At 55.7% G+C, this 57,167-nt stretch carries 53 protein-coding genes and 2 tRNA genes (2 of these 55 cut by a window edge); 38 read left to right on the top strand and 17 right to left on the bottom strand.

Annotated elements, in window-relative coordinates; all coding sequences use genetic code 11:
• The 4 genes in view from HMPREF9238_RS01575 to HMPREF9238_RS01560 are tightly spaced (at most 17 nt apart) and all read left to right on the top strand, a layout consistent with a single transcriptional unit that may run on beyond the window.
• A protein-coding gene (locus HMPREF9238_RS01575) for an ABC transporter ATP-binding protein (RefSeq protein WP_016443684.1) crosses the window boundary here: on the top strand, positions 1-566 show its 3' portion. It extends 235 nt beyond the left edge of the window; the window shows 566 of its 801 coding nt (coding positions 236-801); its start codon lies off the left edge, out of view; its stop codon occupies positions 564-566.
• A 17-nt stretch (positions 567-583) separates the two neighbouring features.
• Positions 584-1,009 (top strand): NfeD family protein, encoded by a 426-nt coding sequence (locus tag HMPREF9238_RS01570; protein ID WP_016443683.1) that lies wholly within the window; start codon positions 584-586, stop codon positions 1,007-1,009.
• A gap of 16 nt (positions 1,010-1,025) precedes the next feature.
• Positions 1,026-1,892 carry an SPFH domain-containing protein gene (locus tag HMPREF9238_RS01565; protein WP_016443682.1) on the top strand — a complete coding sequence of 289 codons (867 nt, stop codon included), beginning with the start codon at positions 1,026-1,028 and terminating at the stop codon, positions 1,890-1,892.
• A 16-nt stretch (positions 1,893-1,908) separates the two neighbouring features.
• On the top strand, positions 1,909-2,622 hold the full coding sequence (locus HMPREF9238_RS01560; RefSeq protein WP_016443681.1) for a histidine phosphatase family protein: 714 nt from the start codon (positions 1,909-1,911) through the stop codon (positions 2,620-2,622).
• Positions 2,623-2,689: 67 nt separating this feature from the next.
• Here the strand turns inward: HMPREF9238_RS01560 and HMPREF9238_RS01555 are convergent, their stop codons facing one another.
• The 5 genes from HMPREF9238_RS01555 to HMPREF9238_RS01535 form a co-directional block, all read right to left on the bottom strand.
• Positions 2,690-3,463, bottom strand: a complete 774-nt coding sequence (locus HMPREF9238_RS01555; RefSeq protein WP_016443680.1) for an amino acid ABC transporter ATP-binding protein — start codon at positions 3,461-3,463, stop codon at positions 2,690-2,692.
• A complete protein-coding gene (locus HMPREF9238_RS01550; protein WP_016443679.1) occupies positions 3,460-4,395 on the bottom strand; it encodes an amino acid ABC transporter permease in 936 nt (311 codons plus the stop codon). The genes HMPREF9238_RS01555 and HMPREF9238_RS01550 overlap by 4 nt, the downstream gene beginning before the upstream one ends.
• A 3-nt stretch (positions 4,396-4,398) precedes the next feature.
• Positions 4,399-5,325, bottom strand: a complete 927-nt coding sequence (locus HMPREF9238_RS01545; RefSeq protein ID WP_016443678.1) for an ABC transporter substrate-binding protein — start codon at positions 5,323-5,325, stop codon at positions 4,399-4,401.
• A gap of 169 nt (positions 5,326-5,494) precedes the next feature.
• A complete protein-coding gene (locus HMPREF9238_RS01540) occupies positions 5,495-6,226 on the bottom strand; it encodes a DUF4191 domain-containing protein (protein WP_016443677.1) in 732 nt (243 codons plus the stop codon).
• Positions 6,227-6,238: 12 nt separating this feature from the next.
• Entirely contained in the window at positions 6,239-7,447 is a 1,209-nt protein-coding gene (locus tag HMPREF9238_RS01535; RefSeq protein ID WP_016443676.1) for an MFS transporter, read from the bottom strand.
• Positions 7,448-7,659: 212 nt separating this feature from the next.
• On the opposite strand from HMPREF9238_RS01535, the gene HMPREF9238_RS01530 reads away from it, so the two are divergent.
• Positions 7,660-8,946, top strand: coding sequence for a protein kinase family protein (locus tag HMPREF9238_RS01530; RefSeq protein ID WP_040316429.1), 1,287 nt, complete (start codon positions 7,660-7,662; stop codon positions 8,944-8,946).
• Positions 8,947-9,063: 117 nt separating this feature from the next.
• On the opposite strand, the gene sucB is transcribed toward HMPREF9238_RS01530, so the two are convergent.
• From sucB to HMPREF9238_RS01515, 3 genes are all read right to left on the bottom strand, one after another.
• A complete protein-coding gene (gene sucB / locus HMPREF9238_RS01525) occupies positions 9,064-10,830 on the bottom strand; it encodes a 2-oxoglutarate dehydrogenase, E2 component, dihydrolipoamide succinyltransferase (protein ID WP_016443674.1) in 1,767 nt (588 codons plus the stop codon).
• A 27-nt stretch (positions 10,831-10,857) separates the two neighbouring features.
• The gene (gene lpdA, locus HMPREF9238_RS01520) at positions 10,858-12,231 is read right to left on the bottom strand and encodes a dihydrolipoyl dehydrogenase (RefSeq protein WP_198009452.1); all 1,374 of its coding nucleotides are present in this window, start codon (positions 12,229-12,231) and stop codon (positions 10,858-10,860) included.
• Positions 12,232-12,454: 223 nt separating this feature from the next.
• Positions 12,455-13,918, bottom strand: a complete 1,464-nt coding sequence (locus HMPREF9238_RS01515; protein WP_016443672.1) for a leucyl aminopeptidase — start codon at positions 13,916-13,918, stop codon at positions 12,455-12,457.
• A 79-nt stretch (positions 13,919-13,997) separates the two neighbouring features.
• On the opposite strand from HMPREF9238_RS01515, the gene HMPREF9238_RS01510 reads away from it, so the two are divergent.
• Positions 13,998-14,474 (top strand): hypothetical protein, encoded by a 477-nt coding sequence (locus tag HMPREF9238_RS01510; RefSeq protein ID WP_016443671.1) that lies wholly within the window; start codon positions 13,998-14,000, stop codon positions 14,472-14,474.
• A gap of 58 nt (positions 14,475-14,532) precedes the next feature.
• Here the strand turns inward: HMPREF9238_RS01510 and HMPREF9238_RS01505 are convergent, their stop codons facing one another.
• Together HMPREF9238_RS01505 and HMPREF9238_RS01500 are read right to left on the bottom strand one after the other, a co-directional pair.
• Positions 14,533-14,991, bottom strand: a complete 459-nt coding sequence (locus HMPREF9238_RS01505) for a tRNA (cytidine(34)-2'-O)-methyltransferase (RefSeq protein WP_016443670.1) — start codon at positions 14,989-14,991, stop codon at positions 14,533-14,535.
• 46 nt (positions 14,992-15,037) lie between these two features.
• Entirely contained in the window at positions 15,038-15,568 is a 531-nt protein-coding gene (locus HMPREF9238_RS01500) for a YbhB/YbcL family Raf kinase inhibitor-like protein (protein ID WP_016443669.1), read from the bottom strand.
• A 162-nt stretch (positions 15,569-15,730) separates the two neighbouring features.
• Here HMPREF9238_RS01500 and imuA' point away from each other — a divergent pair, with 162 nt between their 5' ends.
• The 4 genes from imuA' to HMPREF9238_RS01480 are packed head-to-tail and all read left to right on the top strand — an operon-like array spanning position 15,731 to position 21,760.
• Positions 15,731-16,279 (top strand): DnaE2-dependent mutagenesis accessory factor ImuA', encoded by a 549-nt coding sequence (imuA', locus tag HMPREF9238_RS09015; RefSeq protein ID WP_156824360.1) that lies wholly within the window; start codon positions 15,731-15,733, stop codon positions 16,277-16,279.
• On the top strand, positions 16,276-17,940 hold the full coding sequence (locus HMPREF9238_RS01490; protein ID WP_016443667.1) for a Y-family DNA polymerase: 1,665 nt from the start codon (positions 16,276-16,278) through the stop codon (positions 17,938-17,940). Before imuA' ends, HMPREF9238_RS01490 begins: the two co-directional genes overlap by 4 nt.
• Before the next feature lie 30 nt (positions 17,941-17,970).
• Positions 17,971-18,603: a thymidine kinase gene (locus HMPREF9238_RS01485; RefSeq protein WP_040316600.1), complete on the top strand. Its 633-nt coding sequence runs from the start codon at positions 17,971-17,973 to the stop codon at positions 18,601-18,603.
• Positions 18,604-18,652: 49 nt separating this feature from the next.
• On the top strand, positions 18,653-21,760 hold the full coding sequence (locus HMPREF9238_RS01480; RefSeq protein WP_016443665.1) for an error-prone DNA polymerase: 3,108 nt from the start codon (positions 18,653-18,655) through the stop codon (positions 21,758-21,760).
• Between the two features lie 21 nt (positions 21,761-21,781).
• Here the strand turns inward: HMPREF9238_RS01480 and HMPREF9238_RS01475 are convergent, their stop codons facing one another.
• Together HMPREF9238_RS01475 and HMPREF9238_RS01470 are read right to left on the bottom strand one after the other, a co-directional pair.
• Positions 21,782-23,125 carry an AI-2E family transporter gene (locus HMPREF9238_RS01475; RefSeq protein ID WP_016443664.1) on the bottom strand — a complete coding sequence of 448 codons (1,344 nt, stop codon included), beginning with the start codon at positions 23,123-23,125 and terminating at the stop codon, positions 21,782-21,784.
• A 26-nt stretch (positions 23,126-23,151) separates the two neighbouring features.
• Positions 23,152-23,811 (bottom strand): HAD hydrolase-like protein, encoded by a 660-nt coding sequence (locus tag HMPREF9238_RS01470; RefSeq protein WP_016443663.1) that lies wholly within the window; start codon positions 23,809-23,811, stop codon positions 23,152-23,154.
• A gap of 144 nt (positions 23,812-23,955) precedes the next feature.
• On the opposite strand from HMPREF9238_RS01470, the gene HMPREF9238_RS01465 reads away from it, so the two are divergent.
• Positions 23,956-24,043 (top strand) — tRNA-Leu (locus tag HMPREF9238_RS01465).
• 96 nt (positions 24,044-24,139) lie between these two features.
• On the opposite strand, the gene HMPREF9238_RS08735 is transcribed toward HMPREF9238_RS01465, so the two are convergent.
• Positions 24,140-24,322, bottom strand: a complete 183-nt coding sequence (locus HMPREF9238_RS08735) for a DUF8730 family Cys-rich protein (protein WP_016443662.1) — start codon at positions 24,320-24,322, stop codon at positions 24,140-24,142.
• Between the two features lie 393 nt (positions 24,323-24,715).
• Here HMPREF9238_RS08735 and HMPREF9238_RS01460 point away from each other — a divergent pair, with 393 nt between their 5' ends.
• From HMPREF9238_RS01460 to HMPREF9238_RS01425, 8 genes are all read left to right on the top strand, one after another.
• Positions 24,716-26,353, top strand: coding sequence for an L-lactate permease (locus HMPREF9238_RS01460; protein WP_350303867.1), 1,638 nt, complete (start codon positions 24,716-24,718; stop codon positions 26,351-26,353).
• Between the two features lie 15 nt (positions 26,354-26,368).
• Positions 26,369-27,157, top strand: coding sequence for a (Fe-S)-binding protein (locus HMPREF9238_RS01455; RefSeq protein WP_016443660.1), 789 nt, complete (start codon positions 26,369-26,371; stop codon positions 27,155-27,157).
• Positions 27,158-28,723, top strand: a complete 1,566-nt coding sequence (locus HMPREF9238_RS01450; RefSeq protein WP_016443659.1) for a LutB/LldF family L-lactate oxidation iron-sulfur protein — start codon at positions 27,158-27,160, stop codon at positions 28,721-28,723.
• Complete coding sequence (locus HMPREF9238_RS01445; protein ID WP_016443658.1) at positions 28,720-29,346, top strand: LutC/YkgG family protein; 627 nt, start codon at positions 28,720-28,722, stop codon at positions 29,344-29,346. Before HMPREF9238_RS01450 ends, HMPREF9238_RS01445 begins: the two co-directional genes overlap by 4 nt.
• A gap of 207 nt (positions 29,347-29,553) precedes the next feature.
• Complete coding sequence (locus HMPREF9238_RS01440; RefSeq protein ID WP_016443657.1) at positions 29,554-30,246, top strand: DsbA family oxidoreductase; 693 nt, start codon at positions 29,554-29,556, stop codon at positions 30,244-30,246.
• 2 nt (positions 30,247-30,248) lie between these two features.
• Positions 30,249-31,313: a GNAT family N-acetyltransferase gene (locus HMPREF9238_RS08730; RefSeq protein ID WP_016443656.1), complete on the top strand. Its 1,065-nt coding sequence runs from the start codon at positions 30,249-30,251 to the stop codon at positions 31,311-31,313.
• Positions 31,310-33,226 (top strand): M3 family metallopeptidase, encoded by a 1,917-nt coding sequence (locus HMPREF9238_RS01430; protein WP_016443655.1) that lies wholly within the window; start codon positions 31,310-31,312, stop codon positions 33,224-33,226. Before HMPREF9238_RS08730 ends, HMPREF9238_RS01430 begins: the two co-directional genes overlap by 4 nt.
• 9 nt (positions 33,227-33,235) lie before the next feature.
• Entirely contained in the window at positions 33,236-33,544 is a 309-nt protein-coding gene (locus HMPREF9238_RS01425; RefSeq protein ID WP_016443654.1) for a hypothetical protein, read from the top strand.
• Here HMPREF9238_RS01425 and HMPREF9238_RS01420 read toward each other — a convergent pair.
• Complete coding sequence (locus tag HMPREF9238_RS01420; RefSeq protein WP_016443653.1) at positions 33,541-34,512, bottom strand: aldo/keto reductase; 972 nt, start codon at positions 34,510-34,512, stop codon at positions 33,541-33,543. The genes HMPREF9238_RS01425 and HMPREF9238_RS01420 overlap by 4 nt on opposite strands.
• A gap of 45 nt (positions 34,513-34,557) precedes the next feature.
• Between HMPREF9238_RS01420 and HMPREF9238_RS01415 the strand changes: the two genes are divergently transcribed.
• A complete protein-coding gene (locus HMPREF9238_RS01415) occupies positions 34,558-35,412 on the top strand; it encodes an undecaprenyl-diphosphate phosphatase (RefSeq protein WP_016443652.1) in 855 nt (284 codons plus the stop codon).
• A gap of 111 nt (positions 35,413-35,523) precedes the next feature.
• Here HMPREF9238_RS01415 and HMPREF9238_RS01410 read toward each other — a convergent pair whose 3' ends face one another.
• On the bottom strand, positions 35,524-36,372 hold the full coding sequence (locus HMPREF9238_RS01410) for a RecB family exonuclease (RefSeq protein ID WP_051109752.1): 849 nt from the start codon (positions 36,370-36,372) through the stop codon (positions 35,524-35,526).
• A 104-nt stretch (positions 36,373-36,476) separates the two neighbouring features.
• Here HMPREF9238_RS01410 and HMPREF9238_RS01405 point away from each other — a divergent pair, with 104 nt between their 5' ends.
• The 12 genes from HMPREF9238_RS01405 to HMPREF9238_RS01350 all read left to right on the top strand — a co-directional run bounded on the left by HMPREF9238_RS01405 (position 36,477) and on the right by HMPREF9238_RS01350 (position 48,152).
• Positions 36,477-37,529 carry a tRNA (adenine-N1)-methyltransferase gene (locus HMPREF9238_RS01405; protein ID WP_434056922.1) on the top strand — a complete coding sequence of 351 codons (1,053 nt, stop codon included), beginning with the start codon at positions 36,477-36,479 and terminating at the stop codon, positions 37,527-37,529.
• Positions 37,529-39,076: a proteasome ATPase gene (arc, locus tag HMPREF9238_RS01400; protein WP_016443649.1), complete on the top strand. Its 1,548-nt coding sequence runs from the start codon at positions 37,529-37,531 to the stop codon at positions 39,074-39,076. The genes HMPREF9238_RS01405 and arc overlap by 1 nt, the downstream gene beginning before the upstream one ends.
• The gene (gene dop / locus HMPREF9238_RS01395; protein WP_016443648.1) at positions 39,069-40,625 is read left to right on the top strand and encodes a depupylase/deamidase Dop; all 1,557 of its coding nucleotides are present in this window, start codon (positions 39,069-39,071) and stop codon (positions 40,623-40,625) included. Before arc ends, dop begins: the two co-directional genes overlap by 8 nt.
• 2 nt (positions 40,626-40,627) lie before the next feature.
• Entirely contained in the window at positions 40,628-40,801 is a 174-nt protein-coding gene (locus tag HMPREF9238_RS01390; protein WP_016443647.1) for a ubiquitin-like protein Pup, read from the top strand.
• A gap of 21 nt (positions 40,802-40,822) precedes the next feature.
• A complete protein-coding gene (locus HMPREF9238_RS01385; protein WP_016443646.1) occupies positions 40,823-42,211 on the top strand; it encodes a proteasome accessory factor PafA2 family protein in 1,389 nt (462 codons plus the stop codon).
• A complete protein-coding gene (locus HMPREF9238_RS01380) occupies positions 42,208-43,215 on the top strand; it encodes an FKBP-type peptidyl-prolyl cis-trans isomerase (protein ID WP_016443645.1) in 1,008 nt (335 codons plus the stop codon). Before HMPREF9238_RS01385 ends, HMPREF9238_RS01380 begins: the two co-directional genes overlap by 4 nt.
• Positions 43,212-43,991, top strand: coding sequence for an imidazole glycerol phosphate synthase subunit HisF (hisF, locus tag HMPREF9238_RS01375; protein WP_016443644.1), 780 nt, complete (start codon positions 43,212-43,214; stop codon positions 43,989-43,991). The genes HMPREF9238_RS01380 and hisF overlap by 4 nt, the downstream gene beginning before the upstream one ends.
• Before the next feature lie 6 nt (positions 43,992-43,997).
• Positions 43,998-44,366: a phosphoribosyl-AMP cyclohydrolase gene (gene hisI / locus HMPREF9238_RS08930; protein ID WP_016443643.1), complete on the top strand. Its 369-nt coding sequence runs from the start codon at positions 43,998-44,000 to the stop codon at positions 44,364-44,366.
• 140 nt (positions 44,367-44,506) lie between these two features.
• Positions 44,507-45,373 (top strand): indole-3-glycerol phosphate synthase TrpC, encoded by an 867-nt coding sequence (gene trpC, locus HMPREF9238_RS01365; RefSeq protein WP_016443642.1) that lies wholly within the window; start codon positions 44,507-44,509, stop codon positions 45,371-45,373.
• Positions 45,374-45,419: 46 nt separating this feature from the next.
• Complete coding sequence (lgt, locus tag HMPREF9238_RS01360; RefSeq protein WP_016443641.1) at positions 45,420-46,277, top strand: prolipoprotein diacylglyceryl transferase; 858 nt, start codon at positions 45,420-45,422, stop codon at positions 46,275-46,277.
• A 4-nt stretch (positions 46,278-46,281) separates the two neighbouring features.
• Positions 46,282-47,721, top strand: coding sequence for a pyruvate kinase (pyk, locus tag HMPREF9238_RS01355; protein ID WP_016443640.1), 1,440 nt, complete (start codon positions 46,282-46,284; stop codon positions 47,719-47,721).
• Positions 47,722-47,948: 227 nt separating this feature from the next.
• Positions 47,949-48,152 (top strand): hypothetical protein, encoded by a 204-nt coding sequence (locus HMPREF9238_RS01350; protein ID WP_016443639.1) that lies wholly within the window; start codon positions 47,949-47,951, stop codon positions 48,150-48,152.
• Between the two features lie 132 nt (positions 48,153-48,284).
• Here HMPREF9238_RS01350 and HMPREF9238_RS01345 read toward each other — a convergent pair.
• Positions 48,285-48,358 (bottom strand) — tRNA-Leu (locus HMPREF9238_RS01345).
• Positions 48,359-48,431: 73 nt separating this feature from the next.
• On the opposite strand from HMPREF9238_RS01345, the gene HMPREF9238_RS01340 reads away from it, so the two are divergent.
• Entirely contained in the window at positions 48,432-49,022 is a 591-nt protein-coding gene (locus tag HMPREF9238_RS01340; RefSeq protein ID WP_016443638.1) for an ANTAR domain-containing response regulator, read from the top strand.
• A 6-nt stretch (positions 49,023-49,028) separates the two neighbouring features.
• Here HMPREF9238_RS01340 and HMPREF9238_RS01335 read toward each other — a convergent pair whose 3' ends face one another.
• Positions 49,029-49,421 (bottom strand): PaaI family thioesterase, encoded by a 393-nt coding sequence (locus tag HMPREF9238_RS01335; protein ID WP_232217582.1) that lies wholly within the window; start codon positions 49,419-49,421, stop codon positions 49,029-49,031.
• 141 nt (positions 49,422-49,562) lie between these two features.
• On the opposite strand from HMPREF9238_RS01335, the gene polA reads away from it, so the two are divergent.
• From polA to HMPREF9238_RS01310, 5 genes are all read left to right on the top strand, one after another.
• Positions 49,563-52,208 carry a DNA polymerase I gene (polA, locus tag HMPREF9238_RS01330; RefSeq protein ID WP_016443636.1) on the top strand — a complete coding sequence of 882 codons (2,646 nt, stop codon included), beginning with the start codon at positions 49,563-49,565 and terminating at the stop codon, positions 52,206-52,208.
• A gap of 206 nt (positions 52,209-52,414) precedes the next feature.
• Entirely contained in the window at positions 52,415-53,860 is a 1,446-nt protein-coding gene (gene rpsA, locus HMPREF9238_RS01325; RefSeq protein ID WP_016443635.1) for a 30S ribosomal protein S1, read from the top strand.
• Positions 53,861-54,005: 145 nt separating this feature from the next.
• Positions 54,006-54,704, top strand: a complete 699-nt coding sequence (coaE, locus tag HMPREF9238_RS01320; protein ID WP_016443634.1) for a dephospho-CoA kinase — start codon at positions 54,006-54,008, stop codon at positions 54,702-54,704.
• A 10-nt stretch (positions 54,705-54,714) separates the two neighbouring features.
• Positions 54,715-56,799, top strand: a complete 2,085-nt coding sequence (gene uvrB, locus HMPREF9238_RS01315; RefSeq protein ID WP_016443633.1) for an excinuclease ABC subunit UvrB — start codon at positions 54,715-54,717, stop codon at positions 56,797-56,799.
• Positions 56,800-56,984: 185 nt separating this feature from the next.
• Positions 56,985-57,167, top strand: the beginning of a protein-coding gene (locus tag HMPREF9238_RS01310; protein ID WP_016443632.1) for a TerC family protein. It continues 807 nt past the right edge of the window; only the first 183 of its 990 coding nucleotides appear in the window; it begins with the start codon at positions 56,985-56,987; its stop codon lies off the right edge, out of view.

Raw genomic sequence — 57,167 nt, 5'->3', positions numbered from 1 at the left:
AGGATCTTCGCACTATCGTGGGAATGGCAAGCTCCGGGGAAGAACATTTGGTGGGCACCAAGCTTTCCGTCATGGATCTTCTTCTATCCGCGCTTTACGGCAAGATTGTCCGTGGTCGAGAAGAATATGAGGAGCAGGATCTGCGCCGCGCTTCAGATTTGCTTCACATCATGGGAGTGGGCTACCTTGCCCAGCGGACATTTCGTACTCTTTCAGAGGGCGAACGCCAGCGCGTACTGATATGCCGAGCCTTGATGGCGGATCCGGAGGTGTTGATTCTTGACGAACCAACGGCGGGATTAGATCTTGGGGCTCGCGAGCTGCTAGTTATGGCGTTGGAGGAGATCGGTAAAGACAAGAACGCTCCGGCCATGATCTTAGTGACTCACCACGTCGAGGAGATTCCCCGATGCTTCACGCACGCGGCGCTAATGAACGCAGGCTCTATTGTTGCAGCCGGTCCGATTGCGCAGATTCTGGTTGACGACGTCGTATCGTCAGCATTCGGGTTGCCCCTCAAGGTATCTTCGACTGATGGCCGGTGGAGTGCCAGGGCAGACTACTAGAGAGTTAAGGATTGCACATGACCCTTGCTTGGTGGCTTGTTATCGCGCTTGGTCTTGGCGTGGTCGAGGTCCTAACTGTCGATTTAATTTTCATTAATTTGGCGTTCGCGGCAGTTGCTGCGGGCCTATTTGCATATGCCGGTTTTGGTCTGGTAGGTCAGCTGGTTGCCTTTAGTGTGGTAGCTGTCCTTCTGCTTTTGTTGGTGCGACCGTGGGCGAAGTCGTTCATGGAGCGTCATACTCCAAATATTCAAACCAATGTTCGTGCTCTGGTGGGACAAACCGCAACGGTGGTAGAACCTGTGAATCAACATGATGGCAGGATCCGCTTGGACGGGGAAGTCTGGTCGGCGCGCACGAGCGGCGGGGAGATTCCCATTGGCGCTAGTGTCATCGTCACCCAAATCGATGGTGCTACTGCCGTTGTAGCGTTAAAGTCCTGATTTTTAGGAGGCACCCATGCCCTATGTAGCTATAGTTTTGCTACTGCTGGTCGTCGTGATTGTGGTGCGGGCAATCCGCATTGTTCCCCAGTCGCGCGCACTTGTAGTTGAGCGCCTCGGCCGTTTTCACACGGAAATGTACGCCGGTTTGCACCTGATTGTTCCGTTTATTGATCGTATTGCTTCGCAGGTTGACTTACGTGAACAGGTCACCTCGTTTCCTCCACAACCCGTGATTACTGCAGATAACGTGGTAGTTTCGATCGATTCGGTTATTTACTACCAGGTAACCGATCCTCGTAGCGCAACCTATGAGATCGCGAACTATATTTCCGCTATTGAGCAACTCACGGTAACAACTTTGCGTAACGTGATTGGCTCGTTGGATCTTGAACAGACGCTCACGTCGCGCGACGATATCAACTCGCGTTTGCGTGGCGTTTTGGATGAGGCAACCGGTAGGTGGGGGATTCGCGTCAATCGCGTGGAGCTGAAGGCGATTGATCCGCCCCCGTCGATTCAGCAGGCAATGGAACAGCAGCTTCGCGCGGAGCGCGACAAGCGTGCCGCTATTTTGACCGCAGAGGGCGTGCGCCAGTCGCAGATTTTGCAAGCTGAGGGTGAGAAACAGTCCGAGATCCTTCGCGCTGAAGGTTTCGCGCAGGCCCGAGTCCTTGAGGCGGAGGGCGAATCACGCGCTATCCAGCAGGTGTTTGAAGCTATCCACCGGGGGGACGCAGATCCGAAGTTGCTTGCCTACAAGTATTTGGAGATGCTCCCGGAGCTGTCGAAGGGGCAGGGCTCGAAGGTGTGGGTTGTTCCCACCGAGCTGACTGCTGCTTTGAGTGCTATCTCTACCGGTTTCACAGGCGAAGAAAAATAGTCTTTAAGGAGGATAATTGCGTCTCGTTTTGGTCCGTCACGGCCAGACTTCGTCCAATATCTCACACGCTTTAGATACCGCGATGCCCGGAGCTGACCTCGATGAGGCAGGCACGGCGCAGGCGCAGGAGCTCGCGGATAACTTTGAGCAACTTGTGGGCTCAAAACCGTCGGCGATCTACGTTTCGCCGCTACAGCGCACTTTGCAAACTGCTGCTCCGCTCGCGCAAAAGTATGGGCTGGAGCCGCTGGTGCGTGAAGGAATTCGGGAGGTGATCGCGGGGGACATCGAGATGTCCACGAAGAGCGAAGATATTCGCACTTATTTGGAGGCAGTGCTCGCGTGGATAGACGGTGATCTGGATTGGCAGATGCCCGGAGGTGAGGACGGCTGGCAGACGCGGGCGCGTTTTGGTGCGGTCATTGCCGAAGCTTTAGGCGCTGCCAACGAGGAGTTTGGGCCTGATGCGACGGTGGTGTTGGTGGCCCATGGGGCGATTATTCGCGTGATCTCTGCGACGCTCTCGGGTGACTACAATCGGGAGCTGGTGGCTCGCTATCCGATGGAAAACGCGGCAACTACCGTGCTGGAGTGGAAGGGCGAGGCGCAGGATTGGTTGCAGGATCGCTCTTTGTGGCAGGGGGTAACCTGGTCTGATAGACCTTTGGACTCCTACGAGTTGACGGGTGGCCCGGTAGTTCCGAAGGAATCGGGGCTTCGACCCAGCTGATTAACGAAAAACCCGGTGGCGAGAATTTCAGCATGCCACCGGGTTTTCTATTGATAAAACTGAGGGTTTACAGTACCTTCCCAAAGAATTCCTGGGCGCGCGGATGCTGCGGGTTTTCTATGATGGATCGAGCATCGCCGTCTTCAACGATTTTGCCGTCATCCATGAATACGAGATGGTCTGCCACCTCCTTAGCGAACCCGATCTCGTGGGTGACAACTACCATCGTCATGCCGTCTTTAGCGAGATCCTTCATCACTTCTAAGACTTCGCCCACAAGTTCTGGGTCGAGGGCAGAAGTAGGCTCGTCGAACAGCATGAGTTCAGGTTTCATGGCTAGCGCGCGAGCGATGGCCACGCGCTGCTGCTGCCCACCAGAGAGTTCAGCGGGGTAGTGGTCAGTCCGATCCGCAAGGCCGACGCGCTCGAGTAGTTTGACCGCCTCAGACCTTGCCTGCTCTTTTGGCACGCGTTGAACCTGCACGGGCCCTTCCATGACGTTTTCAAGGGCGGTCATGTGGGGAAAGAGGTTGAAGCGCTGAAACACCATGCCGATGCGCGAGCGTTGCGCGGTGATTTGCTTGTCACGAAGCTCGTGAAGCTCGATCTTGCCGCGACGCTCCACCTCACGCATTCCCATGAGTTCGCCTTCGAGGTAGACGCGACCAGCAGAGATCTTCTCCAACCCATTGATGCAGCGAAGAAGCGTTGATTTGCCGGATCCCGAGGGGCCCAGGAGCACGCACACTTCACCTTTCTCCACGTTCATATCGACACCTTTGAGCACATGGAGGTCGCCAAGGAACTTGTGTACATCTTTGATCTCAATCATTGCTGTCATGGTGTCACGTCCATAAATGGGTTGTTCTGCGTGGTATTGGCACTGCTGATGAGATCTTGCTTGGACGGCTTGCGCTTGGCGTTCTTATTGGCTTGCTCGTCAAATCCCCTCCCGAAATAACGCTCCAGATACATCTGTCCGATCATGAGAACGGAGGTGATAAACAGGTACCAGATGGCGGCTGCCACGAGTAGCGGAACCGGGGCAAACAGTTGGATGCCCTTGTCGCGAGCTGCCCAGGTGAGCTCGAGCGTGAACGGGATAGCTGCCACCAGGGAAGTAGTCTTAAGCATAGATATAGTCTCATTGCCAATAGGCGGAATGATTACGCGCATGGTTTGCGGCAAGATGATGCGGCGCAGAATTTGACCGCGTTTCATGCCAAGTGCAGTGGCGGCTTCCCACTGTCCTTTGTCTACGGCGTTAAGGCCTGAACGAATGATTTCTGCCAGGTAGGCACCCTCGTTCAAGGAAAGACCCACGATGGCCATCCAAAACGCGGTGAACACCGTGGCAGTTTCGAAAGAGACGAACTCGGGGCCAAAAGGAATGCCCAGTGACAACCGCGGGTAGAGGGTGGGTAAGAGTGACCAAAATATAAGTTGCGTGTATATGGGGGTGCCCCGGAAGAACCAGATGTAGAACCACGCTACGTAACGCAGAATTGGATTTGGCGACTGGCGCATGATGGCCATGGTGATCGCGAGCACCGTGCCAACCGTCATGGAAATAATGGTGAGGATGAGCGTGTAGAACACGCCCGTCATGATGGTGTTAGAAAAGAGCCATTGCCAAACTACGGGCCACTGGAAATTAGGGTTTGTGACCAGCGAGTTGATCGCCATTGCGGCGAGGACGGCTACTACAGCTGCGGACAGCCAGCGCCCCGGCCGGGGGACCGGCCGGGGGTGGATGAGATTTACGTTATCCATGGATTACTTACCCGGGTCTACCTCGGCCTGAGAAAGGGCCGCGTCGCCCGCTCCGTAGAGGTTCAAGATGTCCTCAAGAATGCCCTTATCCATGAGGTACTGCAGCGCCTTCTGGACGGCCTCGGTAAGGGCAGCGTCGTCCTTGTTGATGACAATGCCCTGCGGTTCGGATTCGATAACTTCGCCCACCTGATCAAGCTGGCCGTTAGTCGACTTGATTGCCCAACCGGTGATAGTCGAATCTGACAGCACCGCATCGTATTGGCCGCCAATGAGCTTCGTCACGTTATCGGTATTGAGGTCGTGAGGCATGACTTTAATCGCGGGTTCACCCTTTGCCTCGCACTCGGCGGACAGCTCAGTTACGAAGGTTTGCTGGTAGGTGCCGGTTTGAACACCAATGGTCTTGCCACACGGGTTGCTTGGGTCAAATCCAGAAGGATTGCCAGCCTTGACGGCGTAGGAGGATCCCACCTCGACGTACGAGACCATATTGACCTGTTCGATTCGCTCTGGCGTGATTGTGAAGGACGAGGCTCCAATATCAAACTTGGTTCCGAGTGCCGGAATAATGGTTGCGAACTCCGCGTGGGTAGTGGTTCCTTCCGATAGACCCATTACTTTGGCTAGCGCCTTGACAAGTTCAATATCGTAACCGATGGGAGTTTGACCGTCGGTGTCGCGGAACTCAGCGGGCGCGTAGTCGGTCGAGGCGCCATTTCGTAGCTCGCCACGCGACTTGATTTCTTCAGGTACGAGGGCAGCAATGTCTGCCTGGGTTTCAATCGAGTCAATGTCGTAGAACTTGGCCACCGAATCGGACGGCGCGGTCGCGTCGTCGCTGGGCTGGTCTGGGTCAGAGCAGGCGGCGAGGGAAAGAGTGGCGAGGGTTGCAACCGCAACCATGCTGAGTATCTTCTGTGTTTTCATGGCGAAACTCCTAGAGGGAAAACTTATAACGTGTATAAGTATCGTCATTAGTGAATGAATATGCAAACTGGTGAATGTTTATTGAGATGTGAGTTGTGATACGCGTCGCGAAAAAATCTGCCGCCGAGAAACTCGGCGGCAGATTAGAAATATACGGTTAGAGAGAGGTTTACTTTCCGCGTAGGGCGCGTCTTGACATCTTTACCTTCGTTGGGTCAACGCCGTGGGGCATGCCACCGCCCTGCTTGGCGATAGAGGAGACCGCCTGGATGCGATTCGCAACTTCGGGAACTTCCTTCCGGTGTAGCGACTTGGGAAGTTTACGCAATTCAGCCTCGAGCTTCTCCAGCTTCACCTGATTCTCGCCTTCGCCAACGTGGATGACGTGCACCGGGACGTTGGTTACAACCCTTTGAGAGAGTTTGCGCTCGCGTTCAACCAGATCACGAACCCGCGCGTTTGGCCCCTCGGTGATGAGGACAACGCCGGGTCTGCCAATAAGGCGCCAAACGATGTCCTGGTTGCGGTTTGCGGCGATAGGCTCTTGCGTAACTATCCAACCTCTGCGGACCTGGGAGAGCACCGCATAAACGGAACCAACCGTACCCGATACCTGCCGGTACATAGCCTTTTTCACCAGCGCCGCAATGATCACCATAGGAATAAATGCGACGAGGGTAGCGGCCAAGAAGATGAGGATGTAGATATTCATCTTCACCCAGATGCCAAAGGCCACGAACAGGCCAGTTACACCAATGGTGGCGCCAAGTATGAGCCAGCCTACCCACGGGAACGTCCGCTTGGTGATCTTGTAAGCGTCGTGAAGGTTGTGGTACCACCGGCGCTTCTTCGGTTTATTCTCCGCAACAGGCGCGCGGGATTCTTTTTCTTTTTCAGCCATGATGGCCCCAGTTTACCTCCTTTTGGACAGCTGACGAATGTTCAGAATAAAGCCTACCAATGCAACGAGCATCCCCGCGCCAGCCGACGCTAAGAATGTCGGCTTGTCGCTGAAATTTTGGGCGATGACGCCGCCCATGCTCGATCCAATGGAAACGCCAATAACCACCGACGACTGCATGGAAGTCATCGCGATTGCGATACCGCCTCGCGGCGCGAGTGATTCAGCCAGGGTGAACGCGGTTACCATCGCGGGACCCACAAAGAATCCCGCAATCGTTAGCAGAATCGCCGTGAATACAAGGCCGTTTACGAGCGCAACCAGGCTCATCGCCGTGGCGATGCCAAGACCGCCGATAAGCAGACGAGTGGGCAGATTGATCCGTTCTGGGATGGCGACGGTCAAGATGGCCATGACGGCTGATCCGACGCCCATAGCTGCATATACGAGGCCGGCGATGCCCTGATGCCCCAAGAGTTCCGACCTCACTGTGGTTGCGGCTTGAGTGGTGCCAAACAGAATGCCAATGCCGGTCATGGCGATAATAGCGGGTGTGACGGCAAGGAGAACCTTCCCAACGCCAGGTCCCTGTTTAGTTGTGCTTGGCGTCGCCGGCCCCGTTTTTGGTGTGAGAAGCGCGAAGGCAATGCCGGCTGTGGCAACCAGTATGAATGCGAGGAATAGGGGTGCGGATGCGAACGCAGTGGTGGCCGCAATGCCAACGAGGGCGGGGCCAAGGACGAATACGAGCTCGTCTGCCATGGATTCATATGAGAGGGCGGCATTGAGTTCTTGTGGTGTGTTCGTCTGGTGGATCCACCGGGAGCGGGTAAACGATCCGATGGGGAGGGAGGTGAAGCCCACGGCCATGCAGGCAAGATACAGCGCAAGTCCAACCGTTGCGGACTGTACCGCCAAAAATAGGAGCAGTAACGCTAGCGCGTTAATCGGGGTGAGGAGGCGTAGTGGTAAAAATTGCCCTTTTCGATCTGCCCATTTGCCAATCAGTGGTCCTGCGATTGCAGTTGAAATTGCCGTGGTTGCAGTGGCTGCGCCGCCTTGCGCTACGGATCCTGTGCTAGCAGTGACTGCGGTCATAACGCCCAGGGGAAGCATGGCGTAGGGGGCTCTGGCTGCAAAAGCAATAACGAGTGCTTTCCAGCCCGTTAGCTGGGGGAGCACACGGTAGTGTCCGAGTGCTCGGAAAGGGGATGAATGCATTTTTCTTGATTCCGGTGTTGCTTACCCACCCGGGTTTTTGCTCATCCAACCGGCCAAACTGGCACTCACTAAAACAGTGGGGTCCCCATTGAGTAAAAAGCAGATGGGCGTCACGCTTGCGCGTGAGCTTTCCAAGTTTACCGCAAGTAATCCACAGGCGCGCTGATGCGGGTGAGGGGATTGCCGCAATGTGGTTGAGTTATCTCATGAGCATGAAGGGCTACGAAATCATTCAGCCGTTTACCGTGTCTTCCTCGGGCACGATTTGGCAGGCAACCACAAAAACTGGTGATGGTTGCTTGATTCGTTTCATTTCGGTTGATGAGGCCCACGCTCTTTCTGATCGCCTACAGACTCTTTCGCAGTTCGACAGCCCGTTTGTATCGCGAGTGATTGAGGTTGTGCCCGATGGTGCGCGAGTTGGGATCGTCACTTCATTCGTGGAGGGCCTGCCGCTCAACCAATGGACGCATCTTCCGGGAACAAATACACAGAATCGGGTGCGTGCACTGTTGCGTGACATCGCTTTGGGATTGAAGGATTTGCACGAGGCGGGGCTGGCACACGGTGACGTGTCCAGTACCAACGTGATCGTAGGAAGTGCCGGGGCGATTTTAGTTGACCACGTGCTCGGCACGGGCTTCACGCCGGGGTTTGCTGCTCCGGAGAAGCTGGATGGACAGACCGGGGACCCGCGAGCGGCCGATGTGTGGGCGTGGGGAGTTTTAGCTCGCGAACTCGGATTTACCGACGGTGTTGTGGAGCGAGCATTGGATCCAAACCCCGCTACGCGGATCTCAATAGCTCAAGTTTTAGAGTCAGAAGAGTTTACGGGAAATGTGGGTAGCGCCGCGATACCAATGGAGGCAGACGTTTCCATGCTGAATGCGGGCGATCTGCTTCGTTTGGAGACCTCTACGGCACAAACAGTTTGGCAGGATCGCCCAGCAGGTCGTCACGTGCGAGCGCGAAGAAAAGGGCGCGTTCGGATTGCGATTGCTGCAACGCTCGTTGTTGTCGGCATGGCCACGCTTGGATATTGGTGGATTCACCCAACCTCTCTTGCGCCCATGGCCTCCTCTGTTGACGAAGCGGAGACATCGGCAATCAAATGCCCCTCATCGGGCGAGGCGCAGGCAGTCGTCTCGGATCTAACTACAAAACGAAATCGGGCGATAGCGACATCTGATAGAGCGTTGCTGGAGACAGTAGTCGATACCGACAGCAAAGTTTTTGAAAAAGATATTGAGCTGATTGAAAGTATTGAGCAGTCGGGAATAGAAATCCGGAACCTAGTAACTTCGGTAACAGGTGTGAAGGTCGTGGAATGCTCTCCGTTAGAAGTCCTCGTAACCTTTACCCAAAACGAACACGAACGGTGTCAGGGGGATGTTTGCGAGGTGGTGGAAGCGCAGCCGGCAAGCCGGTTGAAGCTTACTTTCACTGGCCCGCCTTGGCGCGTTAGCGATGTGACTGCGGTGGATCCCGAACACCTCTAGCCGAGTTCGCCAGGCAGTAAGCCGCTCGCGATTCGTGTTCGCCTTTGCTAACGCGAAAAACCAAAATGAAAACGGGGCAGCCCGATGATAATCGGACTACCCCGTAGTTAGTTACGGCTAGAGACCAAGCTCGGCCTCGAACTCTGCTTCTTCGAGGCGGTTCTTAATCGCAGTGAGGAAGCGACCTGCGTCAGCGCCATCGATGAGGCGGTGATCGTAGGTGAGAGCAAGGTAAACCATGGAGCGAATACCAATGGTTTCATTGCCGTCCGCATCCTTGATTACCATCGGACGTTTGACAATGCGGCCAACGCCAAGAATACCAACCTGCGGCGCGTTTAGAACCGGCGTGTCGAACAGGGCGCCAATCGCACCGGTGTTCGTGACGGTGAACGTAGCACCAGAAAGTTCTTCTGGCTTGACCTGACCATCACGTGAACGGGCAGCTAGATCGTTGATCGCGCGGGCGATGCCCGAGAGCGTTAGGTCGCCAGCATCCTTGATAACTGGAACCATGAGACCGCGCTCGGTGTCAACTGCCATACCGATGTGCTCGTAGTTGAAGTATTCAACTTCCTTGCCCTTAATCTCGGCATTGAGCTTCGGGTACATCTTGAGCGCTTCCGTGGTGGCCTTGATGAAGAACGGCAGGAAGGACAGTGAGGTGCCTTCGCGAGCTTCAAACGACGCCTTTGCACGCTTGCGTAGCGCAGCAATGCGGGTCACATCGGCCTCAACAACCGTGGTTAGCTGAGCCGAGCCCTGCAGTGAACTCATCATGCGGTCGGCAATTACCTGACGCATGCGAGTCATCTTTTGCGTGGTGCCGCGCAGCGTGGTGTCTTCGATTACCGTGCTCTTCGGTGCGGCAGGTGTAGCGCTCGACGCTGGAGCGGCGGTTGTAGCGGCGCGCTTGTCAGCCTCTTCCTTCGCGGCAAGGACGTCTTCCTTGCGGATCCGGCCGCCAATGCCTTGGCCTGTTACGTTAGCGAGGTCAACGCCGAGCTCCTTCGCAAGCTTACGCACGATCGGGGTGACGTACTTGCCGGAGGCGGAAATGTCAGTCTGTGCGGGCTTGGCCGGCTCCGGTTTCTTTGTGCCAGCCGGTTCCGGCTGCGCATTAGGCGCAGGTTCTGGCGTAGGAGCTGGAGCTGGTGCCGGCGTAGGAGCTGGAGCTGGTTCTGGCGTAGGAGCTGGTGCCGGTGCCGGCGTAGGAGCTGGTGCCGGTGCGGGCTCAGCCTCGGGTTCGGGCTGGGCAACAGCATCATCGGCAACGGGTGAACCGGTGGAGATGACCGCAACAACGGTATCAACGTCCACCGTCTCGTCCTCGTCCACCTTGATCTCGGCGAGGAAACCAGAGACGGGGGAGGGAACCTCGGAATCAACCTTGTCAGTCGATACCTCCAGTAGGGGTTCGTCGGCCTCAACCTTGTCGCCAACTGCCTTTAGCCACGCAGAAACGGTGCCTTCGGTTACTGATTCGCCAAGGGCAGGCATCTTAACCTCGATAAGTTCGCCATCCTGCGACGGGGCCGGGGACTCCTGCGCAGCTGGTGCGGCCGGTGCCGGCTCAGCTACCGGGGCCTCTTCAGCCGGTGCTTCTTCGGCTGGAGCTGGCTCTTGTGCGGGAGCTTCCGCTTCGCCCTCGTCACCAATTAGGGCGATGACGGAGCCAACTTCAACAGTCTCGTCCTCTTCAACCAAAATCTTGACGATCTTGCCTGCGTAGGGGGAGGGAACCTCAGAGTCAACCTTGTCGGTAGAAACTTCGACGATGGGCTCGTCTACCTCAACGGTGTCACCCACCTGCTTAAGCCATTCGGTTACAGTGCCTTCGGTGACGGACTCACCGAGAGCTGGCATCTTAATTTCTTGTGCCACTTTACGTATCTCCTTAAGTAGTGGGTCTTAGGCTGAGTGCAACGGCTTGCCAGCGAGGGCCAGAGCCGCCTCTCCAATGGACTCGTTCTGAGTTGGGTGCGCATGGATGATGCTGGCCACGTCCTCAGCGTACGCTTCCCAGTTTACAATCAACTGGCCTTCGCCAATCTGCTCGCCCATGCGGGCGCCAATGGCGTGGAAGCCAACGATGGGGCCGTCTTTGAGGGCCACGAGCTTTACTAGACCAGCAGTGTTGAGGATCTGAGATTTGCCGTTGCCAGCAAGGTTGAACTCTTGCGTGGCAATCTTGTCGCCGCCGTACTGGTCCTTAGCCTGCTTTTCAGTGAGGCCAACGGAGGCGATTTCGGGCTCGCAGAAAGTTACGCGAGGAATGCCGGATTCGACGATTGGTTCGGGGTTCAAGCCAGCGATCTCTTCGGCGACGAACATGCCCTGCAGGAAGCCGCGGTGTGCCAGCTGTAGGCCGGGGACGATGTCACCAACCGCGTAGATACCCTCAACGTTGGTGCGCAGACGCTCATCTGTGAGCACAAATCCGCGCTCCATGTTGACACCCTGCTCCTCGTAACCGAGATTTGCGGTAGCCGGGCCGCGCCCGATTGCTACCAGCAGAATGTCACCGTCGTAGGTGTTACCGTCATTCGTCTTTACGTGAACGCCGGACTCATCCTGAGTGACGGATTCGAACATGGTCTTGGTCTTGAAGTCAATGCCACGCTTGCGGAACTGGCGCTCCAGGTTCTTGGAGATGGCCTCATCCTCAGCAGGAACGAGGCGATCCAGGCCCTCAATGATGGTCACTTCAGCGCCGAATGATGCCCACACGGATGCGAACTCAACGCCGATCACGCCGCCGCCAAGCACGATTGCCTTCGAGGGAACCCAGGTCATCTGCAGCGCCTGCTCGGAGGTAATCACGTTGCCTTCGATTTCGAGGCCGGGGATGGTCTTAGAGTAGGAGCCGGAAGCAAGCACGATGTTCTTCCCGCGATATTCTTTACCGTCTACGGTGACGGTGTTCTTCCCCGTGAGCTTGCCCCAGCCCTGCACGTAATCAACTTTGCGCATCTTGATAAGACCCTGCAGGCCCTTGTGGAGCTGGTTAATCGTCTGGTCACGGTACTGTGCAACGCGGTTCATGTCGATTCCGTCAAAGTTGGAATTTACCCCGAAGTAGGCAGAGTCCTTGACGGTGTCGGCAACTTCTGCAGCGTGCAGGTATGCCTTTGTTGGAATACAGCCGCGGTGCAGGCAGGTGCCGCCAAGCTTGTCACCTTCGATCAAGGCCACTTTGAGCCCAAGCTGGCTAGCGCGCAGGGCGGCTGCGTAGCCGCCAGAACCGGCACCGAGAATGACTACATCGTACATTTCTTCACTCACGTGATTCTCCCCTTATGCGAGTTTTGACCGTGGGTCATTACTTACCGCTCATTGTCGCACTGATCGTCTACGATTACCTGTTTTGTGAACGATTTTTCGGCCCCGGTTTTGTGCCGTTTGCAACAAGAATCATGCCAGGTATAGACACGTAAAAACCCCGCCCAATCGAGATTAAAAGGAAGTTAATCTCGATTGGGCGAGGCAGGATTTAGGGGTCGCTGTCTTAGGCGAGTGATTCCGCCCAGTTCACGAGCGTGAGCATGCTCATGCCGGTTGCGCCCTTGTTGTTGGCGCCCCACGGGCTGCCATCGTTGTAGGAGGGGCCGGCAATATCGATGTGGGCCCAAGGCTTGTCAGCTACGAACTCTTGCAGGAACACGCCCGCAACCATCATTCCGCCTGCTCGCGTACCCGAGTTCGCAATGTCAGCTACGTCAGACTTCAGCGAGTCGAGCAGGTAGGAGGGTAGCGGGGCGCTCCACATGGCTTCGCCCACCTGCGCGGCGCTGGCTACGATCGCATCACGCATATTGGCAGTGCCCATAACGCCGGCGGTGCGTTCCCCTAGACCGACGATTTGCGCGCCGGTGAGGGTAGCAACATCAACGATTGCGTCCGTGTCAGTTTCAGCCGCAAGCGCGAGGGCATCTCCCATGACCAGGCGGCCTTCAGCGTCGGTGTTGATCACTTCAACGGTCTTTCCCCCGCGCATAGTGATGACATCGGAGGGACGCTGGGCGCGGCCGCCAGGCATATTTTCTGCCAGCGCCAGGTAGGTGTCGATCTTCACGTTCAGGCCTAGTACCGCCGCGGCAACGGTGGTTGCAAGCACGGTGGCGGCACCGGTCATGTCTGACTTCATAGCTTCCATGCCCTTGGCAGGTTTGATGGAAATACCGCCGGAGTCGAATGTGATGCCCTTGCCGATCAGGGAGATCTTCTTGCTGGCATTTTGAGGTGCGTAGCTGAGTTTGACCAGTCGGGAACCGCGATCAGAACCCAGGCCAACAGCGAGGATGCCTCCACACCCTTCTTCTGCAAGCTTGTTTTCGTCCCAAATCTCCGCTTCGATGGGCAGGCCCGCGATAGCTTGTTGCGCGTAGGTAGCGAACTTGGCGGGGTAGAGGTCATTGGGCGAGCGGTTCACCAGGTCCATGATCATCATCATGGAAGAAGCTAGAACCTTGATGCGCTTCGCCATGGTGTGCGTGTTCAGACCTTGGGGTACGCAGATCGTGAGCTGGTCAAGAGGAGTTACCTTTTCATCTCCGTACTTTTGAATGGTGTAGCAACCAAGCAGGGCGCCAATGCCGGCCTGGATAACATCGTCCTCGTTTTCATACTTTCCAGCAAGCACCACATTCTTTGCTTCTAAGCCGCGCGTACCGATTGCGGCGAGGTGCCGGTGAATCCCGGTGCCTTCAAGCTCGATGCCGTTAGAAAAGTCGGAGTTGCGACGCGAATGCAACTCGTCAGCCTTGGCTCCCACGAGGGCGATCTTTCGGGCTTTAGTTCCAGTGCCCGGAAGCACTGTGCGAGCGCCGGTACAAGATTTCGCGTCTACCGCCTTGGCGGCCTCATTGAGGCCGGGAACCTCGATGCTTGGCCCGTTTTCAAAGTAATAGGTAACCAGGAGGTCTGTTTCAATGTCTGCTACGCTTTCGCAAATGAATTCGATATCTGTCATGCCCCTATCGTATCTGCAAGGTAAATCGACGCAAGAACTTCGTTTTCGCTAAAATAAATGCGAAAGGTGAGGTGTTTCGATGCGTAATCATATGCGGGCGGCGGGAGCTGAGCCCCGGCCGGCAACTGATAACCGGGGTGCTTCCTACGGGGGCGGGCGCGTTGTTATGGCGGTATTTTGGGTGTGTGCCGTCTATTTTACGTACACAGCTTTCGTTGATTTCGTTACCTTCTCCAATCAGCCTATCGGCCCGCGAGTGCTCTCGCTCATTGCGGCGCTCGGCTACATTTTGATCGCAATATCGATCACTCACAACGGTAGGCGTATGCGCATCATCGGATGGACCGCTCTGCTAGTTGAACTTGCCGGCGTTCTCTCCACCGGCATCATGGGTCTTGGTGTTGCTGATATTGGTGCGATTCGAAACGTCTGGGCAAATTTTGGTGCCGGCTACTACTACGCGCCGTTGATCTTACCTGTGATTGGACTGGTGTGGATCTGGTTCACAAACCCGCGCCGGATCGTGGAGATCGCCGAGAGTTTCGACCGCAAGTAGACGGTATTTATTTGGTAGCCCCGGAAAGCCGTCTCTATCCGCCGGGGCAAAACACGGCCTATATACCGCCGGGAAAACCGAGCTGACGCCAAGCCTCGTACAGTCCGATAGCAGCCGAGTTTGCAAGGTTTAGTGACCTAGTTCCAGGCGTCATCTGAATGCGCACACGCTCAGTTACACGCGGGTGATCCATAACCTGTTCGGGCAGGCCCGTGGGTTCGGGGCCAAATAGTAGACCATCCCCATCGCGGTAGTGAACGTTGCTGTAATGGGTAGTGGCGTGCCCCGTAAACGCATAAATCGAACCGGGCACCTGTGCAAGTGCTTCATCAATAGTTTCATACACGCGAACGTGAGCCAGATCGTGATAGTCGAGGCCGGCGCGCTTCAACTTCGTGTCATCCATGTCGAACAGGGGATCAACTAGGTGGAGCATGGATCCGGTACATGCGGACAGGCGGATTGCGGCGCCCGAATTTCCGGGGATTCTGGGTTCGAAAAAGACTACGTGGAGCACGCCCTCATTTTAGGCGCGTGCCCCACGATACGAAAACCAGAGCGGTTTACTGCTTGAAGGTCAAAGTTAATGACGCTTTGGCAAGCGCATGGAATAGAGCGTTGAACGAGGCCGTGGTGATAGTGGTTTCCTCGTCCAATCCCAAGGTAGGGGTATCGAGGGCATAGACGGTGAAAACGTACCGGTGTTCCCGATCTCCCTTCGGCGGGTTCGCCCCATAGTAGCTGGCTTGACCCGCGTCATTTAGCAGGTGGAAAGCCGCCCCTTCCAAATGCAGATCAGAAGCGCCAGCGCCCTCCTCCAGCTCAGTAATTTCAGCGGGAATATCAACGATTCCCCAATGCCAATAGCCTGCGGGCGTAGGTGCGTCGGGGTCAAAACAATAGATGAAGAAAGACTGAGTTTGTTCGGGAAAACCGCTCCAAGAAAGATGAGGCGAGATGGAACCGCCGGGCGCGGTTTGAGCGGCGGGCATAGCCTGCTTGGCGCCCACGGTGTTGGACTTGAGCGTAAAAGTCGGAAGTTCTGGTAGGGCTTCGTCGGGATGGGGTGCTACCGGGCGTGAATTAAGATCCATTTGGAGCTCCTAATCTACTGTTGCCAAGGTCACTTTCAATTTATCTCTACACTAGCTTTAGTGCGATAGGGCGGAGTTTACCGGCGTTTTCACGGTTGGTTAAAACCAAAATTAAACATCTCCACTTTTCTTGTCCCACTCCTGCAATACACTATCGAACAGATGTTCGAAACTCTTGGGGGAGGAAGCGAGCAAGTGGTGGAGGCGCAAATACTTGAGCGAGATCGGAAACAACGCTTAGCGAAAGCGCGTTTGAGTCTTGTGCGGGCGGAAACTGCGGTAGGTGTTTTGCCAGCGCCTCTTCGCGCGGGCAGTGTGTGGCATGTAGACAGTGGGAATGAGGCACTGTTTGCGGCTACGTTAAGCCTTCACAAAGACGGGCAGTGGATAGGCTTTGTAGGCGTTAAAAACATCGGTTGGCGCGCGGCCGCAGAGAAGGGGATTGCGCTTGAAAAAGTTATTTTTATTCCCGAGGTGAAGGGGCGGCCTCTTAAGGTTTTAGCTGCTCTTATCGATGGGGTTGATCTGGTAGTGGCGGGCCCGCTTTCGTTGTCACCGCAAAACCAAAGAGCTCTTGCGGGGCGGGCAAGGTTAAGGAGATCTTCTGTTCTAACGACTGTGCCCTGGCTTTCTGTTTCTAAACCTTGGTATGCGCGGTCGCAAAACGGCGGGGTTGATAGCTCTTTCGATTTGATTGGGAGGGCAGTGTGACGCGTTTGGCAGTGGTGTTTTTTCCAGATTGGGAAACGAGTGCGCTAGCAATTGATTGCCCTCCTGGGGCCCCGGCTGCTTTGGTGTCTGCCGCCGGGCGGATAACTCACGTGACTCGTGAGGCTCGGGCGGTGGGCGTGGCGGTGGGAATGCGGAGGGCTCTTGCAGAGCACTTGTGTGATGGGCTTCTAGTCATGCCAAACGATCCGGGTCGTTCGCTGCGGGCGTTCAATGTTGTTCTTGACTCTTTGGATGAAGTGTCAGCAACCGTTTGCATGATAAAACCCGGAATAGCATGGGTTCCTGCTTCTGCGGCACGCACTTTTGGCGGTGAAGAGGCGCTGTGTGAGCGCGTGATCGATGTGGTCGCAGCGCAGACGGGGAGTGAGTGCTACGTGGGGATAGGTGAAGGATTGTTGCAAGCCTGGGTGGGGGCACTGCATGGCGTTATAGATCCCAGCGAGTCTCGCGTGAACGATTTGTCGCTAAGGCACTTAAAACCGCTTATGTCTCAAAAGGAAAGCGATCTGGATCAAGTGTTGGATTCTCTTGCCGCCTTAGGGGTGAGGACGGTTGGTGATCTGCAAACTCTTGGTGCGGGGCATGTGCTGGCTCGTTTTGGTGAGGTGGGTCAGAGCTTGCATAAGCTGATCTGGCAGGCTGGTCCGATTTGTAAAGTTGAGCGTACGGCAGATGAATTCATCGAGCAAACTGTCGTGTTTCCAGCCCCGGTGCCAGATTTGGGGGTGGCTTTGGGATATTTGCTGGAGCAGTCCAGAAGTCTTGTGGAAAAACTGATTGCAAAGCAAGTGGCTACAAATGAAATCGATATAACCGCAACTATTTTTGGGGCCACGGGAAGGGCTGAGAGGCTACGGCGGTGGGCGATAATCGATTTTCCCGCGCCGCGTGATTTGGTTGATAGAACGCGTTGGCAAGTCCAGTCTTGGGTTGACGAGATAGCCAGATCTGGAGTTTCTTTGGAGGGTGAGTATTCGCAAGAGCGTTTTGGGGTGGAGAAAATTGTTCTAACCGCCCGCAATCTGGTTCCAATAGATCATCTTGCAAAACGATTGTGGTCAGATCGTAGCGAAGAGGACGTGCGCGCCAGTACGGTGGCTTTTAGACTTCAAGCGCTAGTCGGTTTAGACGGGGTTTTGCAACCGCGAGTGCGGCCGGGGTTTGATCCGCTGAGTAGGGCAGTGCAAGCCGAGTGGGGCGCCGCCCCGGAAATAGCCGCATGGGAGGGCTGGAGCGTGCCTCGCAAATGGCAGGATCACGCCTCGTTTCAAAACGCGTGGGTTGGGGGTTTGCAGGAAGAATCTCCGGCGACAGTGCTGGAAAATCCTCTGTCTGTGAGTCTTTTTGATGAGGGCGGAAGCATGGTTAGCTTGCGGCCAGACGGCACGCTGAACGCTACTCCACGAAGCATGGTTGTGAACGCTGTGGAAGTGGCGGAGCTGAATGTGGGGTTGTGTGCAGCAGAGGAGGTCAGCCTCTCTGACGTGCGCGGCCCATGGCCTATCCTTGGCAGGTGGTGGGACGCGGAGGATGAAACGGCTGCGCCCAGAGCGTGGCTTGTGGCATTGCCTCAAGGGTTACCGCAGGTGCTTATTAAATGGTTTTCGGGTGAGTGGATGCTCGCCGCATTGTGGTATTAGTTCAGTAGAGGCATTAGAAAGGTGCGTGCTGTGGCCAAACTTTACTTCAGGTATGGGGCAATGAACTCCGGTAAATCAACGGCGTTGCTACAGGCCGCCTACAACTACGAAGAACGCGGGCAAAGAGTGGTGCTCGCAAAACCGTCGATTGACACCAAAGGAGATGCGCAGATTGTTTCTCGCCTGGGGGTTACTCGCGAAGTGGACATGCTGGTTGGCAAAGATGAGAACCTGCGCGCCGTTTTCTTAGATGTAGCTTCGGGAGTTGACCCTAATGCTCTGGTGCAGAATCTAGCGGCCAAGCCCGTGTCTGCGCTACTCGTAGATGAAGCCCAGTTTTTTACGCCAAAACAGGTTGACGACATGTTCCGCATTGCGGTGCTAGATAATGTTCCGGTACTTGCGTACGGTATTCGAACTGATTTTCAAACCATTGCGTTCCCTGGGGCGCGGCGCTTATTGGAGATCGCGCACTCGGTTGAAGAGCTTAAAACGATTTGTCGGTGCGGTAAAAAAGCAGTATTTAACGGTCGTAAAGTGGACGATCGGTTCGTTTTCGATGGAGATCAGGTGGCGATTGACGGGGTGTCAGTAACCTATGAGTCACTGTGTGGAAACTGTTATTTAGAAGAGTCAAAGGGGCGGCTGTCTTCCGACCTGTAAAGGCGCGGCCGAACGCGAATATCGAACACTTGTTCGATATGATTGGTGGGTGGTAACCTACGCAGAACTTCACGCGCACAGCGCATTTTCTTTCCTTCACGGGGCTAACCTGCCCGAAGTAATGGTTCAGCGTGCAGCGCAGCTGGGTTTGGATGCCATTGGAATCCTTGATTATGACGGCATGTTCTCGGCGGTACAAACAAGCGTTGCTGCCAGAGAAAACGGGATCGCGAGCGTACAAGGAACAGAAATCAGGGTTGCGGATGGTTATCATCTGCCAATCCTTGCCAATAATGTAGACGGCTACCACGAGCTTTGTGACGCCCTATCGGCATTCCAACTGTCTAAAACAGGGCGCGCAAACATGGTTTTACCCCTTGAAGAGCTCGCAAGATTTTCGGCGGGAAACTGGACGATTCTTACCGGAACTGCGCGCGGGCCGATCCGTCAAACTTTGCGCAGGCATGGTATAGATCAAGCGGTTAAGCTGACCGGTAGGTTTCGTGACCTGTTTGGGAACGTGGTTATAGAGTCGGCTCTTTCAACTCCGGATGAAGAAGAACGCGAAGCTCACGACCTGGCGCGTATTGCTGAACTTGCGGGACTACAACTGGTGGCAACAACTGGGGCGCGCGTAGCGGACGTTAGTTCTTTGAAGCTTGCTCACGCGCTACGTGCGATACGCCTGGGAGCCACGTTAGAACAGGCACAGCCCTACCTGGAGGCTTTTCCGCCAATCCTGCGTTCAGCCAGCGACATGCTTCGAATACACAGGTACTATCCGCAGGCGGTAGAGAATGCAGCCGAGTTAGCGCAAGAACTCGCTTTTGATTTGCGGCTCGTCGCACCGCATTTACCGCGTGCAAATCTTCCCGTCGGGTTTGATGATGACAGCTGGCTACGTCACCTCACGTATGCGGGAGCGCAAGAAAGATACGGCAGTAGGGCGCGCAACCCGCAAGCATGGCAGAAGATTGATTCCGAATTATCTTTAATCGCAAAGCTGGGGTTTTCAGGCTATTTCTTGATAGTTAAAGAGATCGTAGATTTTTGCGTTGCCGAGAATATCTTGTGCCAAGGACGCGGGTCGGCAGCGAATTCGGCCGTGTGTTTTGCGCTCGGTGTTACGGCTGTAGACGCGGTTAAACACAAGATGCTGTTCGAGCGATTCTTATCCGAGGGGCGTAGTGGACCTCCCGATATCGATATCGATATCGAGGCAGGTAGGCGTGAGGTGGTGATTCAACATATTTATGAACGCTACGGTCGTCGGTATGCGTCCCAGGTGGCGAATGTGATCTCCTATAAGCCGCGCTCGGCGCTTCGAGATGCGGCAAAAGCGTTTGGGTATCCGGGGGAAGTGGCGGCGGTTTGGGTGAAGAAGCTAGAAGGAGCTAAGCCGGATCCGAAGGTGGCGGGCATTGCAACGCAAATGTCAAAGCTACCTCGGCATATGGGGATTCACCCCGGAGGGATGGTGCTAACTCGCGAACCGGTTTCAAGAATCTGCCCGGTGGCGTGGGCCAGCAAAGAGGGGCGTACCGTTCTCCAGTGGGATAAGGATGACTGCGCTGAAGCTGGGCTCGTGAAGTTTGATCTCCTCGGTTTGGGTATGCTCACGGCACTTAGAAAAATGTTCGCTGCGCTTCGCGATGAAGGTCACGTGGGCGCTGACGGTAAACCTTTTAACCTGTACAACCTGCCAAACGAGGATCCGCTCGTGTACGACCTGCTGTGCGCTGCAGATACGGTTGGTGTATTCCAAGTTGAATCGCGTGCTCAAATGAGCACGCTCCCGCGAATGCAACCACGTTGTTTTTACGACATTGTGATTGAGGTTTCTCTGGTTCGCCCCGGGCCAATCCAGGGGCAGGCAGTCAATCCGTATCTGCGGCGCAGGCGCGGCCTCGAACCCGTTTCTTACTGGCATCCGCTACTCCGACCGGCATTGGAAAAAACGCTTGGGATCCCAATTTTTCAAGAACAACTCATGCAAATAGCGATGGATGCCGCCGGTTTTAAACCACACGAGGCCGATCAGTTACGTAAAGCGATGGGGTCTAAGCGCAGCGCTGAGAAGATGGCGCGCCTGCGTCCGGCCCTGTATGCGGGGTTTGCGAAGAATGGGATTACCGGTACAGTTGCGGATCAAATTTTTGACTCATTCCGCGGCTTCGCAGAATTTGGTTTCCCCGAATCTCACTCGTTTTCGTTCGCTTATATTGTGTACGCATCGGCGTGGATGAAGGTGCATTTTCCCGAGGAGTTCTACGCGGCAATCATTTCTTCACAACCAATGGGATTCTATTCGGTTTCCTCACTGGTGGAAGATGCGCGTAGGCATGGTGTGTTGGTAGAGCGTGCAGACGTTAATTATTCGTTGCGTGATACCAGTGTGGAGCGGTTTATGGGCGCAAATCAGACTCAGCGGATCCCCCCGGTGACTCCGCAGTCAGGCAAACGTGTCCGCATGGGCTTTGCAACTATTCATGGTCTTTCAGACGCGAGTATTGGCCGGATTATTCGTGCCCGCGAGCAGGGTGAGTTCGCGTCGGTGGAGGATTTAGCGAGGCGGGCTACGCTCAGTTCGAAGGAAGTGGAGAGGCTCGCTAAGGCTGGCGCGCTTGGGAGGATTGCGGATTCGCGCAGGCAGGCCATGTGGGTGGCACCGTTTGTGGGGCAGCAAGCTCACCAGCCTACGTTGCCGCTGGAGTGGGGGAATATACCGGATTTGCAGCCTCTTACGCCGGTGGAGGCAGTGGTTGCGGACTATCAGGCTAGTGGTGTGAGCGTGGACGGGAATCCGATGGAGTTCGTCCGGCGGAAACTCGATTCTGCTGGCGTGCTACCGTGCGGCAAGGTTGCAAGTGTGGAAGCGGGCCGGCGCATTCGCGTTGGAGGATTGGTGACGCACCGGCAGCGTCCGCACACGGCTAAAGGGACGATTTTCTTGTCATTGGAGGACGAGACGGGGTATGCGAATGTGGTTTGCGCGCCGGGGCTTTGGAAGAGGTTTCGCAAAGTTGGTTTGACTGAGGCGGCGCTTGTGGTGCGTGGGGTTGTCGAGCGCGCGCCGGGTGGGGCGTCGGCTTTGGTGGCGGACAAACTTGAGGCGCTACCTGTTCCTGTGGCGGGTAGGTCCCGCGATTTCAGATAGCGCCGCAGGTATTGAAATCGGTCAGCTTTCTGATGGTCCTTCAACGATTTCTTTAGGGCTTGGAAGGTCGCCCTCAAGGGGCGGGTCTTCTTCGTGCAGCTGTTGGTAGATAGCCCAGGCGGAAGCGATTAGAGGGATGGAAAGCACAGCGCCGAAAATGCCGGCGAGTAGGGTTCCGGCGGTGACGCCGATGCCCACAACTACGGGGTGTAGCGAAACTTGTGCGCCCATGATGAGCGGTTGGAGGACGTGGCCTTCAAATTGTCCGATTAGGGCAATCCCGATGCCAACAGCAATCATCATCCACACGCCCTTTGAGGCCAGAGCTACGATCATGGCGATGCCCATGGCGGTGGGAGCGCCGATAAGGGGGATGAATGAGCCCATGAACACGAGTACGCCGAGTGGAGCGGAAAGGGGAATCCCGAGGACAGTGAGGTAAACGAACGCGAAGATGCCGTTGGTTAGTGCAACCATCATGATGCCACGGGCGTAGCCAGAAAACGTGTACCATCCAGCGGCTACGGCCTTGTGTGTGGATTCGCGGTGTCTTTCCGGCAGTCGGTTAAGGAACCAGATCCACATGTTCTTGCCGGAGTAAAGGAAGAAGATTGTGGCAAATAGGGCGAGCGCCATGATCGTGAATCCGATTGCTATGGACCCGAGGTTGGAAAGCGCTCCTTGAAGTATTCGGCCCGCGTTGGTTTCGATGTAGTTGCGTGCCTGTTCGATGGTTTGGTTGATCCAGTTGTAGATCTCATCGGAGGTGAGGTCAACGGCCCACGGGCCGGTTCTGACGAACTCGATGATCTGGTCGATGCCGTTTCCAAACTGTTTACTCAGCGAGTTCCATTGTCCGGCAACGGATGTAATGACGTAGAAGATAAGGCCGCCAAAGAAGGCTGTGCTACCCAGTAGGGCAATGATTTCGCCAAGCCATCTGGGCATGTAGCGTTCGAGCCAGGTCACGATGGGGTCAAGAATAGAGGTGACCACGAGCGCAATGAAGATTGCAACTACGACGGCGGCAACTTCGGCAAGGCTCCAAACGATGAGGGCAACTATGATTAGGATGCCCAGAATCATCCAGGCGGAGGTTCCGGCTTTCCGTAGCCATGTGGGAATGTCGTTTATGTTGCCGCGAGAGTGAGCCTTGGAAAAACGCGGCGGAATAGCCCTAGATGAGCCGCGCATTTGGTTTCGGCGGTGCTGTCGCGGCAGAACTTCTTGGGAGAGTGGCCGTGGCGCCTCTGCGGGAATGGTGGCGTGTTTTGCGGTGGCGTTGCGCGACATGATTGAGCGCGCGGTGGCTCCCGCTCTAGATGCGAGTCGTCTGATGTTACCGGAGTTTTCGTCTTTGCTCACTGTTTCAGCCTAGTGCGTTCCGCTGATTATTTCTTGGTGCGCTGGATGATTGTTTCCACTAGTTCGTCTGGTGTGGCAACGGCTGTCGTTGCGGTTTCAAATTCGCGTGGGTCGGTTCCGCCCCAGAGGACGCCGATTACGTCGAGGTGGTTGGCGATCGCGCCCTCCACGTCGTGGATTCGGTCTCCAATCATGATGGCACCGGCACGGTTGTAGCCGTCAGCTTCGAGAAGGTTTAGGGCATCTGCGATTACCGCCGCCTTGGATTGGTGGGCGGAATCGTTGGTGGAACCGACGACGTGTTTGAAGTAGGGGTCGAGACCGGCGTGTGTTGCTATGGGCTTTGCCATGGTCTCGGTTTTTGAAGTTGCGATGGCTAGGGGGAAGCCAAGTTTGTGAAGTTCTTGGATGGCTTCTCGAACGCCCGGAAAAAATGGGGCGTCATACATGGTTTGACGATAGTGGCGGCGGTAGGTGGCGATGGCGTCGTCGATGTGGGCGGGGTCTACTTTCGCGAAGTCACGGAAAGAGTGAAATAGGGGAGGCCCAACCCAGGCTCGCAGTTGCTCATCTGACTGTGGCGGCAGGCCCAGCTCATCGAGGGTGTCTACTACTGCTTGCATGATGATCGGGGCGGAGTCCACGATCGTTCCGTCAAAGTCAAAAAGCACGATGTTGGTGTTCATGCCTTAAGCCTATCTAAGGACGGTGCTTCGTTTAGTAGGGCTCCCGCGAGGCTCGAAAAGGTGTCATTTGGCGCAGGGAGGTGATTTGACACTGCATGTGGATGTCGTGCTAGAGTTTTCCTCGTTGCTCTAAGGAGCCCCGATGCGCGGGTGGCGGAATTGGTAGACGCGCTAGCTTGAGGTGCTAGTTCCCACTTATTCGGGAGTGCGGGTTCAAGTCCCGCTTCGCGCACAGTTGTGAGGCAGCCGAAAGGTTGCCTCACTTTTTATATTTCTTGCCCAGCAAAAACTCCCTCACCACGGCAGTGAGGGAGCCTTCTTGAAGTTTTTACTTGAAGAGGCGAGAGAAGAATCCGCGGCGGTTGGATTTTGCGGCGGCAATCTCTTCGGCGCTGTGCTTGCCGTTGCACCACTGGCCTGCGGGAACCGAAGCCTTGACCTGTGCGACGTGCTGGCCACAACCAGCCCATGTGGTCTTATGGCATACCTTGCATTCAACTGGACGGCACATGTTCTCTCCTGTGTCTTTGTCGATATGAGGGGAAGTTGCCTACAAAAGAATATACCCCGAGGGGTATTAGCTTGCAAGTGGGTCACCGCATTTGCCCTAAAAACAGCGGTTGTTGTTTTCTAAAATGTCTACGTGCAAAAGCAAAAATCACTACCAGGAAACGAAGCATAGCGGCTTCCTAAGCAGACTCTTTGTATTTCGGAACGCCACCGGTTTGAAAATCATTTATGAACCCGGCGTGTTGGAGATAGCGTTTTTCCTGTAATGTCGCGCATTTCGTGCGTTGTGCGAAAGTGTTTTCTGAGAAAACTCCAACGTTAGATAAGTTGGTATGCAACTTTAACCAAACAATGAGGTTTCTGCTCGATGATAATTCCAATGACGGATACTTTTATGCCGTCTATTACAGCGATGGGTGGGTCGTTGACTGTGACCGCCCTCGTCAGCTTACTTCCACTCGTATTTTTCTTTGTTGCGCTGGGAGCATTTTCGCTACCAACTCACTGGTGTGCGGCAGGAGCACTCGTAATTGCGCTACTGGTAAGTCTTTTTGGCTTCCACATGCCGTTGTCAATGGCCGGCATGTCGGCCGTCGAAGGCGCTGCCTTCGGTCTGATCCCAATTATTTACATCGTTGTCATGGCCGTGTGGCTCTATAACTTGACGGATCGTTCCGGACGAGCAAAGGATGTGCAAGCAGTATTCTCCGCCGTGGGCAAGGGGGACATGCGCATCCAGGGACTGCTTATCGGATACGCATTTTGTGGTTTGCTTGAAGGCCTGGCGGGTTTTGGTGCCCCCGTTGCCATTGCGTGCACGATGATGTGGGCGCTGGGATTGCACCCTATTCGCGCGGCAATCGCGGTGATGGTTGGTAATGCCCTGAATGTTGGCTTCGGGGCAATGGCTATCCCGGTTACAACGGTTGCGAAGCTGGGCGGCGATGATGCGGCCCTGGTGGGTGCCACGATGGGGCGCATCACCCCTATTTTGCTCAGTATCGTCCCATTTTTGATGCTGTTCATCCTGGATGGTTGGCGCGGAATTAAACAGGGTTGGCTGGCCGCCCTAGTCGCGTGGGTTGGCATGGGCACCGGCGTTTATCTGACGTCGAACTTCTTGTCCTACGAGCTGACCGCTGTCGTCGGGTCCCTCCTGTCATTCGCGCTATTGGCTACGCTATTGCGCTTTTGGACGCCGGAAACGCCGGAAGAGTTCCGCTCGCCTGAGCCGGCTGAATCGCTATCAGGTTCACGGATTGCACTCGGCTTGTTGCCGTACTGGCTGGTTGTCATCGTTTTTGCAGTGGCAAAACTGTGGAAGTTCGGAGTCAACGTCCCGGTAGCGTTGAGCGCAACGGATATTAAGTTTGCGTGGCCGGGCCTATCGGGAGTGCTGGGAGTAGATGGCCAGCCGAATGCATCGGTCACGTTCACTCTCCCGTGGCTTTCCTCGCCGGGCACAATGCTTCTACTAACCGGTGTGGTCGTAGCCATTGTTTATTCGCAGAAGTCATCGGGCGGACGTTTCAACCTGCCTTTCAAACAGGGGATGAAGACGTTGCTGTCCACGATCTACAACCTGCGTATTGCTATTTTGACTATCTGCCTGGTCATGGCTTTGGCCTATGTAATGAATTTCTCTGGCCAGACCGTTGCGATTGGAGCTTGGCTCGCGGCCACGGGAACGGCGTTCGCGTTCCTGTCGCCATTCCTGGGCGGCATCGGCACGGCAGTCACGGGTTCAGCTACGTCCGCTGGCGCGCTGTTTGGCAACTTGCAGGCAACGGCTGCGCAAACCGCAGATCTTCCTGCTCGTCTTCTCCTCGGTGTGAACGAGGTTGGTGGTGGTATCGGCAAGATTGTCTCGCCGCAAAACCTGGCGATCGCAGCTGGTGCCGTCAAGTCGGAGGGTTCCGAGTCTGAGATTTTGCGCAAAGCAGCTCCTTACTCACTGGGTCTATTGGTTCTCCTCGGCCTTATCACTGTGCTCGCTTCAAATGGAATCCTCGGATTCCTTATCGCTTACTAAAGAAAGGAATCCTTAATGAAAATCGCGATCTTCGCAACCTGCATAAATGACGCGATGTTCCCGCAGGCCGCGCAAGCAACGGTTCACCTGCTCAGGCGTCTTGGTCATCAGGTGGTCTTCCCAAAGAACCAGGCGTGCTGTGGACAGATGCATATCAACACGGGGTACTACCCGGAGGCGTTGCCCCTGATTGAAAACCACGTTCGCACGTTCGCACCCGTTCTTGACGGAACGTGGGATGCGATCGTTGTTCCGTCTTCGTCTTGCACGGGTTCTATCCGTCACCAGCAGTCAATGGTGGCACGCGAGTTGGGCAATGAGCGCTTGGCACGCATGGCGGAACAGATTGCCGAACGCACGTATGACCTGACAGAGCTCCTCGTGGACGTGCTCGGCACCACTGATGTGGGGGCATACTTCCCACACCGCGTCACCTATCATTCAACGTGCCACTCACTCCGGATTACCAAGGTGGGGGATCGTCCGCTCCAACTGCTTAAAGCCGTTGATGGTATCGAGTACATCCCGCTAACAGAAGCGGATGTCTGCTGTGGTTTTGGAGGTACATTCTCGGTGAAAAACCCGGAGGTTTCCTCCGCAATGCTCGCTGACAAGATGAGCAACATCAAATCCACTGGAGCCGAGATCCTTGTTGCGGGAGACTACTCGTGCCTGATGAACATTGCGGGCGGGCTTTCCCGTACCCGGTCCGGTATTCGCGCTATGCACTTAGCGGAAGTGCTTGCCGGTAGCCAGGAGGATCCGTGGATTGCTCCCGCCACGAACACGAAGGTAGGTGCCTAAATGTTTGACAAGATTGAAGAACTCGGTTCGAAGCTGGGACTGAACCCGGCTGATTGGTCTAGTAAGGATCTTGAAGAACAGGAGCTTGGTTGGGTGCCGGGCCATCCGCTCCCGCAAGATCCTTTGCGCTGGGGCAAGAACTTTACCGAAGGATCTAAGGAGACGCTGCGCAATACGCAGATGCGTCGCAACCTTGGTTACGCAACCGGAAAGATTCGTGCCAAGCGCAATGTGCGCGTTTCAGAAATGCCGGACTGGGAGGATTTGCGCGAGTCGGCCTCCAACATCAAGCGCAACGTGGCGGCAAACTGGACAGATCTGCTGGAAGAGTTTGAGAAGAACGTGACCGCGCGCGGAGGCATTGTGCACTGGGCACGTGATGCCGCTGAAGCAAATCAGATTGTGTACGAGATCGTTAAGTCGAAGCAGGTTGACGAGGTCGTCAAGGTTAAGTCCATGGCAACCCAGGAAATTAACCTGAATGAATACCTTAACGAGAGGGGGATTCAGGCGTGGGAGACCGACCTGGCAGAAATGATTGTGCAGCTGTCAGAAGACATGCCCTCGCACGTCGTTGTGCCGGCGATTCACCGCAACCGCGCTGAAGTGAAGGCGATTTTCGAAAAGCGCATGGAGGATGTGCCCGATAACCTCACAAATGAGCCGCGCGTGCTTGCCATGGCTGCACGTGCACACCTGCGTAAGAAGTTCCTCTCGGCCAAGGTCGCGATTTCTGGTGCGAACATTGGTGTTGCCGAGACTGGTACGGTGGCAATTTTTGAATCCGAAGGTAACGGCCGCATGTGTCTGACCTTGCCGGAGACTCTGGTGACCGTTATGGGAATTGAGAAGCTGGTTCCCTCTTATCAAGACATTGAGGTTATTTCCCAGCTCCTTCCGCGTTCGGCCACCGGCGAACGCATGAACCCGTACACCTCCTTCTGGACGGGTGTTACCGAAGGCGATGGGCCGCAGGAGTTCCACATCATTTTGATGGACAACGGTCGCACCAACGTGCTTCAGGATGAGGTTGGTCGCGAAGCGCTTAAATGTATTCGTTGTGCGGCATGCATGAATATCTGCCCCGTATACCGTGTAGCCGGCGGCCATGCTTACAACTCAGTTTACCCAGGCCCGATCGGCGCGATCTTGACGCCGCAGCTTTTGAACGCGATGGATCGTAAGGATCCGGCTGCGTCTTTGCCGTTTGCATCTTCACTGTGTGGCGCGTGTTTCGACGTGTGCCCTGTAAAGATCAACATTCCTGACATTTTGGTGCATTTGCGCCACAAGTACACGGAAGCTAACCGGGGCGGCATTCCTGACAAGTGGGATGTGGCGATGAAGGTGAGCTCGAAGGTCATGTCCTCCGGTAAGGGCATGGAAATGGGAGGAAAGGCCGCTAACGCGGGTCGCGTTGTTGCCGGACCTGATCGCAAGATTGGTTTCCTCCCGTTCCCCGTGGTGAAGGATTGGACTCGTACCCGCGACGTGCCTGCTCCGCCAGCGCAATCGTTTAGAGACTGGTGGGAGGACGAAGGCAAGAATGAAGGAGAAGGCAAATGAGCGCGAAAAGCGAGATCTTTAGGCGTATCCGCGCTGCGGGCAACATCGATGCTCCACAAATCCCGCGTGATTACCGCTTCGGTAGCGATGCTCCGCGCTCCGATGTAGTTGATGAGATGGTCGCTGCTCTCATTGATTACACAGCGCAGGTTAAGCGTGTGAAGGCCCCCGGCATTGAGGACGCTATTGCGCAGTTTCTAGCCGATACCAAGAGTGTCGTCGTTCCTCCTGGTCTGCCCCAGGAGTGGATGGACGCGGCTGGGCGTGATGGCCGTGAGGTGCGGGTAGATGATCCGGCCCTCACTAATGACGAACTGGACAAAACTGACGCAGTGGTCACGGCATCGAGAGTGGCGGTTGCCAACTCGGGCACCATCATTTTGGACGGCACGGCCGATCAGGGGCGTCGCGCTATCACGCTCGTGCCCGATACTCACGTGATTGTGTTGCGCAGTGAAGACGTCAAGGCTACCCTTCCTGAGGCCGTGGCTGTTCTCGCAGAGAACCCGACGCGTCCTACCACATGGATTGCCGGCCCATCGGCAACCTCTGATATTGAGCTCGTACGTGTGGATGGCGTACACGGCCCGCGTAATCTTCGTATTGTGCTGGTAGAAGACTAGCCTCCATTTGCGATACTCCCCGAAAGCCGGTTCTGATGAGGGCCGATCTTTCGGGGAGTTTGCGTGCGCATCGCGGCTACTGCGTCGCCGGGTATTATTGGTGGTGCCTGACGGGTGTTTTCTGTCTGCCCACGTGATGTCTACACGACGTTAGTCACAGGTGGTAGGTAGGCGGTTACCCGGCATTAAGCGGAAAAGGTTTTGAGTATGCACATTGACGTTTGGAGCGATATCGCGTGCCCTTGGTGCTACCTGGGGGTGCGCCATTTACGGCAGGCACTTTCCACCTTCGAGCGCAGATCGGAAGTTTCTGTACGTTTGCACGCCTACTTGTTGCAGCCAGAGCTGGATCAGACGCTGGAGGAGTCAGAGCCCGATTATCTGGCGCGCACTAAGGGCATGTCGCGGGCGGAAGTAGATCAGGTATTAGCCTCGCTTACCGAACTTGCCCGCAAGGATGGCATTGATGTTGATTGGGAAGCAGTGAAGGTTGCTCCCACAACGTCCGCGCACCGTTTGGTTGGGTTAGCCCGCGAGATCGACATGGAGCGAGACACGACGGTTGGTAGTGACACCTTGGAGTTGAAGGTGCATGAGGCTTTGCAACGCGCCCGCTTCCAACTCGGCATGGACGTGTCTAATCCGGAATCTTTGATCGCTATCGCTCGTGATTTTGACATTCGGGGAGACCGCGTGCTTGCCACGCTTGAATCACAAGACAGCGCGGGCGAAGTTTTTTCTGATTTCCAGATTGGTGTGCAAATGGGTATCGGTGCGGTGCCAGTATTCATTTTCGATAAGGCATTAATGATGGAGGGAGCTCAGCCGCGTCTCGCGTTTGAAAACGCCTTGCAGGCCGCATGGAATCACGCGAATCCAGATAGTCCGGTGGAAGATTAGACATGAACGTTTTAGAAGGTAACAGAGTTGTTTTGCGCAGCCCACAGCCGGTTGACGCCGAACAGTTGATAAAAGTTCTCAATGACCCGTTGATCGCGAATTACACTGCGATCCCGCAACCGTATTCATTGAATGATGCGAAGTGGTGGATTGATACTTCCAGGCAGCTTGAGGCACCTAACGATGTGTGGTTGGTCTGGGCTGCTTCTGAACTGGTGGGTTGCGTTGGCCTGGAGAACTACGACGAGTCACAACGCTCACTGAAGGTTGGATACTGGGCCAGTGAGCTGGCTCGAGGCAAAGGCTATATTGGCGAGGCAACGCGGCTAGCGATCCAACACGCATTTGAAAACCGCGCCGTCGATAAGATCGTGTGGCACGCACACGTGGGTAATGACGCATCATGGAAGCTAGCGTGGAAGCTTGGTTTTGTCTTCGAGGGAGTAACGCGACAGGTACGGGAGCCGAACGGTCGGGTAGTGCACATGTGGGCGGCGAGTCTTTTGCGCGGTGAGCCAATGCAGCCGGCCTGTGACCCCAACCTGCCGCACTACTTTGATCTATCTGACCACTGCGATCTTCCGCCTGCAAAGCGCCCGTATGACCCGCGCCGCCCGCAGGCTTTGGTACGCCAGTTCCACGAGGTGTACGGGTTGCCGGTGAAGCTTGGACAGAAGCCGACTGCTAACACGGAGCGCGTACACATGCGTATGAGCCTCGTGTCCGAAGAGTTCACTGAGCTAACGACCGCCCTATACGGCGGTGAGGCGGGCCAGATCATTGGACGGGCAGTCGCCGCCGCGCGCGAGGCAGATGACGGCACTCGAGATACCATCGAGGTGGCTGATGCTTTGGCTGACCTCGTGTATGTTGCGTACGGCATGGCTTTGGAATGCGGCATTGACCTTGATGAGGTGCTGCGTGAGGTTCAGGCCTCGAATATGTCGAAGTTGGGCGCTGATGGCAAACCGATTTACCGGGAGGATGGAAAGGTTTTGAAGGGCCCCGGCTTTTTCAACCCGAATATCGCTCGAGTGCTCGGGCTAGAAAGTGAAGACGATAAATGAGCAATATCGAGAAGGTGCTTCCTGATTTCAGCAAATACGATGCCGCTGAGTGTGAGCGGGTAGCGTTTGAAGCCATCGACACATATCGCGCTGCGATAACCTCGTTGGAAGAAGCACCAGCTTCGATCGAAGATTTTCTAATCCCATTTGATAAGGCTGATTTTGAGTTCGAGTGTGCGATTAGCCCGGTGTACACGCTGATCAGCGCGGTTGGTGGCCCCGACCTGGACGCTTTGGAGGAGAGGTTGGATGAGCCCCTCACCAAGCTCCAGACGTGGCTGATGACCAATGAGGCGTTGTACGCGAAGTTCGTAGAGCTTTCGAAGCAGGATCTGGACGCTGAGTCGACCTACATGGTCAGTGAACAGATCAAGGAGTTCAGGCTTGGCGGCATCGACCTAGATGCTGACGGGCGGAAAGCACTTGAAGAAGCCGATCTGAAGATCTCGCAGCTCGCAACTAGGTATGGTCAGACGGTCTCGAAGATGCTCGCTACGCCAGTGACTGTTGCCGGCAAGGAATACGCGCTAAACAACTTCACGAACCAACTTGCGCTCACGGAGTTGGATGACCCGCAGGCGCGTGCAGAGTTGTTGGCTAAGTCGATGGAGCGCGGTTTTGGAGGTGAGTTTGATACCCGCGCCATCCTGACTGAGATGGCAAGGCAGCGTAATGCGCGGGCAAAGCTTCTGGGTTTCAACAATCATGCTGAAGTTGTTCTGGCGGCGGAAATGGCGCCTTCCACGCAGGCCGTGTACCAGTTGCTTTCGGACGTATCAAAGGCTGCTGTTAAGGCTTCCCAGGTCGAGGAAGTGGAGCTCGCACGCCGCGCGCTGGACGATGGATTGGAGCAGTTCCAGGCTTCGGACTGGCTCTACTACCAAGAGAAACAGAAGAATGATGCCCTCGGCCTGTCCTCGCAAGCGTTAAAACCCTATTTGGAGCTGTGGAACGTATTAGAAAATGGCGTGTTCTTCGCGGCCAATAAGATTTACGGTGTGAACGTAAAGCGCCGCACTGACTTATCCGGTTGGGATCCGTCGATGCGTGTCTATGAGATTGAGGATGAAGCTAGCAAGTCGCTTGGTATCTTCCTGATCGATCCGTTTACGCGTGCAGGTAAGAGCGGCGGAGCTTGGATGGATTCGCTGGTGCAGGGATACTTGGGAACCGACTACGAGTCGATTATTATCAACTGCGCCAATTTTGAGCCGGTGGAGGATGGTCCGAAGTTCCTGGTGTGGGATGAGGTTGAGACCCTGTTCCACGAGTTCGGCCATGCCCTGCATGGTTTCTTGTCGAAAACTCGATACGCTTCGACTGCGGGCACGGCTGTGCCGCGTGACTTTGTGGAGCTTCCCAGCCAGCTGAACGAAATGTGGGCATATCATCCTGCGGTTATTGAGAACTTTGCGCGCCACTTTGACACCGGTGAGGTCATGCCGAACCAGATGCGTGTCCAACTTCGTGATTCGAAGACGTTTGGGCAGGCTCACGCCACCGTCGAGTTCTGCGCGTCAGCCCTTTTGGATCAGGCGTGGTATTCCTCCGATATTCGTGAGGGTGAAGACGTTGCTCGGTTCGAGGCCGCGGCGCTGGAGAAAGCTGGTGTTGCCTCTGATCTGATTCCGCCGCGCTATCGTTCCACGTATTTCCCGCATGCTTTCACGGTTGGTTACGATGCGGGCTACTACTCGTACATGTGGGCGGAGGCTCTGGTTGCTGAGTGTGAGAATTGGTTCCGCACCGTTGCTACTATTGACGGTGATGGCGGTTTGAACCGGGAGGCTGGCCGCCAGATTACTGACGCGATTTTGTCGCGCGGTTCGTCACGCGATCCGCGCGAATCGTTTCGGGAGTTGATTGGTCATGAAGCTTCGGCTGCGGCCATTCTTTCCCGCCGAGGCCTGTAGAGTATAAGCATGGGAATGAATCCGACGGACGCATTGAATCGTCTTATTGCAGCGTTTGAAGCGCACGCTCAGGCTGCGCGCGCGGCCGACATGGCCGACTCGAGCATTGTTGAGGCCGCTGAGGCGCGTCTTCGCGATGCTTTTTTCACGTATGACGACGTGTTGTTTAACAACTACGGGGTCGATTTGCCGTTTGATATCGTCGATGCAGATTTTGATGACGATGTGGACGATTTCGACGACTACTACGAGGATGAGGAAGACGCGTCAGACGATGACGATCTAGATTTTGATGATCTAGATGACGAGGACGATTAGAGCCCTTCTGTCTCGGGGTAGCCGCGCCTTGGTGCGGATACTTCGTTAAGTGCATCAACGATTGGCTGGGGGAGCGCAAACTGCATTCCCTCAGCTATTTGTTTTGCTTGGAGTTCGCTGCGCGGACCTACGAGTGCGGCACTGACGCCGGGTTGGCTGGTGAGCCATGCGAGCGCCACGGTGGTTGCAGATACGTCGAGTCCGGAAGCGGCGGCCAGGACTGCTTCGGTTATCGCGCTGTATTCATTGCTGAGGTAGGGCTCTACAAACCCGGAGAGAATTGGCGAGGCCGCACGGGAATCTGGTGGAGTAGTGTGGCGGTATTTTCCGGTGAGCACGCCGCGCGCGAGCGCTGACCAGGCGATGAATCCGATATTGTCGCGGCGCAGACCGGGCAGCAGTTCTCTTTCCACCCCGCGTTCGAGGAGCGAGTATTCGGCGCTGACAGTCGCTAGCTTCGTGCCGAACTCTTTGGCAAGGAAATGTATTTTTGCTGTGTCCCACGCACTGAAGTTAGAGACGCCAATGTAACGGATCACCCCGGACCGAAGCGCCATGCTGAGCGCTTCCAGGCTTTCATCGAAAGGCGTTTCCGGGTCAGGCCGGGCAAGGAGAAAAACGTCGATGTAGTCGGTTTGGAGCGCTTCAAGTGACCTGTCAATGGACTGCAGTATCGCGTTTTTTGCAGCGGAGTAGTGAAAACGTGCGTCGGTGGGGATATAGCCGCCTTTGGTGACAATCACCACGTCGCTACGCGAGGTGCCGGTGGTTTCCAGCACGGTTCCAACTGTCGATTCGGCGCTACCTTCGCCGTAGGTCGGTGAGGTGTCGATTAGGTTTATGCCAGCTTGAACAGCAGTATTCCAGATGTTTTCAGCTTCGATGATGGTAGTGTCGCGCCCCCAGGTGAGTGTGCCGATTCCAACCGGGGATACTTTCAGGCCGGTGTTGCCTAGTCGATGTCGCATGTCTCATACAGTAGCGCACGGCGTTAAAAGATAGGGTTTGAAACTATGAACTGGCTTGAAGCAATAATTTTGGGACTGGTACAGGGCCTCACCGAATTTTTGCCGGTGTCTTCATCGGCGCATTTGCGTATTGTGGGCGAACTGCTCGGGATGGACGATCCAGGAGCGGCATTCACGGCAATCACGCAGCTCGGCACGGAAACGGCGGTGTTGATTTTCTTTTGGAAGGACATCGTCCGCATCATCACCAAGTGGTTCGGTTCGCTGCCCTGGGTTGCCAAGGAGAATCGCATTTCCACATCAGATTCTGATGTGCGGTTGGGTTGGATGATTATCGTCGGTTCAATCCCAATCGCTGTTCTGGGTCTGCTTTTGGAAGACTGGATTGATACATCATTTAGAAACCTGTGGATCACGGTTACTATGCTCGCCTTGTTTGCACTGTTCCTCGGCGCGGCAGATAAGTGGATGCCGCAGCGAATGACGCTTGACAAAATGCGCTGGTCGGATGCGATTTTGTACGGATTCGCGCAAGCACTGGCGCTGGTTCCCGGTGTTTCTCGGTCGGGCGGAACAATCACTATGGGTCGGTTGCTGGGGTATACGCGTGAGGCGGCCGCGCGCTACTCATTCCTGCTAGCTATGCCGGCAGTATTCGCATCCGGGTTGTACAAGGTTTACCGGGTAGCAGTGGGGGGCAATAGCGTGGATGTGGGCCCAACGATTGTGGCCACGCTGATTGCTTTTGGTGTTGGTTACGCGGTTATCGTTTGGTTTTTGAAGCTCGTATCAACCAAGTCCTACCAACCCTTCGTGATTTACCGCATCGTGATCGCGATCGTGATTGGATTCTTGCTTGCGGGCGGCATTTTGAGCCCAATGGGCACAGCTCTGGCGTGAGAAGTCAACGTCGAATGCGTTGACATGCACCCGTTGCAATGTTGTGGCCAGGCGATTCGCCGCCTGGCCACAATCTGTGTCAAGGCACTGTCAAATAAAGGCTTGCGCGCTTTAAATAGTTCGGGTTGCACCTTTAATTTCCAGCAGGCGCGTCAAGCCTTCTTCGGAAACCTCGGGCGTATCCGATGAGTAGAGCGGGCAAAATTTTTGCACGCCGCACCAGTTGCAAAGCACTTGCTTTTTGGGTGGGAAAAGTTTTTGGTGGGCTGCGGTCTCGATGTCTTGCCAGATGCTAACTAGTTGATGTTCGAACGCTTCGATTGATTCCGAAGTTGGATCCATTGTGAGGGTTCGTCCATCTCCCAGGAACACGAGTTGAGTGCGGGCAGGTAGTCCGAGCTCGGTGTTACGAAGAAGTAGCGAGTAGAAACGCATCTGGAAAAGCATGTCTTCTACGAAACGCTTTTGCGGTGATTTACCGGTCTTGTAATCAACGATGCGGATAGCGCCATTGGGTGCCTTATCAATCCGGTCGATGAAGCCGTGAAGCGCAATCTGGTCGGTGATTTCCACGCGAACAAACCTTTCGCGCGCGTACGGTTCCAGCCGCGTGGGATTTTCCATGGCGAAGTATTGGCGAACCAGCGCGCGAACTTCTTCTTTCCACTTGTCAAGCAAAACGTCGTCTGTAAACATAGCCAGGAACTCTTCGTCTTGAGCCATAGTTTTTTCGTACAGCGGGCCGATCATCTCGTTCGCATTCTCCGCAGTGCGCTGTTGCGCCGGCAGGTCAAAGAGGTCTTCAAGCACCGCATGCACGAGCGTTCCCCGGGTGGTAGCCGGTGAGGGCGGTTCTTTGAAACCATCTACTTGCGTAAGCCGGAACTTCATGGGGCACTGCAACCACGTTTTGGTGGAGGTTGCAGATAATGCTTTGCGGCGTTTGCTTGTCTCACTCATGTCTTAACAGTATCGCGAGGGACGGACATAGTATGGCGATGTCCTCAGATCCTTTCCAAAGGGCGAAGTCGAAGATCAGAGCTCATGGCAACTAGACTGGGCATGTGACTTCTTCCCTCGAATACCCGATTCCAAGCCAAGTAGCCCACCCGATGGGCATGGCAGCTCGTCGCGGCCCGTTACAGGCGGGCGAGTTCGTTCAGATTACGGACCCGAAAGGCCGCTTGCATACGGTGATGCTGACTCCGGGCGGATACTTTCAAACTTCGCGCGGTTCGCTGCACCACGACGACATTATCGGCCAGCCCGAGGCTGTGACGATGCACGACGGGGAACAGGAGTTCCAAGTTGTACGGCCTCTGCTTACTGATTACGTGATGTCGATGCCACGTGGCGCGGCGATCGTGTACCCAAAGGACGCGGCGCAGATTGTTGCATTTGGCGATATTTTCCCCGGTGCTCGCGTGCTCGAGGCGGGAGTTGGCTCGGGCGCACTTTCGATGTCGCTCCTGCAGGCGGTGGGCTCTACGGGCTCGCTACATTCGATTGAACGCAGGGAGGATTTTGCGAAGATCGCGCAAGGTAATGTGGATCTTTGGTTTGGTGGGCGTCACCCGGCGTGGCAGGTCTCGGTTGGCGATTTCAAGGATGTGGCGATGAGTTTTCCCGCTGAGTCTATCGATCGCGTTGTCCTTGACATGCTGGCCCCGTGGGAGTGTATTGAAGCGGTGGAACACGTGCTTGCTCCCGGAGGGGTACTGACCGTGTATGTGGCTACGGTGACGCAACTGTCCCGCATGCGCGAAGATTTGAGTAATTTTGGCCGATTTACGCGGCCACAGGCATGGGAATCTGCGGTTAGGGGATGGCATTTGGATGGGTTGGCGGTGCGTCCAGACCATCGCATGGTGGCCCACACGGGCTTTTTGATGACTACCCGCAAGGTTGAGCGCGCTTCGGTTCCGCAGCGCCGAGGCTCGCGCCCTGCTAAGGCAGCCGAGGGTTTAGCGGGCCAGTGGGACGGCGAGGATGCGTGGGAGGAAAACGGCGAGCTGAATCCCGCGATTTCCGCGAAGAAGGTGCGTCGCTCTATTCGCGATGTGGCGGGCAAGTCCAGTCAGTGGCTGGCTCACGATGAGTATGGAGAGAACCTTTAGTGTCTAATTCACTCCCAGATTTGCAGGCCGAGATCACTCAACTTCGTAGTGCTAATGAGCGCTTGGCGGGCACCCTCCAGGTTGCCCGTGAAGAGATTGCTTCGATGCGCGCCCAGGTTGAGGCTACGGGTAAACCGCCGGCCCAAGTGGGCACGGTCTTGGCGGTGGATTCTGCGGCGCGTGAGGCAGAGGTTGCCCTGGGTGGCCGCCACATGTGGCTCTCGGTTGCAACCTCGGTTGACTTGCTGGGGCTACGGGTTGGGCAGGGCGTACGGATCAGCGAAAACATGATTGTGTCTGCGCCACTGGCCCCAGCCCGGGTGGGGCAGATGGCGTCGGTAGTACAGCTCGTGGGAGCGGATAGGGCGCTGGTCAACGCGGATGCCGGCGCGTTGCAAATGGTACTGCTTGCCGGTTCGCTACGGCACGGCGGCGTCCGTCCCGGCGATTCACTGCTTGTGGATACCAAAGCTCACGTGGCCCTGGAGAAGGTTGTGCGCTCTGATGTAGAGCAGCTTTTACAACCCGAGGCTCCGGGCGTCACTTACGCTGATATTGGCGGCCTTGATGAACAGATTTTGAAGGTGCGCGACGCGGTTGAACTGCCGTTTAAGAATCCGGATCTGTACCGCGAATACGGTTTGCGGGCCCCTAAGGGCGTCCTCCTATATGGCCCGCCTGGATGTGGTAAGACGTTGATTGCGAAGGCAGTTGCAAACTCGTTAGCAGGGGCCACTGGCCAACCATACTTCCTGTCGATTAAAGGCCCCGAGGTCTTAAACAAGTATGTGGGAGAAACCGAACGCCACATTCGCGCGATTTTTGGTCGCGCTCGCCAGCTGGCCTCTGAAAATGTGCCGGTGGTGATTTTCTTTGACGAGATGGAGGCCCTGTTCCGCACGCGCGGGTCGGGAATTTCTTCCGATGTTGAAACAATGATTGTGCCGCAGCTTTTAGCGGAGATGGATGGCTTGGAGACGCTCGATAACGTAATCGTGATTGGCGCGTCGAATCGGGAGGACATGATTGATCCAGCGGTTTTGCGCCCCGGTAGGTTGGATGTTCGCATCCGCATTGATCGCCCGGACCGCGCGGGAGCGCTCGACGTGTTTGCGAAGTACTTGGTTTCTGATTTGCCTTATGCGCAGGCCACTCTCAGCCAGTTCGGTTCGGGGGAAGAGGCAGCCCGGCAAATGATGGCGCAACTGGTGGACGCACTCTATGAGAACAGTTCGCAAACCGCCCTGTTTGAGCTTGCACTCGCAAATGGGGATTCGAGGATCATTTACGCTTCGGATCTGGTATCTGGCGCGATGATCGCGTCCATTGTTGAGCGCGCGAAAAAGTTCGCGGTCAAGGATGCACTGCACGGCCGCCCGGGCCTTACCCAGAACCACCTGCAGCGAGCATTCACGGAAGAACTGATGGAGACCACTGATCTGGCGGCAACTACTACGCCGCGAGAGTGGGCGAGAGTCACCGGCCTTCACGGCGATGATGTGGTTTCGGTACGTGCGCTACAAGCGGGGGAGGCATCCGATGACTAGGCGGGTTTTGGGAACGGAAACCGAGTTTGGCATTACGGATGCTAACGATCCGGCGGCCAATCCGGTGGTACTTTCGGCTACCGCTGTTGAAGAATACGCCGGTTCGGTTTCCATTGGCGAGGTAGTGCGCTGGGACTATTCGGGGGAGGATCCACTAAATGATGCACGCGGATATAGATTGCAGCGGGCGGCGGCGCACCCCTCGATGCTCACAGATGATCCCTACCGGTTGGCGCCGCCCGGGGGCGTGAGCTTTGAGGATCGCCCGGGCGAGTACGAGCGGTACATGCAGCGTGCAACTTCCGTAGTGCTTTCAAATGGCGCCCGATTCTATGTAGATCATGCACATCCGGAGTACTCAAGTCCCGAGACGGCGTCGGCGTTGGACGCGGTGCTTTTTGACCGGGCGGGAGATTTGCTGGCAACGCGCGTGATGGAGGTATGCGCGAAGGCGGGCACGGATTTGGTCTTGTATAAGAACAACACGGATGGCAAGGGTGCGGCTTATGGCACTCACGAGAACTATCAGGTGAGCCGCGAGGTCGATTTTGATGACATCACACGCGCGATGATTCCGTTCCTGGTGACGCGTCCAGTGATTTGCGGGTCGGGACGCGTGGGCCTGGGCCAGCATTCGCTCCAGCCCGGTTTCCAGATTTCTGCACGCGCAGATTTTGTGGAGAACTCGGTTGGTCTTGAAACCACGTTTAATCGTCCAATCGTGAACACTCGCGACGAGCCCCACGCTGACCATCACCAGTTCCGGCGTTTTCACGTGATTAATGGGGACGCAAATCAGTTCGACATGTCAACGTATTTGCGCCTTGGCACCACGTCTTTGGTGCTTCGCGCACTCGAGGGCGACTTGGATCTCAGCATTGATTCGCTGGCGCTGGATCAAGATGATGTGCAGACCGCGTGGGACGTTTCCCACGACGTGTCGATGACCCGGCTGATTCGTTTGCGGTCGGGAGAGGCCGTGACCGCGCCGCAGCTACAGCGCAAGTATCTGCATTTTGTGCGCACACATCTTCAACTTGACGAGGCTGATGAGGCAATCTGCCAGGAGTGGGAGCGGGTGCTGGGTGGCTTAGAAACCGATTTGGCGAGCGTGGCCGCTGACGTCGAGTGGGTGGGGAAGTACTTGCTGTTTGAGCGCCAACGCCAACGACTGGGCGTTGCGTGGGATGATCCGCGCCTTCGCGCGATGGATCTGCAGTGGGCGGATCTGCGCCCGAGCAAGTCCCTCGTGGCGGCGCTGGATCGAGCGGGCCGAGTGCGCCGGCTGTTTGCACCCGATGAGGTTGCTCGCGCTCTGACTGAGCCCCCTGAGGATACGCGGGCGCGGGTGCGGGGCAAGGCGATTAGTTTGGTTCCAGAGGTGGTTAAGGCGTCTTGGACGTCACTGGTGGTAGATCAGCCGGGCCAGGATCGGTTGGTGCGGATTCCGCTGCCGGATCCGAATCAGGCCGGCGATCAGGATTTGATGTGCGCGTTGGATGAGGGAGCTCATGCTCTTATCGGTTTATTTGATGGAGGAAAGGAATAGTCATGGCACAAAAGTTCGCGCCGGCAGGCGGAAGTAATGACGATGAGATTTTCGAGGCCGGCCAGGTGCAGGCTCAGGGAGCCAGCATTGATGACCTCTTGGATGAAATCGATTCGGTTCTAGAGGCGGACGCACAGAAGTTTGTGCAGGGTTTTGTGCAAAAGGGTGGCGAGTAGACCGGATCGGCTGGTGCTGTTTTGAATCGCAGAATTTTCGGGATTGAGACCGAGTACGGCATTACGTGCGCTCCCACTGGCGGTGGTGATTTTCCGCTGTCGGCGGAGGAGGCCGCGCATCTACTGTTCGAGCCGCTGATTAAGGCCGGACGTTCAACAAACGTGTTTTGGCGCAATGGGGGCAGGCTGTATTTGGATGTCGGCGCGCATCCAGAGTATGCCACTGCGGAGTGCGACAACGTGGAAGATCTACTGCTGCAGGTTCGTGCAGGTGAATCCCTGTTCGCCGAGTTTGCGAACCTCACAAATCAGGAACTGGTGCAACGCGGAATTAGCGGTCGTATTCACTTATTTTCCACGAATGAGGACGCCGCCGGAAACTCTTTTGGTTGTCATGAGAACTATTTGCTACGCCGTAACCGTAACTTTCGGGACGTGGCTGATGCGTTGGTGTCGTTTTTTGTGACGAGGCAGATTGTGACGGGTGCGGGGCACGTGCATCGGGAGGGAAAGCCGCGCCTGGGGTATTCGCCGCGTGCTCGATTTATGGATGACCCCGTATCTGCGGCCACTACGAATTCCCGCCCGATCATTAATACGCGAGATGAGCCGCTTGCCGATCCTGGCGAATATCGGCGCATGCACGTGATCGTGGGCGATACGAATGTTGCGGAAAGTTCAACTGCAGTAAAAGTCGTGATGACGGACCTCATTTTGTCCGCGGTTGAGGCGGGCGTGCACATCGCGGACTTGGCGCTGAAAGATCCGATGGCGGTGATCGCTCAGATTGACTACGAGTTGGGCTCCAATATCGAGGTGGAGCTGACTAACGGCAAGAAGATGAGCGTGGTCGAAGTTCAGCGTGAGCTGAAGCGCCGGGCGCTGGCAGTAGTTGATGTGCAGGACGACGCCCCGCTCACTTTGGCCATGTTGGACCTGTGGGATCGCGCGTTAGATGCGGTAGAGTCAGGCGATCACAGCGGCGTTGCCACGGAACTAGACTGGGCAATCAAGGAGCGCTTGTTCACCCGGTTCATGGAGCGCTCTAACTGCTCTCTTGATGATCCGCGCGTGGCTCGCCTCGAGCTTGCCTATCACGACGTCACTGCCGGTTTTAGACAGCGTTTGGAAGAATCTGGCCAGATGATTCGCCTCACGGATCCGACAGACGTTCAAAGAGCTAAGACGGTTCCTCCGGCCACTACACGCGCGCATATTCGCGGCCACGTGATTGCGGCAGCCGAGGATGCGGGACGGCAGCTCGGGGTGGACTGGATCCACCTGCGTTTGGATGATCATCGAGCGCCTCACGTGGTTTTGTCTGATCCGTTCGCCGTTGCCGATAGGGACGCGGATAGGATTCTGGAGTTGATTGCCGAGCAGGACACTGGGTTAGCGAGTTTCGCATGAGTAAAAATCAAGCTGAAGAGGCAGCGAGCGCGCCGGAGCAGTTACCGTCTCGAATACAGCAGCGAAATAAGTTACATCGGCGCGTATTGCGCTATTGGCGCGAGGCTCTTGGCGTCTTGTTCCTGCTTGTGATCGTAGCCACCATTTTCATTGTGCGGCACTACCGTGCGGATGAGGATGCCGAATCGGCGCAGACGTGGCGCGACAAGATTTCGGTGTCGGGAACAGTTGGGCGTATTCCCACGGTTTCTGTGTCTGGCGGCGTGTCTGTTTCGGCAGAAAAAGTGGAGTTGTTAGAGCAGGGAACGGGCCGGGAAATAACTCCTGATTCCCCGCTTATCGTCGCGATCTGGTCCTTCGATGGGGCAACGGGAAAGGCGGTGAATGACTCGGGTCGCCCGTCCGTTCAAGTGGGCTTGGCTTCGCCAGATTCTTTTGACGAGGCACTCTTGGCCGGTGTTGTGGGCAAGCCCGAAGGCTCGCGCGTACTCTTCGTTCGCCCGGTTTCGCGCGGGAGCGATGTGGGAACAGAAGTGAATGTGGTGGATGTGCTCCATTCGGCTGCCTCTGGGGAAGTAGTGGAGGGGCAGGACAGTCCTCTGAAGGTGACGATGACCGACACCGGCCCAAACATTTCGCATGAGCCGGGTGCGCCGCCAGATGATTTGAAAGTCCAAATGCTGGTACGCGGCGATGGAATTCAGGTCAAAAATACAGACAGCGTTCTCGTCCAATTTGTACGCGCTGACTGGAGCGATTCCGTGGTGGCGGATTCAACTTGGTGGAAGGGCATTCCAAAAGCCATTAATTTGGCCGAAGCGATGCCGGGGGTGAGGGTTGCTCTTACCGATCAGCGGGTGGGTTCGCGCATTGCCCTCACGATTCCACCGGAGTTAGCGCTGGGTGATGGCACTGTCACGATGGTGATAGACATTATCGCGGCGGAGGGTGAAGGCGGTACACTTACGCCGTCAACTACAAAATCAGAGGAGGTCACCTCATGAACGACTTCATTAAAGTTATTCCGTGTCTGGACGTTAAGAATGGGCGCGTGGTGAAGGGCGTCAATTTTGTTCATCTGAAGGATGCTGGTGACCCCGCGCAGCTTGCTTCAGCTTATGTTGAGGCAGGTGCCGATGAGCTGACGTTCCTTGACATTTCGGCCACCACCGAGGGTCGCGACACAATGGTTGAGTTGGTAGCCAAGGTTGCCGGCCTGGTCTCAATCCCGTTTGCGGTGGGCGGGGGAATCCGTAACGTGGAGGACGCGCAGCGCCTGTTCGACGCCGGAGTAGATAAGGTTTCGGTGAACTCAGCTGCGATTGATCGTCCGGATGTCTTGGATGAGCTGGCGGAGCGTTTTGGCTCTGAGAAGATCATTCTTGCCTTGGATGCGCGTCGTTGCGCGAACGGTGTTTCTACCCCTTCTGGCTACGAAGTAACTACGCACGGTGGGTCAAAGTCCACCGGTATTGATGCGGTGGGATGGGCAAAGGACGCTACGGCGCGAGGGATTGGTGAGATCCTTCTGACTTCCATGGACGCGGACGGCGTACAAACCGGCTTTGACTTGGATCTACTGCGCGCGATTCGTGAGGCAGTGGATGTGCCGATTACCGCTTCTGGTGGTGCGGGCGAAGTGGAGCACTTTGTGCAGGCTGCTCGCGCCGGTGCTAACGCCGTGCTGGCAGCGTCGGTGTTCCATTTCGGTAAGGTCTCGATCGCGCAGGTGAAGAGGGGCCTCGCCGACGCTGGCTTCAAGGTTTGCGGAGAGTTTTAGATTCAAGTGAAGGCACCATCACACTCGCAGCTTGATCCGGTCATAAAAACCAGGTTGAAGCGGGACGAGAACGGTTTATTTGCCGCTGTTATCCAGCAGTTCGACACGCGTGAAGTTCTTATGGTCGGGTGGATGAACGATGAGGCTTTGCATCGAACGCTCACGCAAGGCAGAGTGACGTTCTGGTCGCGCTCTCGCAGTGAGTATTGGCGAAAGGGCGACACGTCTGGGCACTTCCAGTTTGTAAAGCGCGTGAGCATTGACTGCGATGGAGACGCCCTCTTGGTTGAAGTCGATCAGGTTGGTGCCGCGTGCCATACAGGAAAGCGATCATGCTTTCTTGAGGGCGGGCAGTTGCCGGCCGTTCCAGGTTAAATCACGCTCCTATATGTTCATTGAAGGCGGGCAGGGTTTGGGTCCTGCCCGCCTTTCCAGTCAAATATGTGTTTACTGATTAAACAGATTTGGTGATCAGTCCCACTGTTTGCGACACTCTTTGTGGGAAGGAGGAGACCATGAGCGTCCTAGAATCTGTGCTTGCCGATGTCCGCGCAGAACTTGCCCATCGCGAGCAGCGCGTCAGTTTGGAAGATATGAAGCGTCGTGCTTTGCAGGCGCAGTCGCCGCGTGACGCTCTTGGCGCTTTGAAAGGTCCCGGCGCGGTGACGATTATGGCAGAGATTAAGCGTCGTAACTTGCGCGATGGTTATATTGCTCCGATCCCAGACCCTGGCGCATTGGCGCGTCAGTACGTGGATGGGGGAGCGACTATGGTCGCCTGTGTCACGGAGAACCGTCATTTTGATGGTTCATTAGCTGACTTGCAGGCGGTTAGGCGCGCTATTGATTTGCCGATACTGCGCAAGGATTACATTATTTCTCCCTACCAGATCCACGAATCGCGGGCCTACGGTGCCGACATGGTTCTTTTATTCGCGGCTCTGTTAGATCAGCCTCATTTGAGAGGCTTCATTGAGCGCATCGAGTCTTTGGGCATGTCGGCGCTGGTGGAAGTAGATTCGCGGGTTGAGGCGGTTCGGGCTCTAGATGCAGGCGCAAAAGCGATTGGGGTGAACGCGCGTAATCTGCACAATTTGAAGATTGACCGCTCGAATTTTGATGAGATCGTCGATGTGATTCCCTCCGATGTGATCGCGGTTGCCCAATCTGGTGTGCGTGATCCGCGGGATGTTTTTGTGTACGCGAGGGCGGGCGCAGATTCAGTGCTGGTAGGTAAGTCCCTGGTTTCGGCTAGTGATCCGCGGGCGTTGGTGGCCGAAATGGTATCCGCAGCCCAGCATCCCGCGTTGCTTGCTGATCGAAAGAAGCGCATTCAGCAGGGTATTCATGAGCGTCAGGTTGAGCTTTATCAGGCGCACTGAGGTTCTCAACTACGTATCGGGGTAGGTTCTGGATAAACTTATACCCATGAGTGTTATTTCCCTGCTACCGGCTTCAATACCATCACCGCCTCAGGGCGTTTGGTATTTGGGGCCGGTTCCTCTTCGCGCGTACGGAATCATTATTGCCTGCGCCATGGTTGTAGCAGTTTTGCTGACGAAGAAGCGTTATGAAGAGCGCGGCGGGGATCCAGAACTGGTTTACGATGTCGCTTTGTGGGCAATCCCATGTGGAATCGTGGGCGCTCGCCTGTACCACGTGATCACTTCGCCATACCAGTATTTTGGTCCGAATGGTCAGTGGCTTGAGATCTTCCGGATTTGGGAGGGCGGAATAGCGATCATGGGCGGCATTATTGGCGGCGTGATCGGTTCTGCTATCGCACTGCACCGGGCGGGCCAGCGGATGGGGCCATTTGCTGACGCGGTGGCCCCAACGATGCTGATCGCCCAAGCGATGGGCCGGTTTGGCAACTGGTTCAACCAGGAGCTGTTTGGAAAGCCAACTACGCTTCCGTGGGGCTTGGAGATTGACGATCGTCACCTGCCTGCCGGATACGCTTCGGGTACTTTGTTCCACCCAACGTTCTTGTACGAGGTGATCTGGAACCTGACGATGGCCTTTATCATTATTGCCCTTGATAAGAAGTTGAAGTTCAAGGGTGGCCAGCTGATTTTCTTGTACCTGAGCCTGTACGCGATCGGCAGGTTCTGGATTGAGAATCTTCGCATTGATCCGGCGAAGATTTTCCTGGGTATGCGGTTGAATGCCTGGTCTGCACTTGTGATCATTATTATTGGGATTGTTGGATTCTTAATAGCGGGTAAACGGGGAGCATCGACTCGCGTGGAAGCTCCCGAACGCACTGAGGAGAACGTAGAGTAGTTATATGCGTAGAGCTAAGATTGTTTGCACTATTGGCCCGGCAACAGAGAGTCCTGATCAGATTCAAGCGTTGGTGGATGCCGGCATGGATGTGGCCCGTATTAACCGTAGCCACGGTGATGTAGAAGGCCACGAGGCCGTGATCAAGAACGTGCGGAAGGCAGCTCGTGCTTCTGGTCGCGCGATCGCGGTTCTCGTTGACTTGCAGGGCCCAAAAATCCGCTTGGGACGTTTTGCGGATGGCCCGCATTATTTAAACGTGGGTGACACGTTCACCATCACTACCCGCGACGTGCCGGGTACGAAGGAACTCGTTTCCACTACGTTTGCGGGTTTGCCCGGTGACTGCCGCCCGGGTGACCGCCTGCTGATTGACGATGGCAACGTGGCGGTTCGAGTCATTGAGGTGACCGATACGGACGTGAAAACTCGCGTTGAGGTTCCCGGTAATGTTTCGAACAACAAGGGCATTAACCTTCCGGGCGTAGCCGTATCCGTGCCGGCGCTGACGGAAAAGGATGAAGAAGACCTCCGCTGGGCACTTAACATTGGTGCTGATTTCATTGCCTTGTCCTTTGTGCGCGATGCGAAGGACATTAACGATGTCCATGCGGTCATGGAAGAGGTTGGGATTTACCGCCCCGTAATCGCCAAGATCGAGAAGCCGCAGGCGGTTGAGCATCTACTTGAGATCGTGGAAGCGTTTGACGGCATTATGGTCGCACGTGGTGATTTGGGTGTTGAAGTGCCGCTAGAGACGGTCCCGCTGGTGCAAAAGCGTGCTATTGAGCTTGCTCGTCGCCGCGCAAAACCGGCAATTGTGGCAACGCAGGTAATGGATTCGATGATTAAGAATCCGCGGCCAACCCGTGCCGAGGCGTCCGACTGCGCTAACGCTATCTTGGACGGTGCTGACGCGGTCATGCTTTCGGGTGAGACGTCGATTGGGGCTTTCCCGATTGAGGCCGTTCGCACAATGGATCGCATTATTGAAAACGTTGAGGAAAACGGCGGGGAGCGTATCGCTCCGATCGGCGCATTCAACGTTGCAAACTCTTCGGTTCTAACCCAGGCGGCTGCCCAGATTGGTGAGCGTCTAGACGTGAAGTTCTTGGTGAACTTCACCCAGTCGGGTTCAACGGCTCGTCAAATGTCGCGTTTGCGTTCCCCGATTCCGATGCTGGCGTTCACGCCACTAGAGACCACTCGCAATCAGCTGGCCCTCAGCTGGGGTATTCAAACCTATCGGGTGCCGGAAGTTAAGCATACAGACGATATGGTGTGGCAGGTAGATCAGGTTCTGCGACTTTCACAGCTGGCTGATGTCGGTGATGTGCTGGTGATTGTTGCGGGCATGCCGCCGGGCACCCCGGGTTCAACCAACTCGCTTCGTATCCACACTATTGGTGATGACGTCGATTATTCGATTGGTGGCGGAATCTAGACCAGTTCGGATTCGAATTGTAATGCCGGGGTTGCTACTTGCAATCCCGGCATTAATATGATTAAATGTTCTATTCGCCGCACTTGCGGGGCGTCGTAGAGCATTTTCTACAGGCCGGCTTTCCGGTTTCCCAGGCGCTCAGCGGATGAAGATTTCAGTTTTTGTGGGGCTGGATTACCTGCGCTCCCGTTGCGCATATCCGGCCGGATTATAGGAAGGAGATAGCTATGCAGATGTTTAGCATTTACGACATGCACACTAGCCGTCAGGCCCGCAACCTTAGCGAGATGAACATTGCTGAGGCTGTGCGTCCGTGGTTTAAAGATGTTGATTCAATGCAGGTCAGCCGCGCCATTGACGCGTTGGCTGTGCCGGCCACGCGTAAGCAGGCAGCCGACTACCTGGGCATTAGTCTCGTGCAGGTTGCCTGAAAGTAGACTGTGCCTGTTGGATTGCCCAGTCTGGTAGGTATTTCGTTGGGAGTTTGAGAAGTTCTAAGGAGCTATCAAGCTCCCATTTTTCGCCACGCGTTTAGACGCCTGATGAAAAACAGAAAATAAAAGTACCCCGGGTGGGATTCGAACCCACAACATGCCGATTTTGAGTCGACCGCCTCTGCCAGTTGGGCCACCGGGGCATTGTTACCGTTTGCACGTAACCAAGGACTAGAATATCCATAGATATTAGTTGGACCAAAATTTAGGGATGTTATGAGTAACACTGAAGGTAAATCGCGCAGGGTTGTTGTCGCGGAAGACGAAGCTCTGATTCGCCTCGATATCGTTGAAACGCTTAAGGGAGCTGGCTACGACGTCGTTGCTGAGGTAGATAATGGTGAGGATGCGGTTGCAAAGGCACTGGAACTGGAGCCAGATCTTTGTGTGTTCGATGTGAAGATGCCGAAGATGGATGGCATTACTGCGGCCGAACGGATTTTGAAGGAGCTTTCTTGCGCTGTGGTTATGCTGACGGCGTTTTCGCAGACCGAACTAGTTGAGCGGGCGCGTGACGCGGGTGCTATGGCGTATGTTGTTAAGCCGTTCTCGCCTACAGATCTGCTTCCCGCTGTTGAGATCGCGGTTTCGAGGCAGGCGGAAATGCTCGCCATGGAGGATGAGATTGCCGATCTGACCGAGCGTTTTGAGACTCGCAAGGTCGTCGATCGTGCAAAGGGATTGCTCATGGAGCGCATGGGCATGACGGAGCCAGAGGCATTCCGCTGGATTCAAAAGACATCTATGGATAGGCGCCTTTCCATGCGCGAGGTTGCAGATGCGGTTGTGGATCAGGTAGGAGAGTAGTTTTCACTACTTCTTAATTATCTGATTTGAGATGAGGGCGGTGGAAACTAATCTGCCGTCCTCATCTGTAATGTCTACGCGGTGCACACAACGCGTGCTCCCTAAATGCATGGCGGTAGCCGTAGCAGTCACGTAGCCGTCGTGGGCCGGGCGAATGTGTTGGATGGATAGTTCCACGCCAACCGCAACAAACTCTTTTCCGAACGTGCGAGCCTGTTCTCGCGAAGCTAAAGAACCTGCAGTTTCTGCCAGGGCTGCACTCGCCCCTCCGTGCAATACGCCTGCGGTCTGTCTGTTGCCATCCACCGGCATGCGCATTACGCAGTGGTCGGCAGAAAGTTCGATAACTTCCATTTCGGTGCGGGCCATAAGGGTCTGTTTGTCGAAATTGTGCACCATCGTTCCTTTCGCGATAAGTAACTCCCAGCTTACGGGCCTGTTCAACCTGGCGCGCACTCGCTGCCCAAATGGGTGCTTCGTTGCGCAATAGCGGCGGTGTAGGTGCTGTGAATTGCGCGCCTCTGCTTTAGGCTTGAAGACGTGAGTGAGAAAAGACTTTTAGTTCTAGATGGCCATTCGATGGCGTTTCGCGCATTCTATGCGCTCCCGGTGGAATCTTTCATGACCAGTACGGGGCAGCACACGAACGCGGTGTATGGCTTCGTGTCAATGCTGGTGAAAATGCTGGCCGATTATGAACCAACGCATGTGCTGGCTGCCTTCGACGCGGCAGAGAAGTCTTTCCGCTCTGATGAGTACCCCGAATATAAGGCGGGGCGTGCAAAAACTCCCGAAGAGTTTAAGAGCCAGGTGCCCCTCATTCAAGAGGTGCTGAAGAAACTCGACATTCCGGTGGTGGTGAAGGAGGGCGTGGAGGCTGACGACGTCCTCGCAACCGTTTCTTCTATGGCTCAAGAGGCGGGAATGGAAACATTGCTAGCTTCTGGGGACCGCGATACGTTCCAGTTGGTTACGGATTCTACGTTCGTGATTTACCCGGGTCGGTCGATGTCTGACTTGCGGCTGATGGATCCGCCGGCGGTAACGGATCGTTACGGCGTGGTACCGGCGCAGTATCCTGAAATCGCCGCGCTCGTAGGCGAATCGGCAGATAATCTGCCGGGCGTTCCCGGTGTGGGTGATAAGACGGCCGCGCAGTGGTTACAGAAGTTCGGTGGCCTGGATGAGCTGCTAGAAAATGCGGAGAAGGTCGGTGGTAAACGGGGGGAAGCGCTACGCGAACACCTGGAAGACGTGCGCCGTAATCGCCGCTTGAATGCGCTACTGCGCGACGTGGAGCTTGACGTTTCGCTAGATGATTTAGAACGCAAGCCGTTTGACCGTAACGGGATTGAGGAACTATTTGACACCCTTGAGTTCGCAACGCTTCGCTCCCGCGTTTTTGCTGTAGACGTGGCGGATGAGGTCGCGGCCCCAGCGGAACCCGTGAGTGAAGCCACTGAGGTAGAAACGGTAACTTACCCGCAGGTGGGGATCGATAAGTGGGCACAGTCCATTGCGGACGACGATCTTCTCGCGGTGCTACCTTCGCTTGCCGGCAGTGACATTGAAGTGGTTGTGCTGTATGCGCCCGGTAAGGCGCTGGTTGTAGACCCGGTGGAGCTAGACGAGGCCGGCGCTGCCGAGCTCCAGGCATTGTTTGACCGAACCCGTATTGTCACGCATGAGGCAAAAAAGTGGCGGCACCTGTTTGCCCAGCGCGGCATTGATTTTGGAAATGTTTGGCTTGAGGCCGAGCTTGCCGCCTACCTGTTGCGTCCCGATCAGCGCGGGTATGAGCTTACCGCGCTGGCACGGCGCTACCTGGAGCGTACAGTAGCGGACGCGGAGTCGGACGGACAGCTGTCATTGCTAAGTGACCACGCGCAAAAAGTCCAGCTTGCGCAAGCCCTTTTTGATCTGGAACAGCCGATGCGGGCGGAGTTGCAAAAGCAAGATGCGTGGGAACTTTTCCAGCAAATGGAGTTGCCCGTCCAAAACGTGTTGTGGAAGATGGAGCGCGTGGGGATTGGCGCGGACATGGATTCACTGCGCGCAATGTCGGATGAACTAGGCGGCATGGTAAATCGAGCAGCCGAGGCCGCCTATGAGGTGATCGGACACGAGGTCAATCTATCCAGCCCTAAACAGTTGCAGACGGTGCTGTTTGACGAGTTGGACATGCCGAAAACGAAGAAGACGAAGACCGGCTATACCACCAACGCAGATGCCCTCGAAAAGCTGTTCCTGCAAACGGAACACCCCTTCCTCGCGCACCTGTTGGAGCATCGAGACAAGATCAAGCTACATCAAACGGTTGACGGCCTGATCGGTTCGGTGAGGTCTGATGGGCGTATTCACACCACGTTCGAGCAGACGAAGGCCGCCACGGGGCGTCTGTCCTCAACCCAGCCGAACTTGCAGAACATTCCGGCCCGCACGGAAGAAGGCCTGCGGATTCGCGAGGCGTTCGTACCCGGGGATGGTTTCGATGCCCTTTTGACGGCGGATTATTCGCAGATCGAAATGCGCATTATGGCGCACATGTCTGAAGATGTGGCGCTGATTGAAGCGTTCAATTCGGGTGAGGATTTGCACAAGACCATGGCCTCCATGGTTTTCCACGTGCCCGTTGAAGAGGTTGATTCGAATCTGCGTAGTCGAATAAAGGCCACCTCGTACGGTTTGGCCTACGGACTGTCCTCATATGGATTGTCTCAGCAACTGGGCATCAGTGTTGGTGAGGCCAGCGAGTTGCGCGATAAGTATTTTGAACGCTTCGGGGGAGTGCAGGACTTCCTCGCAAGCGTGGTAGCAAATGCCCGTAAGGTCGGTTACACCACCACGCTGTTTGGAAGGCGCCGCTACCTGCCGGATCTGAACTCAACGAACCGGCAAAGAAGGGAGATGGCGCAGCGCGCCGCTCTGAATGCGCCAATCCAGGGATCTGCGGCTGACATCATCAAGGTGGCGATGATCCATCTGGATAGTGCGCTTGCGGAATCTGGCCTCAGCTCTCGAGTCCTGCTACAGGTACATGATGAACTCGTGCTCGAGATTAAAAACAGTGAGAAGGACGAGATTCAAAAGCTCGTGAAGCACGCGATGTCTAATGCGGTAGCTTTGGATGTCCCTCTGGACGTGTCCATGGGCATTGGTGATAACTGGCGTAGTGCCGGCCATTAGTCCTAGAAACGGCGAACCGGTGCGCGTTTAGCGCAAAATGCGACCAAACTCTCACTCTCAGGGTCTCGTTTTTATTACGTATGGGCCGGTGCTTCACTGATAGCATTGCCTTTGGTGCTCTTTGTAGTACAGTTTGAGACTGTGCGCATAAGCGCCATTTTGTCCGTATTCACTACTATTTATCCGTATTCGGGGATTTAAACTTTATGACCAACTCAACCCCGCAGCCTGAGCAGGTTGCAGTCAACGATATTGGATCCGAAGAGGATCTGCTCGCCGCTATCGACGAGACCATCAAGTACTTCAAGGAAGGCGACATCGTCGAAGGCTCTGTCGTCAAGGTTGACCGCGATGAAGTCCTGCTAGATATCGGTTACAAGACCGAGGGCGTTATTCTTTCGCGCGAATTGTCGATCAAGCACGACGTCGATCCTGACGACGTTGTAGAGGTTGGCGACAAGATTGAGGCTCTTGTTCTTCAGATGGAAGACAAGGAAGGCCGTTTGCTTCTGTCGAAGAAGCGTGCTCAGTACGAGCGTGCCTGGGGCACGATCGAGAAGGTCAAGGAAGAAGATGGCGTCGTAAACGGTACCGTCATCGAGGTCGTCAAGGGCGGCCTGATCCTCGACATCGGTCTGCGCGGCTTCCTGCCGGCCTCCCTCGTAGAAATGCGTCGCGTTCGCGACCTGCAACCCTACATTGGCCGCGAGCTAGAAGCTAAGATCATCGAGCTTGACAAGAACCGCAACAACGTTGTTCTCTCTCGCCGCGCTTGGCTAGAGCAGACTCAGTCTGAGGTTCGTACTAACTTCCTTAACACCCTCCAGAAGGGTCAGGTTCGTTCCGGTGTGGTCTCCTCGATCGTTAACTTTGGTGCGTTCGTTGATCTTGGTGGCGTAGACGGCCTCGTTCACGTTTCGGAGCTGTCTTGGAAGCACATCGATCACCCGTCCGAGGTTGTTGAGGTTGGCGACGAGGTCACCGTTGAGGTTCTCGACGTTGATATGAACCGTGAGCGTGTTTCGCTTTCGCTCAAGGCCACCCAGGAAGATCCGTGGCAGGCATTTGCCCGCATCCACGCTATCGGTCAGGTTGTACCGGGCAAGGTCACCAAGCTCGTTCCGTTCGGCGCGTTTGTTCGCGTCGAGGATGGCATCGAGGGCCTCGTCCACATCTCCGAGCTGGCCCAGCGGCACATTGACGCTCCGGAGCAGGTCGCGAAGGTTGGCGATGAGGTCTTCGTTAAGATCATCGACATTGATCTTGAGCGTCGCCGCATTTCGCTCTCGCTGAAGCAGGCTAACGAGGGTGTGGATCCGAACTCCGCGGACTTCGATCCGTCGCTGTACGGCATGGCTGCTGAATATGACGAGAACGGCAACTACAAGTACCCCGAGGGCTTCGATCCGGAGACCCAGGAGTGGATGGAAGGCTACGACGAGCAGCGCGTTGCTTGGGAGTCCCAGTACGCTGAGGCTCACGCTCGTTGGGAGTCCCACAAGGCTCAGGTTGCTCGTGCTATGGAAGAGGACGCCGAGGCGGCTCCGAAGATCGAGGAGCAGGCATCCTACTCGACCTCGGTTGAGTCGGAAGGCACCCTCGCTTCTGACGAGGCGCTCGCCGCGCTTCGCGAGAAGCTAACGAACAACTAATGGTCTTGTTGCCGTTAGGCGCTTGAACTAGACGTTCAAGAGGTGGCCGAGTGGTTTTCCACTCGGCCACCTCTTTATTGCTCGCTATAGTCAAACTGGGAGATCTTATTAGGCTGGCGATTCGATCTAATGCGAGGAGGGGCATATGGCTTGGGAAGAGATTCGGATTGGGGGAGCGCTTGCCCTCGTTAAAACGCCGATTGAGAAATCTGCATTGGTTCCCAGTTCTCGGGCTTGCGAATCGCGGCCGTTTTGGATTGGACTGACCGGCGGTATTGGGGCCGGCAAGTCTGCGGTGACAAACGTTTGGCGAGAAATGGGCGCAACGATCGCGGATGGCGACGTGATTGCGCGACAGATCGTTCAGCCCGGTACGCAGGCCCTGGCGCAAATAGTTGCGCGGTTTGGCACGCAGGTTGCGCCTGCCGGAGTTTTGGACCGAGCAGCGTTGGCCAGCATCGTTTTTCATGATGAGGCGGCCCTTGCATGTCTAAATGAGATAACCCATCCACGCATCCGGGCGCGCGCATTAGAAATCTTGGAGTCGGCGCCTATTGACGGCCTGGCAGTGTATGACGCAGCTGTTTTGATAGAGGCAAATATGACGCACATGGTTGATGCGGTCGCAGTCGTTTTGGCAGATGAACAAGACCGCGTAGCTCGTTTGACGGACATGCGAGGAATGGATGAGCAGGACGCAAGACGCCGGATTGCGAACCAGATGAGCGATGCGGAGCGGAGCGAGCATGCCAGCATCATCATCGAAAACGAGGGCTCACTGGCAGATCTCGATTGCGTGGCCCGCGAACTCTACCAAATGCTTACTGCAGGCACAGAAGCTTAGACTAGAAGGTATGGAAAACCAGACTGTTGTTCGTCAGGAAGCGCCTTTCGAGGTCGTCTCTGAGTTCACCCCGTCGGGTGACCAGCCGACGGCTATTCGGGAGCTGACTGAGCGGATTAACGCTGGTGAAAAAGACATCGTACTACTGGGGGCCACGGGCACCGGTAAGTCCGCAACAGCAGCTTGGTTGGTTGAGCAAATCCAACGGCCCACCCTCGTGATGGCGCCAAACAAGACGCTGGCCGCACAGTTGGCTGCGGAGCTACGAAATCTGCTGCCCAACAATGCGGTTGAGTACTTCGTGTCCTACTACGATTACTATCAGCCCGAAGCGTACGTGCCTCAAACTGACACGTACATCGAGAAAGACTCCTCAATCAATGACGAGGTGGAGAGGCTGCGCCACTCGGCAACTAACTCGCTTTTGACTCGGCGGGATACGGTTGTTGTGGCGTCGGTTTCCTGCATCTACGGCTTGGGTACGCCCGAAGAGTACGTTGCACGCATGGTCGAGCTGAGTGTGGGCATGGAGGTCTCGCGAGATGACCTTTTGCGCGCGTTTGTGAACATGCAGTATTCGCGCAATGACATGGCGTTTACGCGTGGAACTTTCCGGGTGCGCGGCGACACGATCGAGATTATTCCGGTATATGAAGAACTTGCGATCCGCATCGAAATGTTTGGCGACGAGATCGATGCCCTGGCTTACCTGCACCCACTTACGGGTGACCTCATTCGCGAAACGGATCACGTGTACCTGTTCCCGGCCTCTCACTATGTTGCAGGCGAGGAACGCATGAAACGCGCCCTCAAGACGATTGAAGAGGAACTTGACGAGCGCGTAGCGTGGTTTGAGAGCCAAGGCAAGCTCCTCGAGGCGCAAAGGTTACGCATGCGCACAACGTACGACCTGGAAATGATGCGCGAGATTGGCACGTGTGCGGGTATTGAGAACTACTCACGGCACATTGATGGGCGCGGGCCGGGCACACCCCCGCACACTTTGCTCGATTATTTCCCGGATGATTTTGTGCTGATCATTGACGAGTCACACGTGACTGTGCCCCAGATCGGCGCCATGTACGAAGGTGACATGTCGCGTAAGCGCACGCTAGTTGACCACGGTTTCCGCCTGCCTTCCGCAATGGATAACCGTCCGCTGAAGTGGGAGGAGTTTTTGGAGCGCATTGGCCAAACCGTGTACATGTCTGCAACCCCGGGCCCCTATGAGCTCTCCCAGGCTACGGGCGTGGTTGAGCAAATCATTCGCCCAACCGGCCTCGTGGATCCAAAGATCGTAATAAAGCCGACGGAGGGCCAGATTGATGACCTACTTGGCGAAGTGAATGCGCGTGTGGAGCGCGGTGAACGCGTGCTTGTCACTACTTTGACCAAGCGGATGGCAGAAGATTTGACGGACTACATGTCGGTTCGCGGAGTACGGGTGGAATACTTACATTCGGATGTGGACACGCTTCGCCGCGTGGAGCTTTTGCGTGAGCTACGTCAAGGCAAGTTTGACGTGCTGGTGGGTATTAACCTTTTGCGTGAGGGTTTGGATCTGCCGGAGGTGTCACTAGTTGCGATTTTGGATGCGGATAAGGAAGGGTTCTTGCGTTCCACTACGTCGCTGATCCAAACGATTGGGCGCGCCGCCCGAAATGTTGCCGGTGAAGTGCACATGTACGCCGATAACATCACGGATTCGATGAAACGTGCGATTGATGAGACAGAGCGGCGTCGCGAGAAGCAGATTGCTTACAACGAGGAGCACGGCATCGACCCGCAGCCACTGCGCAAAAAGATCCAGGATGTTACAGACATGTTGGCGCGTGAGGATATCGACACAGAGGAGCTTTTGGAGGGCGGCTACCGCAAGGCGGTGGCCGATTCACGCCGGGCGGGTGACGTAAACTTCTCGGCGAGGGCACGTTTAGCTTCTGCCGCTGAAGAGGATCTGGCTGGGCTGATCGATGAACTGACGAAACAGATGCACCTGGCAGCCGAAGATCTCCAGTTCGAGGTTGCCGCCCGCTTGCGCGATGAACTTAAGGAACTAAAGCAGGAGCTTCGCCAGATGCGCGAAGCGAACTAGCCGGTGAGTAAAACCACTGTAGCCCTTTCGGCGCGGCGGGCAGTTTTGGATAGAATAGGTTTGACGAGGGGGAGTACTCCCACAATCACAACATCGTCAGCACGGTGAAAACCCGGTGTTGTGGCCACTAAGGTGGTGGAGAAGACCTTCGGATAAGCCCTATTAGGACTACCGAAGGTTTGCAATTGCACGTTCATGCTCTTGGCTGGATTATGCTGGCCGTCATCATTCTTGCCCTGATCATCATTGATATCGTCGGGCACGTCCGCACGCCGCATGAGCCGACCCTTAAAGAGGCTGCGGTCTGGTCCATCGCTTATGTTCTTCTCGGCGTTGCCTTTGGCTTCGTGGTCTGGTTCTTCTGGGAT

Source organism: Gleimia europaea ACS-120-V-Col10b, from assembly GCF_000411155.1.
GTDB lineage: Bacteria > Actinomycetota > Actinomycetes > Actinomycetales > Actinomycetaceae > Gleimia > Gleimia europaea_B.
The sequence above is the reverse complement of the archived record's forward strand: the minus strand, read 5'-3'. Positions and strand labels throughout refer to the sequence as shown.

Excerpts from the sequence above, each read along its gene's own strand:
- HMPREF9238_RS01570 (WP_016443683.1), top strand. The coding sequence starts at position 584 with ATGACCCTTGCTTGGTGGCTTGTTATCGCGCTTGGTCTTGGCGTGGTC.
- HMPREF9238_RS01565 (WP_016443682.1), top strand. The coding sequence starts at position 1,026 with ATGCCCTATGTAGCTATAGTTTTGCTACTGCTGGTCGTCGTGATTGTG.
- HMPREF9238_RS01555 (WP_016443680.1), bottom strand. The coding sequence starts at position 3,463 with ATGACAGCAATGATTGAGATCAAAGATGTACACAAGTTCCTTGGCGAC.
- HMPREF9238_RS01550 (WP_016443679.1), bottom strand. The coding sequence starts at position 4,395 with ATGGATAACGTAAATCTCATCCACCCCCGGCCGGTCCCCCGGCCGGGG.
- HMPREF9238_RS01545 (WP_016443678.1), bottom strand. The coding sequence starts at position 5,325 with ATGAAAACACAGAAGATACTCAGCATGGTTGCGGTTGCAACCCTCGCC.
- HMPREF9238_RS01540 (WP_016443677.1), bottom strand. The coding sequence starts at position 6,226 with ATGGCTGAAAAAGAAAAAGAATCCCGCGCGCCTGTTGCGGAGAATAAA.
- HMPREF9238_RS01535 (WP_016443676.1), bottom strand. The coding sequence starts at position 7,447 with ATGCATTCATCCCCTTTCCGAGCACTCGGACACTACCGTGTGCTCCCC.
- HMPREF9238_RS01530 (WP_040316429.1), top strand. The coding sequence starts at position 7,660 with ATGAAGGGCTACGAAATCATTCAGCCGTTTACCGTGTCTTCCTCGGGC.
- HMPREF9238_RS01515 (WP_016443672.1), bottom strand. The coding sequence starts at position 13,918 with ATGACAGATATCGAATTCATTTGCGAAAGCGTAGCAGACATTGAAACA.
- HMPREF9238_RS01510 (WP_016443671.1), top strand. The coding sequence starts at position 13,998 with ATGCGTAATCATATGCGGGCGGCGGGAGCTGAGCCCCGGCCGGCAACT.
- HMPREF9238_RS01500 (WP_016443669.1), bottom strand. The coding sequence starts at position 15,568 with ATGGATCTTAATTCACGCCCGGTAGCACCCCATCCCGACGAAGCCCTA.
- imuA' (WP_156824360.1), top strand. The coding sequence starts at position 15,731 with ATGTTCGAAACTCTTGGGGGAGGAAGCGAGCAAGTGGTGGAGGCGCAA.
- HMPREF9238_RS01470 (WP_016443663.1), bottom strand. The coding sequence starts at position 23,811 with ATGAACACCAACATCGTGCTTTTTGACTTTGACGGAACGATCGTGGAC.
- HMPREF9238_RS08735 (WP_016443662.1), bottom strand. The coding sequence starts at position 24,322 with ATGTGCCGTCCAGTTGAATGCAAGGTATGCCATAAGACCACATGGGCT.
- HMPREF9238_RS01460 (WP_350303867.1), top strand. The coding sequence starts at position 24,716 with ATGCCGTCTATTACAGCGATGGGTGGGTCGTTGACTGTGACCGCCCTC.
- HMPREF9238_RS01455 (WP_016443660.1), top strand. The coding sequence starts at position 26,369 with ATGAAAATCGCGATCTTCGCAACCTGCATAAATGACGCGATGTTCCCG.
- HMPREF9238_RS01450 (WP_016443659.1), top strand. The coding sequence starts at position 27,158 with ATGTTTGACAAGATTGAAGAACTCGGTTCGAAGCTGGGACTGAACCCG.
- HMPREF9238_RS01445 (WP_016443658.1), top strand. The coding sequence starts at position 28,720 with ATGAGCGCGAAAAGCGAGATCTTTAGGCGTATCCGCGCTGCGGGCAAC.
- HMPREF9238_RS01440 (WP_016443657.1), top strand. The coding sequence starts at position 29,554 with ATGCACATTGACGTTTGGAGCGATATCGCGTGCCCTTGGTGCTACCTG.
- HMPREF9238_RS08730 (WP_016443656.1), top strand. The coding sequence starts at position 30,249 with ATGAACGTTTTAGAAGGTAACAGAGTTGTTTTGCGCAGCCCACAGCCG.
- HMPREF9238_RS01430 (WP_016443655.1), top strand. The coding sequence starts at position 31,310 with ATGAGCAATATCGAGAAGGTGCTTCCTGATTTCAGCAAATACGATGCC.
- HMPREF9238_RS01425 (WP_016443654.1), top strand. The coding sequence starts at position 33,236 with ATGGGAATGAATCCGACGGACGCATTGAATCGTCTTATTGCAGCGTTT.
- HMPREF9238_RS01420 (WP_016443653.1), bottom strand. The coding sequence starts at position 34,512 with ATGCGACATCGACTAGGCAACACCGGCCTGAAAGTATCCCCGGTTGGA.
- HMPREF9238_RS01415 (WP_016443652.1), top strand. The coding sequence starts at position 34,558 with ATGAACTGGCTTGAAGCAATAATTTTGGGACTGGTACAGGGCCTCACC.
- HMPREF9238_RS01410 (WP_051109752.1), bottom strand. The coding sequence starts at position 36,372 with ATGAGTGAGACAAGCAAACGCCGCAAAGCATTATCTGCAACCTCCACC.
- dop (WP_016443648.1), top strand. The coding sequence starts at position 39,069 with ATGACTAGGCGGGTTTTGGGAACGGAAACCGAGTTTGGCATTACGGAT.
- HMPREF9238_RS01390 (WP_016443647.1), top strand. The coding sequence starts at position 40,628 with ATGGCACAAAAGTTCGCGCCGGCAGGCGGAAGTAATGACGATGAGATT.
- HMPREF9238_RS01380 (WP_016443645.1), top strand. The coding sequence starts at position 42,208 with ATGAGTAAAAATCAAGCTGAAGAGGCAGCGAGCGCGCCGGAGCAGTTA.
- hisF (WP_016443644.1), top strand. The coding sequence starts at position 43,212 with ATGAACGACTTCATTAAAGTTATTCCGTGTCTGGACGTTAAGAATGGG.
- trpC (WP_016443642.1), top strand. The coding sequence starts at position 44,507 with ATGAGCGTCCTAGAATCTGTGCTTGCCGATGTCCGCGCAGAACTTGCC.
- lgt (WP_016443641.1), top strand. The coding sequence starts at position 45,420 with ATGAGTGTTATTTCCCTGCTACCGGCTTCAATACCATCACCGCCTCAG.
- pyk (WP_016443640.1), top strand. The coding sequence starts at position 46,282 with ATGCGTAGAGCTAAGATTGTTTGCACTATTGGCCCGGCAACAGAGAGT.
- HMPREF9238_RS01350 (WP_016443639.1), top strand. The coding sequence starts at position 47,949 with ATGCAGATGTTTAGCATTTACGACATGCACACTAGCCGTCAGGCCCGC.
- HMPREF9238_RS01340 (WP_016443638.1), top strand. The coding sequence starts at position 48,432 with ATGAGTAACACTGAAGGTAAATCGCGCAGGGTTGTTGTCGCGGAAGAC.
- HMPREF9238_RS01335 (WP_232217582.1), bottom strand. The coding sequence starts at position 49,421 with ATGGTGCACAATTTCGACAAACAGACCCTTATGGCCCGCACCGAAATG.
- rpsA (WP_016443635.1), top strand. The coding sequence starts at position 52,415 with ATGACCAACTCAACCCCGCAGCCTGAGCAGGTTGCAGTCAACGATATT.
- coaE (WP_016443634.1), top strand. The coding sequence starts at position 54,006 with ATGGCTTGGGAAGAGATTCGGATTGGGGGAGCGCTTGCCCTCGTTAAA.
- uvrB (WP_016443633.1), top strand. The coding sequence starts at position 54,715 with ATGGAAAACCAGACTGTTGTTCGTCAGGAAGCGCCTTTCGAGGTCGTC.